The sequence below is a fragment of the Paraburkholderia sp. MM5496-R1 genome (assembly GCF_050436205.1).
GTDB lineage: Bacteria > Pseudomonadota > Gammaproteobacteria > Burkholderiales > Burkholderiaceae > Paraburkholderia > Paraburkholderia tuberum.
Map to the genome: position 1 here is coordinate 57,152 of NZ_JBNDLT010000003.1, position 54,913 is coordinate 112,064.

Below are 54,913 nucleotides of genomic sequence, written 5' to 3' on the forward strand. Positions count from 1 at the left end.
ACTGACCCATGCCACCGGCGGAGATGCGTTCTGCATCACTTTTCGGTGTCTAGGTGTTCCAGCAATTCGTCAACGGATCATCTCGCATCCTTGTGCCTTGCTGCTTCGTTAACGCACTCCAATCACCGTAGATGCGGCCCGGCGCGGCCGAGACTAGAGCGAGGACGCGGCGCGGGACTGCTGCCGTCGTTGTGGCGATTCGAGGCAACGAGCGGCATAGTGCGGCATAATGCAATTCTCTCAGGTTCTGGCGCGGCCCTCGGAATAGCCAGAATCTTTAGCCGACCGCAACCCGGTCGGCTTTTTTTCGCCCCGAGGGGGAGCATCAACTTAAGCTACCGTCCAGAACACGACGTTTGCGTCCGTCCGAACCGCCATCCCTTCGCCGAATCCTGAATTTCCGTAGACGACCCGTTGCCGACGGTCAAGTCGTCGCGGTTCAAACGGCAGGTATCAAAGTGGAACGGCCATACCGCGCAACGAGTAGCATCTTTTCTGCCGCAGTAATGGCAGATTCAATGTGTGCCAAAGATATCTGCATCCAGATCCCGCTCACCTGCAGGTATCGTCCGGCTACGGGATCTGAGAAAGATTTCGCTTCGCCTCCAGCAATTCGATCAGCGCTTGATCGCGCTGGCGAAGCATTTCTGAAAAATCGTATGACTGAAGTTAAGCATCGACGCCCCTCGCAATAGACTCAATGTAGTCGTCCGTGCCCGGATATTTGCCGAGGTCTCTAGCCCACTCACGCTGGGCGGCACCCAGATGCTGCAGCACATGCGTGATGCCACCGGATCCTCCGGAAGCGTGAAGATTGAGAAACGGACCGAGCAGTGCCCAGCGCAGGCCTGGGCCGTAGGAGATCGCAGCATCGACGTCCTCCACAGAGACGACCCCGCGCAGGGCAACGCGCCCTGGAACGCATTGGCGCCGATCACGATATTGATAAAGTGCGGCGCGTCGTCGAGCCCCTCGTTGATCGCGCGCTGAACATCCTGGACGAAGTCGGCGAGGCTGACCGGCCACAAGGGAACCCTCGACGACGTAGGCTACATCGTCGACAATCGCCATAAATTTGACGCATGCGGGCGTCTTATCAGTTGTGTCGCGCCGTTCCGGAAGCCGATTGATCGAATCCAGGCGGCGAACAATCTGCGTTCGAATGCGCTATCAGGGATATGACACGCTCTTCGAGACCTCCCGCGTCCGGCTGCAGGATGCTCCGCAACGAGGGCGGCCGAATCCGGTCGGATACTCCTCATTGCATTGCAGCAAAGGCGCCGCCGCCGTCCGCACCGGCAGGCGCGCAGTTCGCCCTTGCCGATCCCCGCTCCTTGCCTGCCGCGACGTCACTGGATCAGCGGCACCACGCCGAGCTTTTCAGCCAGCATCCTTTCGTAGACACCAAAGTGCAGATCGACCTCTTCCTGGGTGACCACGGTCACGAAAATAGTGATCTGCGCGGGCTGCAGGCCCAGCACCGTCGCGATCGCCGCTTCCAGCTGGGGCGCGCATAGCCGGTCATCGGCGAACGTGGTGCCGACAGCAATCTCGTAAGCGGACTCCTGCCGGAACACCACTTCAACCAGCCGCGCCCGGGCGCTCATGTTGCTGTCGATCGCCAGCCGGATGACTTCGACCGCCGTGCGCATCGTCTCAGTCGGGAACCCCTTTGTTGAGCGCAACCGGATACGGTGACGCCCAAGAGTGAGCCAATCGTATTCGAATTCCATGGTGTCCTCGCATGGTGTTGCAGGGTGTCGTGAACGTAGGGGTGCGGCAATCCAAATTCAAGAACAAAAAGTCGCCATGGCCCACTTGAAATTTCTGTTTTCAGTCCTATCTTGAATATCGCTCGGGCAGCCGCGCCAGCATGGCGGCGCGCTGCGTGTTTCGATTTGTTTGCCGCAGCATGGCAGACGGACTGGAGCGCGTATGCCGGTTCGTTTTCCTGCTGCATCCAAGGAGGAAACGATCATGAGTGATCTCTACTTCGGGACCGACCTTTTCAGCGAGTTCGACCGTCTGCAACGGCAGATGGCGAGCCTCTTCGGCGGTTTCCCGTCCAGCATCCGCTCGGGGCGCCTGGGCGCCTTCCCGCAGGTCAACATCGGTTCGACCGACGACTCTATCGAGATCGTTGCGTTCGCGCCCGGTATCGATCCGGCGCATCTCGACGTATCCATCGACAAAGGGCTGCTGACCATCAGCGGCGAGCGCCAGACGGGACAGCCGGAAGCGGCCGGCGACGACCTGCGTACTTATGCGCAGGAGCGGTTCGTCGGCACCTTCCGGCGCGTCATTGAACTGCCGCAGCATGCGGACCCTGACAAGGTCACGGCGCAGTACACCAATGGTTGCCTGACCGTGAGCATCGGCAAGCGGGAGACGTCGAAGCCGCGGGCCATCAATGTTCAATGAAACCGGTCGCAGAACTGAGGAGGACATCATGAACGACACGACAGAACTTGCCAGGAAAGACGAAACTGCGGTGGCCCGTCGCGAAGACGAGCAGTCGCAACGCCCGATCACGCTAACGCCGCCCGTAGACATCTTCGAGGACAGCCAGGGCATCACACTGTGGGCCGATCTGCCCGGCGTTACAAAGGACCGCCTTGAAGTGAAGGTACACGACGGCAACCTGTACATCGAGGCCGAGGCGGTGGTGCCCACGCCGGCGGGGCTGCGCCTGCAACATGCGGAGATCCGCCAGCCGCATTTCGCGCGGGCGTTCGCTCTTGGGGCTGACTTCGACGCAACGAAAATCGATGCGAACCTGAAGGACGGCGTGCTGAAACTGACGATACCGCGCCGCGACGAAGCCCGGCCGCGCCGGATCGAGGTGCGGACGGACTGAAGTCGGCAGGTGGGCAGCAACGACAGGGAGAAAACCGGTGGCGGTCGTCTGGCCGCCACCTACTGACTGCGGAGGCCTGGATGCGGACGTCATACATGAATGCTGGCGCGGACGCACGCTCAGCATACGGCGCGGTGCCGGTACGTGAGCTCAGGACGCGCCGCGGATCGCGAGGCGGCCGTGACGGCATTCCGCAGATGCAGTCCGGAATGCCGAGGGCAGAGTCGTGACTTCAGCGCAATGACTGGAATCCAGTTCTCCGGCCACACTGTAGAGGAGGATACGATGAATACGGATCCGAAAAAGTGGAATCCCTTCAAGTTCCTACGCGGGGCGGCCCGCAAGTCCGATGCGGACAGCCCGGAAAGCCCCCCGGCGAACGAACAGTGGCGTGCCCCGTGGCCTGACATTCCGCGGCTGTTCGCACGCGAACCGTGGCGTGCTTTGGAAGAGTTCTTCCATGACCCGTTTGCAGGTCGCGGCGCCCTCGAACGATGGTTTGGCGACTTCAGTTCATCGCGCTTCCAGCCGCGCATCGACGTGGTCGACGAAGGGAAGGTGTTGCGCGTGACCGCCGAGCTGCCCGGGATGGAGCGCGAAGACCTGAGTGTGAGCGTCGAGGACGGGGCGATCGTGTTGCGCGGCGAAAAGAAACAGGACGTGCGCAGCGAGGAAGACGGCTGCTACCGGCTCGAGCGCGCCTATGGAAGCTTCATTCGCACGATTCCGATGCCGGAAAACGCCGACCCCGATCACGCCTTGGCAAAATTTGATAACGGTGTGCTCACGTTGACCGTGCCGAAATCGGAGCCGGCGCGATCCACGAGTCGCACGATCGATATCGGCTAGGCCAAACAGGCAAGAAGTGCCTTGGTCGCGGTGGACATCGGGCGAGACGGGCCGTTAGCTCAGCTGGTAGAGCAGCGGACTTTTAATCCGTTGGTCACTGGTTCGAATCCAGTACGGCCTACCAAAAGATTCAAGGGCTTAGCGTTCGCGCTAGGCCCTTTTTCTTTTCCGACTGTCAACGAAGTGTCAACGGCATTGTTGTGGCGGCCCGCGATTTGGCTTAATTCGCCGAGTATGATTGAACCTCTTGCGATCTCAAGGGGGCTCGGGGCGTCTCCCAAAGATGGCTTCGGCCCGGAGGCGATTCATCGTTGGACTTTTTCCATGAAGTGACCTCCCTGTCGGTTAGGATCGTTTCAAGCGTCGCCGCGTTGCATGTGATGTCGGTTTTTTCGATGAACCTCTTCGAAGGCATCAGACCCAACGCAAGCAGGATCAGACGCTCCTCCTGTGCACCGATGTCGCCCTTGGGATTGAATGAAGTCATGCTGCATCCGCCGAGCAGGCCGAATGCGCCGAGCGGCATAACGCGGCCTGCGGCAACGCAAAACCGTTTGACGGTGTCAGATTGACCGTGCGCACTTGACCCGATACAGGGATCTTCTACATAAACCTGGGATTCTGCATGTCATGTACCCTGGTTGCCGGTAACACCACAGGCGGACGAACTCACCTGCGGCAGCGCCCCTTTGGCTAGCGTGGAAAGGGACCGGCCAACCTGAACCCGGCCGGCCTCACGATGGCTAGCGGCCGGTCGCATCCTGCACAGCTTCCTTCGTCGTTTCCCCAGGTGGGGCGGACTTCGGCGCTGCCACTTCGAGATGTGCTTGCGCGACGCCCGCTTTATGGCGCCTGCGCGAGTAATTCGCTGGCTTGGTAGCGCCCTCCAGTCGCGCCGCGTGAGGCGCGCCCCCGGGACGATGCACGTCGTGCGTCACGAATCCCGAATCGTGATTCGGTATCGCAAACCAGTCCGGATGCTCAAACGACGCGCGAATGTCGTCCAGGCCCGTCTGCCAGTGCTCGCTCATCGTGTCGATGCTGAATTCGTAATCCTTATAGTGCCCCTCATACGCCTTGTTCTTGTATATGAGGTGCACAACATTGACCGTACTGCCATCGGCAACTTCCCGTGCCTCCCGGATGAGCGGATGCTGCTTCTCCAGGCCCGGCGGCACATGCTTCAGTAGCTCCTTGATGAGCTGTGCATGACGCTGGTTCGACCCGAGCATCGCGGTGATAGCGCGGGTCCGGCTGGAATACTGGATGTCCTTGGCGCGCTCGGACACATCCAGCATGTCGCCCGGGAGGCCGCCGCTCGAACTCCACAGGTCAACCTGGAAGACCAGGGTGTCCTTGTGCTGCGGGTCGCTTACAACCTCGGTCAATGGCGTGTTCGACACCAGACCGCCGTCCCAGTAATATTCGCCATCAATCTCGACGGCAGGAAAGCCCGGAGGGAGCGCACCCGAGGCCATGAAGTGCTCTGGCGAAAGGCGCATCTGGGTGTTGTCGAAGTAGACCAGGTTACCCGTGCGCACGTTGACCGCGCCGACGGAGACGCGAATATCGCCGTCGTTGATTCTGTCGAAATCGGCGAATTGCAGAAGGGTCGCCCGAAGCGCGGTGGTATCGTAAAAGCTCACTTCTTCTGGCGAGCGCTTGCCCATCCCTGGGATGGGCACCGGAAGGCGCGGCGAGAAAAAGCCTCGCTGCCCTTCGGTGAGTGCGCGGCCTGCCGCCCAGCAGCTCGACCACTTGCGCGACAGGTCGTGCATGCCCGCGGCGCGGGGTAGCCACGCGCCAAGGTTCCCAAGCATGTCCGCCGGCTGGCAGATGGTGTTCCAGAATCCATGCAATGCCTCGGTACGCTTGCCCGGAGCGTTGCCCGCGATGATGGCTGTGTTAAGCGCGCCGATGGAGATGCCGGAAATCCAGTCCGGATGAATGCCAGTTTCCTCGAGGCCTTCGTAGACGCCGGCCTGATAGGAGCCCAGCGCGCCGCCACCCTGTAGCACGAGAGCGACCTCGTCATAGGCCGGAAGCTTGAAAGTCTTGCGAGGTGTGCCTGATGTTTCTTGATCTTGACGCACTGGGCGGCTCCTTAGTGCATCGACCAGCCGTGGCTGACGATAATGGACTGGCCCGTCAATGCGGACGATTCGAAGCCGGCGAGGAATGCCACGGTGTTGGCGACGTCTTCCACCGTCGTGAATTCGCCGTCGACCGTTTCCTTCAACATCACGTTCTTGACGACGTCTGCTTCCGAAATGCCCAACGCTATCGCCTGCTCCGGAATCTGCCTGTCGACAAGCGGCGTGCGCACGAACCCCGGACACACGACATTGGCCCGTACACCGCGCGAACCACCTTCCCTGGCTACCACGCGTGCGAGACCGAGCAGTCCATGCTTGGCCGTCACGTAGGCAGCTTTCAGCTTCGACGCTTCGTGCGAGTGGACCGAGCCCATATAGATAATCGACCCACCGTTGCCCGCAGCGTACATGTGCCTGACCGCAGCTTTGGTCGTGAGGAACGCGCCGTCCAGATGGATTGCGAGCATTTTTTTCCAGTCGGAGAAAGCATAATCTTCAATCGGGTTGACAATCTGGATGCCCGCGTTCGAGACCAGCACATCGATGCTGCCAAGCCTGTCGACAGCCTGCTTGATGCCGGCGTTGACCGCTTCTTCGCTCGTCACGTCCATTGATACAGGCAGCGCTTTGCCACCCTCCTTGCGGATGCTCTCGGCCACGCTCTCAGCAGCCTTGAGGTTCAGGTCCGCGATTACCACCGACGCGCCGAGCGCCGCGAGCTTGCGTGCGCACTGTTCACCGATACCACTTGCAGCGCCCGTCACGAGCGCGACCTTGTCTTTTACGGACATGCCTTTTCCTTAATATGTCAGAGGGTGCTTACTGATTCGCGGCAAGCTTGAGTGCCGGCGCCTCGGCGAGGTAATCGAAAGCCACCTCCCCGATGTCGAGCGTGAGATTGGCGATAACGTGCCGCGCGCCGACGATTTTGCGCACCGGCAAATCCGCCACCGGAGCCAAGGCATGGGGGTGCAGCTCAAGCGCGGCCGGACCGCCCCACGCGCCGAGCACCGTGACATCCCGCAGGAAGTAGCGCACGAGCTCGCAGATGCGGGCTGAACCGTCGACGTGCGGAATGACTTTCAGTAGATAGTTCGGCGTGTCCGCCAGCTTCTTGCGCTCGACCTCGAGGTCAAGTGGCTCGTACTTGTAGCCCATCGTGCCCGTGGCAATGCGCTGGGTGCCATAGTCGAGCGTTCCAAGCAGCGTGTCGTTGCCGTCAACACGCAATTTCGGACTCGCCAGCTTCTTGGGGAAGCCCCAAATCTCACGACCACCGGCAATCGGGCCTTCGTCGTCGAGATACATCGCGTGTGTGTAGCTGCCTGGCGCGCCGGCATCATCTCTTACCGAGATAACCTGGCCGCTTTCCGTGTAATCGCCGAATCCCGACGAGTCTGGCATGCGAATGAATTCGTAATGCACGAGGGGGCTTGCGACTGTCAGTGGTTCCGGCACCACGGCGCGCAATGCGTCCATGTCGGTCTCGTACGAAATGATGAAGTACTCACGATTAAGGAAGCGAAACGGCGGGCGGGGGTAGGAAGGATTGTGGACGGGCATCGCAAAAGCATCTTTGCGGATTTGTTCGATTTTCAACTATCTCTCCAGTAGTGACGTCAAATGACGTCGCGTCTTTAAAGCCCACGCATGCGCACCAGAGGTGCTGTGCTGCACACCGCGCCTCTGCCTTATCACAGCGTGTCGGGTTCGAGTGGCCCTGTGCTTTGCATCGTTGTACAAAGCACGGGCAATAGTAGCGCCTTGGTCCATGCATCGGTGTCCTTGCTGGCCGTAAAACACTGTCCCCCTCGCCGCAACAATTGGTTCGATCCTTGTGCGCGTCAGCTTCTCATCGGCAAAACGCCGCATATAGCGATGTCGCTTCGTGATAGGCAATGTCGCACATATAGGAATACCTATTAATTGCCACATGGCTCGTTGTTTCGTCCCCGATGCCTCGCTTGCTTCTGGCATGTCAATTCGAAACCGCGTCCCCGAGAATATAAACGCGCGCAAGGTCACAGTTGGACATTAACGGAAGCCGCGACCATCATTGCGCCTGCGTTTCGCGGCGGCGGATCGCCTGCTCTGGGAGAGTACACGGCGTCGCCCGCCTCAATCGGATGACCGCTCAACACGCACGTCCCCGGCCCCTTCGCGATGAACACCCGTCAGGGCTGGTAATCACAGCGACCGCTGCACGAGTCGCACCAGGAAACCGACAGGGTCTGCAAAGGGTTCGGCGCCACTTTCAGGTCAGGCGGATCTTCGGTTGGACGAGACCGTTGATCTGTTCCGCTGTCCACAGCAGCGTCGCCTTTCGAAAGCCATGGAGAGCCTGCTGATGGCGCCGGTAGAGCATGGCGTGACTCAGTTGAGCGAAACGTCCGCGCACGAAACCGCCACGAAAGAGTCCGAAGCGCCCAAGCGTGCCGAACGCGTTGTAGTCGCTCAGCGAGACGAGCGAACCGAAATCGCGGAAACGGAAATCGGCAAGTGGCTTGCCTGCAAGCCACCCCGGAAGGTGACGCGCGAGATGCTCGGCCTGCTGCGTGGCGACCTGCGCGGTCGGTGCAAGTTGCCGTTCGTGACCGGCAAGTGTCAGGCTTGCGCAATCGCCAAGCGCGAACACGTGATCGTCACGCGAAGACTGCAGACTCGCTCCGACGACGATCTGGTTGGACCGGTTCGTTTCGAGTCCGTCGAGATTGTTCATGAAATCCGGCGCCTTGACGCCCGCTGCCCAGACCATCAGATCGGCCTCGGCAAGCGTGCCGTCGCCGTGGCGAAAACCATTCGCCTCTGCCGCGGTAACACGCGCCGAAGTCAGCACGCGAAAACCGATATGCTCGAGCTGCGACTGGCTCGATGCCGATATCTCCGGCGCAAACGCCCCGAGCACGCGCGGGCCGCTTTCGAGCAGCGTCAGACTTAGCCGCTCTCGCACAGTCGGGTCTCCGTAACTCGACGCAACGTCAAGGAAGCGGCTCAGTTCAGCGGACAGCTCAACACCCGTTGCACCCGCGCCGACGATCGCCACACGCAGTGGTTCGTCCTTCGCGACGCTTCGAAATACGCGCGCTCGCAACGCGGCGTTGAACGCTTCGGCCTGTTTTTGACTGTCGATGAAATGGCAGTGCTCTTTCACGCCCGGCACGCCGAAATCGTTCGCCCGGCTACCCAGCGACAGCACAAGCACGTCGTACCCGACCGTTCGCGGACCGAGCACTACTTCACCTTCCGGCGTCCTGAGCTCGTCGAGCTGGACCAGCCGCCGGCTTCGATCGAGCCCGTTCATTGCGCCGGGCTGATAGGTGAAGCCGTGATCGCGGGCATGGGCGAGATAGATCACCTGCTGCTGCTGAACATCGCGCGTGCCGGCTGCAATGGTGTGCAGCATCGGCTTCCATATGTGCGTCGGGCTGCTGTCGATCAGCATGACGCTGGCCCGGCCGCTACGCCCTAACAGGTCGCCGAGTCGGGTAGCCAGCAAAATTCCCGCAATCCCGCCGCCAACGATGACAATCCGTTTTGGTTGTGACATAATCAATTCAACGCGTGATGAATAAATCACATCGTAGCCTAAAGCACGAGCTCCGTCAAACCGCGGCCCTCCTCAGCCTCTCACGCGCCGTCAGTTAAACTTCGGCTGAATTGACGATCCACAACTCACACCCAAATGAACGACGTAACGTCAGGACCTGCCAGGCTGATCGAGAAAAAGCGTACCCGCGGACGACCCGCGTACAGCGCTTCCGTCGGTGCCGACGTCCTCCTGCGACATGCCCGGCGCACCTTCGCAAAGCGTGGATTCGACGCTACCAGCGTGCGGGAAATCGCGCGCGACGCGGGTGTCGACCCGGCGCTGATCGCGCATCATTTCGGGTCGAAACAAGCGCTATGGGTTGCGGTGGTAGAGCAGATCGCGGATCAGGCTGCGCCAATGATCGACGCCACAGCCAGGTTGCGCTCGGCCACGCTAGGTGCGCGTGAGCGTGTCGAACACGCAGTGGTTCTTTTCATCGATCAGGTTTTCGACGAACCCGACCTTGGTATGTTTTTTTCGACTGCCGCGACCGAAGAAGGCGAGCGCTTCAACATACTCATCGGGCGTCTGGTGCGCCCCTATCACGACGTGTTCGTGCCTTTGCTCGAAGATGCATCGAGGGCGAAGGAATTGAAACCGCACCACCCCGAAGTCATGTTTTCCATGCTGATGAACGCCATCAGCAATACCGTGGCTTACCACCATATGCTTCGGGCTTTCTCGTCACTTCCTGAAGATCAGACCAGGTTCAAGCGCGCGGTGCGGGACACGGCGCTGAACATGATCGGAAAGTAATCAGCAAGACCCAATGCCCTTCGCGACAAGCCCAGAATCCTCCACCTGCTTATCGTGCGCGTCGTCCCCTGACGCATTCGCTGCCCAAGAGAACTACCATGGCGATGACCGCCCCAAGGAACGTGTCCACGATCCGTTCGCCGACGAGCGCGAAGGGAGCGCTCGTCCCGCCCACCGCTGAGATGGTCAACGCGGTTGGGGTAATGAAGGTCAGGGCCAGGGCGTAGTGCCGCGCGGCCACGACTTCGATCGCGAACTGGAGCAGCGCGAGGACCCCGACGAGCCAGAGGCCTTTCGGGTCGACGAGCTGGATCAAGCCGAAGACAGCCGCGCCCAGGACCGTGCCCACAACGCGGTGCACGGCCCGAATGGCACTTAAGCGCGAGACGTGGCTGCCCTGCAGCACCGCACCCGCGACCATAACCGTCCAGTAGGCACGGTGCTCCCCCAAAGACAGGCTCAGCAAGCCGGCGCTGGCAACCGCCACGATCACCCTCGCGGCGATCGTGGCCTTTTCCCCGTCGAGCAAGCTGGGAGGAAACCGCATGCGCAAGCTGGGCGCTTCGCCCTTGCGCTGGTGCACAAGCGGCAGCGCGAGGGGTGCGATCACGAGCAAGTACGCACTGAGCGCGCCGACCGCGACCAGAGAGGGGATCATAAAGACGCCAAGGGGCGAACCGCTGAAACGCGCGGAAGCGGCCAGATGACCGCTGACACCGGCGACCAGCACGAACTGCATCGGCCCGGGCGGACCCATTCCGACACCGAACAGAATGATGCTGGCGAGCGCAGCCACGGCGACGAGGCAGGCGATGGTCAGCCACGCATTCGTCGCGCACAGTACGCCCAGCGTGGAGGCGGCCACGAACCCCGCCGCGACGAACGGCAAGGCCTGGAGCCGGTCGCCCAGGCGCAGCGTCGAGCCGTAGAGAGCCGTGAAGGCGCCGAGAGAAGTGATGAGCCCGAGTGACTGGTGGCCGGCCAGCATGAACGCGCTCAGAGGCACGCCCATCGCGACGCCCCCTCCGACGCCGGCCGACCACCGCCACGGGCCGTCGTTGAAGCCAAGCAGGCTTTTCAGTACGCGGGGCGGCAAGAAAGGTCTTCTCATTTGGGATTGTTTTGTGAAGCGGCCAGGCGATTGGATAATGAAATTTGAATCGAAGGCGGAGATCGCGTTTTCGCTCCGACGGCGCTCCGGATTGCACGCCTTGTCTGTCGACACTTCAGAGCCGCATTCCGCAGGGTCGCAAGTGACCAACCGCCTTTTTGCGGCTTCAAGACGGCCCTCTCCTGACCACGTCGGTCTACGCGTTCGTGCTACCAGTTCGTTTGTCGCAAGTGCAGCTTCCCCCGAACCCACCGAGGTTCAAGTGCGCGAGCGCGATCGAATGACGTTCACGTGACGGCCATCATGCGGACCGCTTGCCTCGCGCAACGGTGTGCGACGACGTGATGGCTCCGGTCCTCCGACTTTCAACCAACGCACGCGTACGCTGCGAGATTCGCGCCGCTGCCTCCCGGATCGATTCGACAAGACGGTCCAGATTGGCAAATTCGAGTCGCTGGGTCGGCACGATCACCGCAAGCGAACCGACTGCTTCACTGGAGTCGTCCGTAAATAGCGGCGACGCCAGTGCAGAAACGCTGCTTTCCAGTTCGCCCCTCGACAGATAAAAGCCGGCACGCCGGATTTTGAGCAGCGACGCGCGAAACTCGTCGAGTGTCGCCCCAAGGCCGCTTTGCGCGATCTCGTCGGCATACTGATCGAACAGGACCGCGAGCTTGGCCTTCGGAAAGGTGGACAGGATCGCTTTTGGAGCGGCGCCGAGAAACAGGGGGCGAGGACGGCCCCGGCCGTACCGGAGGTCAAGCGCCGCGCCGTGAGTCTCGCGATGCGTGTCCACGAGTTCGTTACCGTACCAGCGCGACATCACCACATCGAAGCCGGAGTGTTCACTCAACTCACGCATGATCGGCTGCCCGACCGCAAGCAGCGGATCCGACATGCGCAGGTGGTAGTCAAGCTTGATGATGCGAGGGCCGAGACCATAGTCTCCTCCTGCAAACCGGATGAGCAAGCCTGCATCCAGGAGCTCGCGTACATAGCGATAAGCCGTTGGGGTTGAGCAATCGAGTTCGGCGGCAACGTCTTCGACGGACAGGAACGGCTTCGCCTCCGAAAACAGCTCGAGTATGGATAAAAGTCTCGTAATGCTCGACATCTATTGCGCTGCGCCTCCTCGTGTGTGAACGGAATTATATGCACTGGCAAGATCGCCATTGACGCCTTCAACGACCACCGCACGGAAACAGTCGCACGCAGCGCCACGCTTATGCAAGCCCCATGCGCTCGGCCATTTCGGTTTGCCAGACACTTCGCGGCCTGAATCCCGATAGCGTTCTTGCGTGGCGTTCGACAGCCGCCATCAGTTCAGCATCGGGCAAGCCGAAGTCCACCGGCACCCGCATCGGCTGGTCGACGTACCACGGCGTGTCGATGTAGAGCTCGAGGCGATTGCCCTCGGGATCGCGCGCATAGATCGAAACCGAATTGCCGTGGGTGACGGGGTTGATTTCCTGCAGGCCTTCCGCAATGAACTGCCGATGAAACCGCCTCAACGTGGCAAGGCTGTCGGCTGTGAACGAAATCTGGTTGATCGGATTGAACGCCAAGTGCTCGGGGCGGCCGCTCGCGAGCACGATCTGGTGATGCACCGCGGGATCGCGGCTCAAGAATACCAACTGCACAGCGCCGTGCGGCGTCTGCAGCGAACCCCGATCCGTCACGGTGAATTCCATCACCCGCGTATAAAAGTCCTCCACGCGCGCCATGTCGCTCACATAGAAGCCCATGTGACTGAGCGACAGCCCTGCCCTCGCTTTCTTCATACCGTTCATGCCTGTCTCCAAGTAGTGATAAACCCTAGCAAAAAACACGTTGTGACATTAGATAAATTTAGTATATTCTCACCATAAGATAAATGCACGGGTTTTTTACGAATCCTGGCCTTGATCCTACCTACTTTTTATCTACCCGGAGCATCAATGAAACTCGCCAGCTTCTCCACCCACCTTGGCTCATCGTTCGGCATCGTTCGCGATGAAACCGTGTTCGACCTTGGCAAACGTCTCGGCGGCCGTTATGCCGATCTGAAGGCACTGATTGCCGCCGACGCATTCCGCGAGGCCGCGCAGGCCGCCGATGGCGCGCAGGGCGACTACCCGCTGTCGGAAGTCACGCTGCTGCCTGTAATCCCGAACCCTGAACAAATCTTTTGCGTGGGACTCAACTACGCAGACCACGTCAAGGAAACCAACCGCGAAACCACCGAGCATCCGGTCATCTTCATGCGGGTGCCGGCTTCCCAGGTGGGCCATGGCCAGCCGATGCTGCGTCCGCCTGAGTCGCAGAAGTTCGACTATGAGGGTGAGATTGCCGTCATCATCGGGCGCGGTGGACGACGCATCGCCGAGGCCGACGCGTGGAATCACATCGCTGGCTACGCCTGCTACAACGACGGTTCCGTGCGCGACTGGCAGCTTCATACGGGCCAGTGGGGCCCGGGCAAAAATTTCTATCGCACCGGCGCGTTTGGACCGTGGATGGTGACGAGCGACGAGATCGAACCCAATGCGGTGATGACGCTCGTCACCCGCCTGAATGGACAGGAAGTGCAACGCGCGACGACGCAGATGCTGATTCACGGCATTGCCAAACAGATTGCCTACCTGTCGACGTTCACCCCGCTCTCGCCGGGAGACGTGATCGTGACCGGCACGCCTGGCGGCGTCGGCGCGAAGCGCAATCCGCCGCTGTTCATGAAGGCCGGCGACGTGGCGGAAGTGGAGGTTGATCGGATCGGCGTTCTGTCCAATCCAATCGCCGACGAAGCGTAAAAGTCGTAGCCGGGCGCGTTCGTGTGCGCTCGGCGTCTATCTGGCGGAACAAGACATGTTAGAGAAAACTATTTCGACGCACGCGTGCGACTACGACGTGGCCGTTATCGGTCTCGGGCCCACCGGGGCGACGCTCGCGAACCTGCTGGCAATCGAAGGCTTGCGGGTGCTGGTGCTGGAGCGAGACAAGGAGATTTTCGCGCTTCCTCGCGCGGTGCATTTCGACGGTGAATGCATGCGCGTGTTCCAAACCCTCGGTTTAACCGACAAGCTGCTACCCAAGCTGTTCGTGGGTCCCGGCATGAAATTCGTGAACGGGGAAGGCAAGTTGCTGATCGACTGGCAACGGCCAACCTGTATCGGACCACAGGGGTGGAGTGCGAGTTACAAGTTCCATCAGCCCGATCTCGAGAATGCGTTACGCGAGCGTCTTGCGCAGCAATCGAGCGTTGACGTCCGGTTGCGCCACGAAGTGTTCGCGCTTGACGAGGCGAGCGATGGCGTCCAGTTGCGCTTCGAGGATACGTGCTGCGGCAAACTTGGACGTATTACCGCGAGATATGTAGTCGGCTGCGACGGTGCGCGCTCGATTGCGCGACGCTTCATGGGCACCGAATTGAGCGATCTGAAATCGCATGAACGCTGGGTTGTGGTCGACGTATTGCTCGATGCGCCGCGGCCCGATCTTGGCGACTACTCGGTCCAATACTGCGACCCGGCGCGCCCGACCACTTACACGCGTGGTCCCGGAAATCGGCGCCGCTGGGAAATCATGGTGATGCCCGGTGATGACGTGACGCAACTCACGTCCCCCGAATGGCTGTGGGACAAACTCGCTCGCTGGATTTCTCCGGCCGATGCGCGCCTCGAACGTTCTGCCATATATACATTTCACTCGGTCGTGGCGAACGGTTGGCGCCGTGGCCGACTCCTGCTTGCAGGCGATGCCGCACATCAGACGCCACCCTTTATGGGCCAGGGGATGGGAGCCGGCATTCGCGACGCGTCGAATCTCGCGTGGAAGCTTGGTGCCGTCATTCATGGCGAAGCGCCCGATACCCTCCTCGACAGCTACGAATCCGAACGCTCGCCGCACGTGCGCTTATTTATCGAAACGGCGGTACAGCTCGGCTCAGTCATTCAAACGACGAGGTCAGACCTGGCCGAAGTCCGTGATGAAGAAATGAGCGCAGCGATTCGCAATTTCGTGACCCCACAACCCAGGCTTGGCCCGGGCGCATGGATCGATGAACCATCGGGCGTGGCCGGGCATATTGCACCGCAACCCCGCCTGCTGGACGGACAACTCGTGGACGACGTGGTCGGCTATCGGTTTGCGCTGCTTGCGCGACCGGAATTGCTCCGTGAATGCCCCGACGTCGCCAATAGCGCTGCGCAAGCGGGCGTCGGGATTGTGGCCAGCGATGGAGCGGCTGTTCGCGAGTGGTTGGAGTCGATCAACGCTCCAGCGGTGCTTGTACGCCCCGACCGGTATGTGTACGGCGTCGCGCAGGACGGTGAATCCTTGCAAAACCTTCTGCACCACGCCGTACCCCGCTTGCAAACCGAAGGTGCTGTGGCCATGTGAGCCCGCACCCCCCGTTGTCACGCGAGATGTCTCGCGGTCGACGCACATAGACCATCGGACAAAGAATCCGATAATCAAATTGGAGGAGTCATGGGAATATCCCACAACCCGGTCGGCGGCGCCGACCGTTCACAGCCATCCGGCTTGTCCCCGTCGCAGTGGAAGATGATTCTCATCGCAAGCCTTGGCGGCTCGCTGGAGTTTTACGACTTCATCGTCTACGGCTTTTTTGCCCATAACATCGCGGCCCAGTTTTTCCCGAACTCGTCGTCGCTGGTCAGCATGCTGGCTACTTTCTCCGTGCTCGCAATCGGGTACGTGATCCGACCGCTCGGCGGAATTGTGCTCAGTAGCTGGGGCGACCGGTATGGCCGACGTCCAGTGTTTCTCGGCTCAATCATTGTGGTCACGACCGCGACGATCTGTCTTGGTCTGCTGCCCAACTTTCAGAGCTGGGGCATGACCGCATCGATCCTGTTGATCCTGCTGCGCATGCTTCAGGGTTTTTGCGTCGGCGGAGAAATGCCCGGCGCGATTACCTACGCAGTGGAAGCCGCGCCGCATCGGGCGGGGCTCGCCGCGGGCATTATTATCTGCGCGGTGAACCTGGGTGTTTTGCTGGCCACATTCGTCAACCTCGGCATCCAGACCTACCTGTCCGCCACGGACGCGGCGGCGTATGGCTGGCGGATCGCGTTTCTTTTCGGCGGCGTTTGCGGGATCGCCTCCTACCTGATGCGCCGTAATCTGGACGAGTCGCCCGAGTTCAAGAGGATGCAAGGAGCTGTCGTCAAACAGCCGTTTCGCGAGACCTTGCGACGTCATGGCAAAGCGGTCGCGACGGGGGCACTGGCGATCGCCGTGATGGCCGGCGTCAACGGCATACTTTATGGCCACATGCCCGCCTACCTCGTCCAGCAGTTGCACTATGCGCCACGGACCGCGGCAATTGCCCAGAACGCTTATCTGATCGTCAGTTCCCTCGGCCTCCTCGCCGCAGGCTGGCTCGGGGACAAGATTCCACGCCGGTACCTGCTTCGAGCGTCAGCGGCGCTGCTGATCGCATTGAGCTACCCGTTCTATGAAGCGCTGGCGAGCCACACCGTCAATCCGGTGGTGCTGTTTGTGCTTGCCGGCGTGGTTTTTTCACTGGCAAGCGGGACATGGGCGTCGGTGCTCGCCGACCAATTCCCTGTCCAGGTCAGATTCAGCGGAATCGCGCTGGCTTACAACCTGGCCGTTGTCGTATTCAGCGGCTTTGCGCCCTTGCTGGCGACCATGCTGATTCGCATGACCGGCTCCTTGGCAGCGCCAGCCTGGTATGTCATCGCCGCATGCACGGTCGCGCTGCTTGCGAGCTATGGGTTGCCGACGGGAAAGTCTCGGGCCGGGTCGCCTTCGAAGACAGATGGACTGAGCGGCGAACTGTTGCGTTGAGCCGAATCGAGCCACGACGCGGCCGGCACCGTCTCTGGCAAGAGGTATCCATGCAGTATTTTCGGGAGATTTACGATGAAAGATGCGTCCGTTCAGGCCGCCGTCGAGGCGTTGGAACAACAGCGCTGCGACGCCACGGTGGCTGGAGACCTGCACAAGCTCGCGTCGCTACTCGACGACGATCTGACGTTCGTCCATTCAGCTGGCTACGTTCACGGCAAGTCGGAGTATCTGTCCTTCCTTACCGAGAAGATCAAGGTGCGTCAAATCGTGCGTCCGCAACCGCTCGCGTATAGGTTCCTGCCAGACACCGTGATCACGACGGGCCATCTCGAGCAATCCCTGGTGCGCAGGACCGATGGATCTGAGCTCAACATTCGCGCGCTCGTAACTGAAATCTGGGTCAAACGCGAGGGCGGCTGGAAACTGCTGCATCTCCATTCCGGGCGCTTGCCGGATTGACGCAGATCCCTATCTTGCCGTCCATCTCGGGGTAAGCCTGGACACCGATCCTGAACAGGTTCGTGAACTCCCCCTGCTTGTGCGCGATGGAAGCAATCGTAACGATGCGTGGCCGGTCAGGCGATTCAGTCGCGGCAAGTTCGAGAGCGGGCATGAGCAGCGCCGAGAGTGTGTAGCGGCCAGGCATATTGGTGCCGAACTGCAGCTCCAAGCCATCGGCGGTGTTCCGCGAGTTTCTTCTGCGCGAACGAGCGGACCGACGCGACGGAAGCGTGAAGATTGAATATGTGGGATCGAGACTATCGCGGCGGCGAACCAAAAACATATCCGGCGACAATCAAGCCGCGAGCCGCGGGAGCGTCACTGGAACATCCACGAGTGAGCCCGCTTCAACGTACAAGACCGACGGCGGCTGAACGACGCCTGTTAGAAGAGGCGTGACTGTGACGGTATGCGCGGCGCGCCCATGAAGGGCGCGCGCCACCCGGCAATTAGTCGTACAACGAACGAGCACCCACTTGCCGTCAAACGCCGCGCGGTGCGGCAAGAAAACGGCGGCGCATCGGCTTGAGAACCGCAATCGCGAGCAATGCGGTAACGATGTCAAGCGTGATCGCCGCGCCGAACACCGGCAACCAGCTACCCGCGTGCTGGTGCATCAACGCCGCGAGCGGGCCGCCCAGGATCGAGCCGATGCCCTGCGAAATGTAGAGCCAGCCATAGTTTTCCGTGGCATGCCGCGTGCCGAACGTGTCCGTCAGCGTCGCCGGGAACAGCGAGAAGATTTCGCCCCAGCCGAAGAACACCACGCCCGAGAGCAACACGAACAGCACCGCGTTATCGCGCGTGAACAGCCACAGCGCCATCGCGACGCCTTCCAGGGCGAACGCGAAGAACATCGTGTTTTCGCGGCCGACTTTGTCGGACACCCAGCCGAACAGCGGTCGCGTGAGCCCGTTCGTGAAGCGGTCGATCGTCAACGCAAGCGGAAGCGCCGCCATGCCGAACACGAGCACTTTGGTCACGCCGAAATCGGCGGCGAAGGTGGCCATTTGCGACGTGACCATTAGACCGGAGGTCGACATCATCGTCATCATGGCAAACATCAGCCAGAAGATCGGCGTCCTGAGCGTCTGTGACGGGCGCAGATTCGCCACCGGCGAACCGGCCTCATTCACATTCGCGCCGGCGGCATCATGCGCGGGCGGCACACGCAAGCCCTGCGATGCGAGCAGCCCTACCACCGCGAACGCGGTGCCGAACATCCACAGCGTCGCCTCGACACCGCGCGCCTGCAACGACGCTGCGATCGGAAACGTCGTGACGATCGCGCCCATGCCATAGCCGGCGGCGACAGCGCCCGCCGCGAAGCCGCGCTGCGCGGGGAACCAGCGCACCATCAGCCCGACAACGCCAACATATACGATGCCCGTGCCAAGGCCGCCGATCACGCCATACGTCAGATAGAGCATCGGCGCACTCTGGACCTGCGATGCGAACACCCAGCTCAGGCCGGACATCACTGTGCCGAACGAGATCAGCGTGCGCGGACCGAAGCGGTCGATCAGCTTGCCTTGAAACGGCGAAAAAAACGTCTGCAGAATGATCAGCAGCGCGAACGTCACCTGCAGTTCAGGCAACGCGATGCCCAATTTGGCGGCGAGCGGTTTGGTCATCAACGTCCAGACATATTGCGGACTCGAGATCGCCATCATGCAGACGAGACCCAGTCCAAGTTGAATCCAGCGGTTATGCGTGACGGACGTCGAGACATTCTCGATACGCGGCGCGATCGGTTGCAAGCGTGTGTTCATGGTGTTCTCCGTTTCCTGAGCGCATGCCAGCCGGCATGCGCGAGACGTGCGCCGTCCTCCGGGCCTGAACGGCCGGAACGGCAAGTCGTTTGAGAAAAAGCGCGCGGTGTCTACCAGCCCGCAGCGGCCCCGTCACTGCGCGGATCGTAGCCCGCTTCGATTAACCCATCAGGGTGCCGAACGATTGCGCCGGCATGCCCCATCGCTTCATCGTAAGGCGCCATCACCTCGACCTCGTGCCCGAACGCGCTGAGCGTTGCTGCCGTGTGCGCGGCGAAGCGTGGCTCGAGCTCGAGCGTGTCGGTCGATTGGCCCCATGTGCGGCCGAGCAGCCAGCGAGGCGCGTCGATCGCCGCCTGCGGGTTCCAGCCGAAATTCGCGATGCGTGAAAACACGGCGCTTTGCGATTGGGGCTGCCCTCGTCGAGCGAGAAACTGCAGCGCGCCGCGAGCGCATTCGGCGCGACGGCCATGCCCCTCGCGCCGCGCGTCGGATTCAGAAAACTGGATGACATATTGGACGGGGCTTTTGCTTGTATACATACCCATCACTAACGCGAGAAGCATGCCAGCACGCGAGTCGCCCGCTCATGCGCGCCCGATAGGGTTTCGCACGGCTCGGTACGCGCGGCGATGTCGCTACCTGGTGCCCCGCAACCTGGGTGGTGCATAGGGGACCGCATTCGGCCCCATTGCAGTGCGTGCGCGTTGCAGGCGCTCGCCCGTCAAGGTGCGCACCGCAACGCGGCTACCCTCGATATGGCGCGCGATCAACGCAACGCTACGATCCGTTTCGCGACAACGAATCGCATCGAGGATCGCGACATGTTCGCCGTAGGTTTCGTCGATGCAGTCGCCGTACACGAGATCGAGCCGCCGCACGACCCGGATGCGATCGGTCACGCGCTGCATCGCATTGGTCAGCTCGGCGTTATCGGCGGCCTGCACGAGGGCGTGATGAAATGCTTCGTCGAGCGCGACCATCTCGCGGCCGTCACGCCGACGGTGAGCAGGCGGGATCTTCCAGATTTGTTCGAGCTGACCGAGCATCTGTGCGACGCCTTCGGAAAGCGCTCCTTCGGCACTCGCAAGCTTCGAGACCGCAAAGGTTTCAATCAGCTTGCGCATTTCGTACAGGTCTTCGAAGCGCTTGAAATCGACCGGCACGACTTCCCAGCCGCCGCGCACATAGCCGCGCATCAGGCCGTCACTTTGCAGGCGCTGCAAGGCCTCGCGCGCAGGCGTGCGGGACACGCCGAAGCGCTCGGCGATGCTGCCTTCCGTCACGCGGTCGCCAGGCAGCAGGCGCATATCGAAGATATCTTCGCGGACACTCACATAGACATGATCAGCCCGCGAGGGGGGAATGCCGGTGATGTCGTTCACGCTTGGAACCTGAGTTGGCGAGTGTCGGGGCTGAGATTATTGTCCGACCCGAACGCGCCATGTCAACACGCGATGAAAAAACCGGCATCGCCCGGACATCAGCCGCGAGCGAAATACGCCTTTACAGCCGACAGAAACGTATCGATGTCCGCGCGCCTGCAGCACGGACGATTTCGATTGAATTGAAAATCGGGTTATGCCGCCACGCGCTCGCGAGTAGCTGCTGGCGAGCGAAAGCGGCGGATTGCGCGAGGACTCTGACCTCGCCGGCCTCCACGGCAAAACCACGTCCCTGGCTACCTGCCCGCGCGGCCTCGACCGCCGCATTCAGCGCGACGATGTGGTCTGGAACGCGATCCCGTCGATGACCGAGATGATCTCCGCGATGCGCGCCGACGACGCCCGTATCCCATGCATCGTCTCCACCACCCGGCCGACCGCCATGCCGCCTTCCCCAGCCGTTTCCGAGGCGTGCCTGGCAAGCTCGTCCGCGTGTCCCGCGTTCGCAGCGTTGGTGGCCACGCTCGCATCGAATTCCTTGAGTGCGCCGGTGGCCTGCTCGAGCGCGCTGGCCTGGAGCTCGGTGCGCGCGCCAAGATCGGCATTGCCGGCGGCAATCGCGTGACTCATGTCGGCGACTGCATCGGCGCCATCGCGCACCTGTTCCACAATGTCCGCGAGCGCTTCTGTCATCCGCACGACAGTCGCCATCACGCTACCCGTATCGCCGGTGCGCAAGTCGGCGCGCCGGGAAAGATCGCCGCGCTGGATCGCATCGGCGAACGCGATCAGCTCTCGCGGCTCGGCGCCGAGCGACCGGCCTATGTTGCGCACGACAAGCACCGCAACGCCAAGACCGATCACGCACGCAAGCCCGGTCAGCGCGAGCATCATCAAGCGGAAATCGACGCTTATCTGGCGTGCCTCGGCGCCGCCCTGCCGGTTCAGTGCTTCCTGAAAGTCGATCAACTGGTTGATTGCCGCGAGCCACTCGAGCAGCGCGGGGGCTGACGTCCGTCTCGACGGCCAGTACCTCCTTCGCGCCTTCAGCAGCCACGCTGGCAATCGCCTGCGTCGCATGCGCCAGGCGGTCCTCACCCAGATCCGCAATGCACACGCGAAGCCCGAGCTGCGCGAATCGACGTGGTCAACGCCGTCAACGCGCAGAACCTGATCCTGCCGGGCGGCACCGCGAAGATCGGCACGAAGGAATACAACGTACAGATGAACGGCAGCACGGACACCGTAGCCGCGCTCAACGATCTGCCCACCGCAAAAAGAGTTTGACAGACAATCTTAAGATATATATCTTAAGATGCATCTTACGACACTCATAGGAGAGTCCCAGATGCGTCATCCTCATCATTTTTGCGGTCCGCGCGGCGCGCGCGACCGTTTTCATGCCGGTTTCCGCCTTCCCTCCCCGCAGGCGAGCGAAGTCGCCGACCTGGGCGCCGCCGAAGCATCCTCCGGCGCCCGCTACCACTACCTGCTGCACGTTTTGCGTCACGCCTTTGGCCGCCATCACGAGTGGCGCTTCGGCGGCCGTGGCTCGCGCTTCGGCGGTGGTTTCGGCGGTCCGGGCAGATACGGTGGCGGCGGCCCCGGCGGCTTCGGCGGCGACGGCGATGGTTTCCCGCGTGGCCGCAAATTCAGCTCCGACGATCTGCAACTGCTGCTGCTATCGCTGATCGAAGCGCAGCCGAGTCACGGCTACGAGTTGATCAAGGCGCTCGAAACGCGCTCGAACGGCTTCTACAGCCCGAGCCCCGGCATGGTCTATCCAGCGCTGACCTATCTCGAAGAACTCGGCTACGTCACCGTGCAGCTCGAAGGCAACCGCAAGCGCTATGAGCTGGCGGATGCGGGCCGCGAATATCTGGCCGCGAACCGCGAGCGCGTCGAGCTGATGCTCGCGCGACTCTCGCATATCGCACGCAAGATGGATTCGGTACGTCGCGCGTTTGCCGGCGAGGAGCCGGCCGACGTCAGCGAAGGCGGCTGGGTGCCCGAGCTGAATGAAGCGCGCCGCACGCTGAAGAACGCGCTGCTGCGCCGCGACAACGCGCCGGCCGACGAACAGCGCCGCATCGCAGCGATCCTGATGCGCGCGGCCAAAGAAATCGAAGGCGGCAACCGTGGCGACATCGCAAAGCCCGGCAACGACAGCGAGCCGACCGCCTGACAACGCGCGCCCGTCCACGAGGCGACCCGCGCGTCCTCCCGAACCGAACTGGAGCATCGCCCACATGCAAGAGCAAAACACTCGCCCTGATCTCGCCGTGCATCGCGTACGGCATCCGTTGAAGTTTCGTCTGCTGCAGGTCAAGCAGGTGCGCGCGCTGACGCCGCACCTGATTCGCGTGACCTTCACCGGCGCCGATCTGGACGACTTCGTCTCAGCCTCGTTCGACGACCACATCAAGGTCTTCTTCCCCGACCCCGGCGCCGACAAACCTACGCTGCCGCAAGCCGGCCCCGACGGCCCGGTGTTCCCGGAAGGCAAGCGGCCGACCGCGCGCGATTTCACGCCGCGCCGTTTCGATCGCGACGCCCGCGAGCTCGACATCGAGTTCGCGATGCACGACGCGGGCCCCGCGGCGACGTGGGCCGCGCAGGCGCAGGCCGGCCAGTATCTGGGCGTCGGCGGCCCGCGCGGTTCGCTGGTGATTCCGACCGGCTTCGACTGGCATCTGCTGATCGGCGACGACACCGCGCTGCCCGCGATCGCGCGCCGTCTCGAAGAGTTGCCGGCCGGCACGCGCGTCGCCGCGGTGATCGAGGTCGCCGATCCGTCGGCGCGCATCGAGTTCACGACGCAGGCCGAGGTGCATTTGGTCTGGTGCTATCGCAACGAAGCCAACACGCAAAACGGCACGCGCGGCGAAGCGCTGTTGCAGGCGGTGCGCGAGACCTGGCTGCCGGTGAACGGTGAAGGCTATGTGTGGGCCGCCGGCGAAGCGGCGACGATCCGCGCGGTGCGTCAACATCTGTGCGGCGAGCGCGGCGTCGACAAAACGCGGATTCGCGCGGCCAGCTACTGGAAACAGGGCGCGGTCGCGGTCCACGAAACGATCGACGACTGAGCTTCTGCTCGCGCGGCGCGCGGCATTAGCGGCGTACTTCGAACAAACGACAAAAGGAAATCAAGCGATGTACTCAATCACTGCACGGCACGAGCGTCGTTTGTTGTGGCTGCTCGCGCTCACGCAGTTCACGATCATCATGGACTTCATGGTGATGATGCCGCTCGGCCCGCAGATCATGAGCGCGTTCCAGATCGCGCCGGCCGCGTTCGCGACGGCCGTATCCGCGTATTCGTGGTGCTCGGGGCTCTCGGGCCTGTTCGCGGCAACCTATATCGACCGCTTCGACCGGCGCCGTCTGCTGCTCACCATTTACGCGCTGTTCGCGCTGTCGAACCTCGCGTGCGCGCTCGCGTCGAGCTTCGCGCTGCTGCTCGCCGCGCGCGCGTTCGCGGGCATCACCGGCGGCGTGCTCGGCTCCGTGATCATGGCGATCGTCGGCGACGTGATCCCGCTGCAACGGCGCGGCGCCGCGACCGGCACGATCATGACCGCGTTCTCGCTCGCGGCGATCGCCGGCGTGCCGGCCGGCGTGATGCTCGGCGCGCAGTTCGGCTGGGCGGCGCCGTTCTTCCTGCTGGTCGCGTTGTCGCTGCTGGTGTGGTTCGCGGCCTCGCAACAGGTGCCCTCGCTGGCCGCGCATCTGAGCCGCCGGCAGCCGCCGCTCGCGGAAGTACTGCCCGAGCTGTGGCGCCTGCTGAGCAACCGAAGCCATCTGAACGCGTTCGCGCTGACGTTCATGATGATGATCGCGCACATGCTGGTGATCCCATTCATCGCGCCGATGCTGGTCGCCAATCACGGCGTCGCGCCGCGACAGCTGTCGTGGCTGTACATGGCCGGCGGTGCGGCGACCTTCTTCACGTCGCGCCTCGTCGGCAGATTCGCCGACCGCTTCGGCACGCAGCGCGTGTTTCGCTGCGCGGCGCTGCTCTCGTTCGTGCCGGTGCTGTTCATCACGCATCTGCCGAACCTGCCGTTCTACGCGCTCGTGCTGTTCTTCCCGTGCTTCCTCGTGTTGATGAACGGCCGCATGGTGCCGATGCAGGCACTGCTGACCACGGTCCCCGAGCCCGCGCGACGCGGTGCGTTCCTGAGCGCGAACAGCGCGCTGCAGGCGCTCGGCACCGGCACTGGCGCGTGGCTCGGCGGCTTGATGCTGAGCACGTCGGCTGATGGCCGCATCGCCGGGTATGGAACCGTCGGCTGGGCGGCGGTGGCGGTCGCATGCGCGGCGGTGCTGTGGGTCTCGCGCGTGAAGGGCGTGCCGCGCGAAGTGGCGGCGGCCAGCGCCGCTGGCGCGACGATGCCTCGCGCCGGCATCGAAGCTCACATCGCTGGAGAAGGTTAGCGATGCCAGGCAGCGCTCGGTGTCGCTGCGCCAACTGCGAGCCGCGCGTTACGCCTCATCGTCGGTGCTGCCCGTCAGCGCGCGCCGCGCGGCCTCGCCCTGCCCGTGCGACGCCGAGTAAAACACGCGCGCCCGGCCGATCACGATTTTCAGCGTCGCGATCACGGGCACCGCGAGAAAAATCCCAGCGACGCCGCCCAGCTGATCGCCCGCGAGCAGTCCGACGATCACCAGAAACGGACTGACCTCGACGCCTTCGCTCATCAGATACGGATTGAGCACGTAGTCCTGGAACAGCCGGTACAGCCCGATAAAAATCACGAGCCACAACAGGTGCGGATAGCCGCTGAACACGGCGACCACGAGCGTGATCGCGACCGCGGCAAGCGGCCCCGCGAACGGCACGAATTCGAGCAGCCCCGCGCTGACCGCGAGCAGAAACGCGTACGGCACGCCGAGCAGCGAGAACACGACGCCGTAGCTAAATAGCGTGGCGAGCGACAGAAACAGCAGCGCGCGCACGTACTTCGACAGCAGCACGTTCAGATCGACGACGATCTCGTTCCACAGCACGCGATGCCGGCTGTTCAGCAAACCCAGAAACGCGTCGCGCATCCGTTCGCCGTCCTTGATCAGCAGGAAGCTCAGGATTGGAATCAGCACCAGGTAGATCAGGTTGCTCGCCGCGTGGACGACACCGAGCCCGAGGCTGCGCGCCAACGGCACGGCGTTGTCCGAGCCGGTCTCGATCTGGCTGCGCACGAAATCGACGATCCGCTCGCGCAGCGGTTCGAGAAAATGCGGCAGCGGAAAACGGTTCGGCACATCGGTGCGCAGCAGCGCGGGCAGTTGCGTGAAGAGGCGCGTCGCCTGATCCTGCAATTCCACGCCGAACAGTGAGCCAACCACCGCGAGCAGCGCGACCACGACGACGAACACGACCGCGATCGACACCACGCGCGGCATGCGGCGCGGCCTCACGCGTTCGACCAGCACCACCATCGGGTAGATCAGATAGCTGAAAAACACCGCGAACACGACGACGAGCACCGTCGTCGACGCGATATAGATGAGGAAAAATAGCAGCGCGAGCAGAGACGCGGTCCAGACTTTCCTGGCCGCGCCGACGTCGAATCCCAGCATGAAGCGTCCTCGAATGGGCGATGCGGCGCCGGCGCGACGAGTGCGCCGGCTGACTCTGGACCGTAACAGAAATTTACACGTTCCGGGTGTCGAACGCCGCGCCGCGAGGGCGCGACGCGGCGAGCACCGGCAGCGTGCGAGGCGCTACGCACGCGGTGCGTCACTGCACGGCTTGCGTGCCTGACTTGATGCGCCCGAAACCGGGGGGCGGGATAAATGAAGCTGCGGGTACGTGAAGTTTCGGTTCGCTAACTCTTCACACGCTCTGGTACCTGTTCCGTTTCTTCGCCGATTCTCGCCTGTATCCTGCCGGCTATTTTTTCGGCCGCTCCTTCGGCCTGTTTCGCGCGATTGCCGGTGACCTTGCCAATCGCTTCCTTGACCGAGCCCTTGAGCTCCTTCGCTGTACCTTCTACACGATTCCTGTCCATGGTGCCTTCCTGCTAGGTTTGACTGTGGAGTTGCCTGCTGGCGTTGCAACGAAACAGCCAACGTACGGCGCGACGCGCCTCGTTATGGCGCGGATCGCTTCGCCAGAGGCGATCCGCGTCGGAGCAACCTTAAAATTCCTAGCATCCGGCGTTCCCGATACCCAGTGCGCCGCGCATCGTCACCTCACCGTGACGGTGTCCTTCGCGGCGTCGTTGGCGGCATCCTTGCCGTGAGCCGGATCAGGATGATCATCTTTCGCGCCATGAAAGATATGCTTGAAAAGTTCCTTGTTCTTTGCGCCATTCAAGAGGTTTCGCAGCGCGGCTTCGTCATCGGCCGGCTTGAACGAAAGCACTCTCTTGCGGTAGCGCTCCCTGCGTTCATCGAGCATGTAACTCGCCGGTAGCGGCAGTTCGCGGCTGCCCACGTCGAGATCGATGCCTTCGAAGGTCAGCAGCCCCGCATCGTGATTGATGAAGCACGCGGGAGGCTTGGTCCGGTCGATCACGTAGACGCACTGCTTCTGCAGATTGCCGGCGTCGGGCAGCTTGCCGCGGAAGATCTTGTCACGCAGGAACGTGCACATTTCTTCCCAGCACTCCTCGGTGGATTTTCCCGCCGCACAGGACCGCAAGATTTCGGTCTTCAGAATGGCCTCTGGCACGGCATAGTAAATCGGATAACCGGCCCTCAGGTAAAGTTGCAGTTGCAACACTTCGTAACAGCGGCCCAACGCATGGATCGACGGCACGAGCAAAGACCGTTCATCCGACTCGTCGCCTTCGGTGGGTCCGGTCGCCGTCTGACTGCGGATCGACGGATGTTCCGGCAGCCCGGAATTCTCCGGTTCCGGCTGTCCGCCGCCCCACAGGATCAGATCGCGAAACAGGATCATCGGCAGGAACGAATGGACGATCAGATCCGTCGACGCCCTGCGTTTGGCGCGCTCGTTCGCATCGGCTTCCACCGGCAGCGTGGGATGCCACTTGCGCGACGAGCGCACGATATCGCCGATCGCCTTCGCCACGCAGATGCCGTTCGGTAGCCCGCCCCCCTCCTCGTCGGCCCAGGTCTGCACCAGGTCCCACGGCTCGCCAATCGGCACGCCGAGAAAGTAAAGACCGAGCGACACCGCCGTCAGCAACTCGACGTAGAACTGATTCGCCTGATATGGCGCCGCAGGAATGCCCCGCATCAACTGCGAATCGGCGAGCAGCTTCTTGCCCGATCCGACCTTGCACAGCGCGCCGGCGCAGTGCTTGAGCCGGTCGACGAGACCGCGCACGTCGCGACCGGCAAGCGGCGACTGCCCGCCGACCAGGTGGTGTCTGACCATCAGCGAGATCGGCGTCGTGAAGTTCGAGCGGTCCGTGTTTTTCGTCGGCACCACGATGGACATCACCAGGTCGCTGATGATCTCCAGGTCGGCCAGCATCGCATCGATGGAAGTAGTCATCACTCGACCTCCGCTGCTATCTCTTCGATCGACGGATCGTATTGGCCGTCGATGCTCGCCGTCTGCCCCGGCTCGGACGTGGCGATGATCGCCACGGCATCCCGGATCAATCCCTTGCAGCGCGCGGCCAACACTCGCTTGCGAATTCCCGATGGCGCGTCTCCTTCGTTCGCCCATTCCTTGAATCCGAGTCTTTCGAGTACGTGATCCTCGTTCTGTCCGAAGGTGGCCGCGCCGTCCGCGGGTATGGCCTGATGGGCATCGGTCAGGCAGGTGCAGATGTACTCCTCGACGGTCGGGCCACGCGCCGCCAGCGTTTGAATTTCACGCTTGGCCCAGCGGGCGAGCGATACCGAGATCTCATCCATGTCGTGCGTCAGGTTGCGCACCTTGACGTCCTTGCCGCGATCGTCGCCGAGAATCTGATAGACGGTCCGGTCGACCACATGCAGCCACAGCGAAGTCTGCGCAATGCGGATCTTGTGTTCGCACACGACGTCTTTCGAGTCGGCCTCGAGCGCGCGCCGTACGTGCCACAGCACGACGTAATGCCATACGAGTCCAATGAACTTGCCGAAGAAGAGTGCCTTGTCCTGCATCGAGCCGTCGTCGAACTCGGGATATTCGAGAGGCGTCACCAGCGTCATCTTCGTGCGCGCGCCTTCCTTCAAGGTCCGATAGAGCGTCGCCGCGGGGCTGCTGCGATAGCCGTCCCAGGACTCGCGCGCCCACCATTGCTTGTCGATATCGAAGAAACGATAGATCGAAAAAATGCCTTTTTCAGACTCCTGAACGTTCGCCGCGCCGCCGTGAGCCTGGTGCGCCGCGCCCGGCTGCAAGCGCTTCCTCTCCTCTGCGCGGGACTGGTCGTGGTTCGGGTCGCGATAGGCGTCGTAAATCACGCGAAGACCATAGCGGGTTCCCATCGCGTTATCGATGCTGGCCACCTTGTCGCTGAGTTCCTTGCGGATGGTCTCGAGCACCGCTTCCTGCTCGTCGACGAGCTTGCGTTGCTGCTCGAGCGCGCAATAGTGTTCCGCGGCCACGTAAATGGCGGCGAGCGCCAATGCGAGTACGACCGCATCGGTATAGCCCTCCCATATCTCTCCGCCGAACAGCAATACCGCGGGGACGTAGCAGAACACCGGAATGCACCAGCGCGACGCGAACCAGCTTCGCAGGATGCCGACTACACCCTTCGAGCGGGAGTCGACGTCGGGAGCGGCCTCGCCTTCCTCTTCCGCGATACGCTTCTTCTCCTCGAACTCGCGTTCCGCGATGGTCCGCGCTCGTTCTTCTTCTCCACGGCAAATGTGGACATAAAACACGAGGAACGTGAAGGCCGTGACCAGCAACGCAAGCAGCCAGCTCTCGCCCATGCTGGTTGCGCGATCCGCGTCGCTGACTTCCTTCATCACCGCGGCGATCTTTTTAACGCACTCAATGCCGGGAGGAAAGCAATCCGCATCCGGCACGCGATGCGAAAAGGTCACCACCCAGTAGATACCGCTGCCCACCAGAACCGCAATGCCGCCTAGCGCGGTGAGGGCGAGCTTTTTTGCATGAGGGCCCTGCTCGACGTGGGAAGCGGGTTTGTCGCCGAAGGGTTTGGAGCGGCGATTCTCATCTGACGGCTTTTCCATACGCATTGCCTCCTGATCGATCAAGAGCACGGGAATGCGGGAAGCGGTGACGTATAAACGCACCGTAGGTCGGACGAGCGCCGTGATGAGGGCTGCGAGCAGGCTTTGCCGGTCGGGACGGGGCTGAACTATCTATCTAAGATTGCGCCCGGAAAGATGTCAATTGGCGCGCGTAGTCTGTGTCCGCCACACCACAATTGGCACCGGCGGCTGATGGGCGGGACATGCCAAGCAGACCTAAGGGCGGGCGCGGGTGCGCCGGGCCGCGCGCCCCGCGCGGCATGCGATACGCCGCGCAAGTCAGTCGCCATGCTCCGCGCCCAGCGCCGCCAGCGGATGCGCGTCGCCATGCCACGGCGAACTCAGGAAATGCCGCACGCGCTCGGGTTGCACATCGGCGAGCGTCGCCGGTGACCAGCGCGGCCGACGGTCCTTGTCGATCAGTTGCGCGCGCACGCCCTCGCGGAAATCGCCTTCCTCGATCGAGCGCTTCACGATGCCGAGCTCCATCCGGAAGCATTCGGCAAGCGTCATCTGCCGGCCGCGCAGCAGCGCTTCGCGCGTCACGTGCAGCATCGTCGGCGAATGGGCGGTCAGTGCGTCGTAGGTCGCTTGCAGCCATTGCCGCACCTCGCGCGGCGGTTCGCGTTCGAGATCCTGACGCAGTGTCGCGACGATGCGCTCGACGCCCGAACGCCGGTCGAAGTGGCGCAGGATCAGTTGCGTCAGCGCGCCGAGCGGCGCGTGCGGCACGATATTGCACGGCGGCTCGAACACGGCGCGCAGCGCGTCGATGCGCTCGCCGTCGTGCGACATGCGCTGCAAACGTTCCTCGAAGCTCGCGAGCCAGTCGGCCGGCACGCACAGGTCGGCCAGTTGCAGGCGCATCGCGTCGGCGCCCGCTAGTGTCGCGCCGGTCAGCCCGACATACAGCGCAAGCTCGGCCGGCATCACGCTCAGAAAGCGGCTCGCGCCGACGTCGGGCACGAAGCCGATGCGCGTCTCCGGCATCGCGATGCGGCTGCGTTCGGTCACGATGCGCAGCCGCGCCGCCTGGCCGAGGCCCATGCCGCCGCCCATCGCGATGCCGTCGAGCAGCGCGACCACCGGCTTCGGAAACGTGTGCAACGCGTGATCGAGCCGGTATTCGTCGACGAAGAACGCAAGCCAGCGTGGGTCGCCCTGCGTCGCGAGCCGATGTACCTCGCGCACGTCGCCGCCCGCGCAAAAGCCCTTGTCGCCAGCGCCCTTCAGCACCAGCGCGACGATCCTGGCATCGGTGCGGCAATGCTCGACCAGCACCGCGAGTTCGCGCACCATCGCGTGCGACAGCGCGTTGAGCGCGGCAGGCCGGTTCAGCGTGATGATCGCCACGCGGTTGACGACGCGAAACAGCACGTCGGGTTCGGCTTGCGGGTTCGTCGCGGCGCGCATTTCGACCGCAAAGCCGCGCAAAGTGCTCATCGCTGCGTCTCCCGCGATGCACGGCTCGTCTGCCAGCGCGGCGCGCGTTTTTCGAGGAACGCGTTGACGCCCTCGCGCTGATCGGCGCCATCGAACAGATCGACGAAGCGCTCGCGTTCAAGCGCGAGCGCGGCGGCCCGCGGCACGCCATGCCGCGCCTGATGGATCAGCGCCTTGCTGAAGCTGACCGCCTGCGGGCTCAAACCGGTGACGCGCTGCGCCATGTTCAACGCGGCTTCACGCGCGGCGCCGCGCTCCACCACTTCTTCGACGAGACCGATGCTGAGCGCGGTCGCCGCATCGACGCGCTCGCCGGTCAGAATCATCCGCTTGGCCCAGCCTTCGCCGACGAGCCACGGCAGCGTCTGCGTGCCGCAGCCGCATGGCAGCAGACCGACCGCCGTCTCGGGGAGCGCCAGCACCGCATGCTGCTCGGCGATGCGGATATCGCAGGCGAGCGCGCATTCGAGACCGCCGCCCATCGCAAAGCCGTTGAGCGCCGCGATGACGACGGGCCGCGCGTTCTGCAGCGATTCGAAGGCCGCGCCGAAACGCGCGGCCGCGGTGCGCGCGAGTTCGCGATTGCCGTCGGCGAACGTGTTCAGATCGGCGCCCGCGCTGAAAAACTTCGGACCGTCGCCGGTGATCACGAGCGAGCGCACGCGCGCATCGGCGTTCAACTGCGCGACGGTGCGTTGCAATTGCAGCAGACCGTCAGGCGTGAAAGCGTTCGCGGGGGGCCGTTTCAACGTGATCAAAGCAACGGCGCCGTCATGTGCGTAATCGAGGTCGATCATTGCGTGCCTCCCTGGCCGTTACCGCCGCGCTCACGCGAGCGATACAGCTTGATCACCGCCGAAAAGTCCAGGCGCCCCGCGCCGTTCGCGCTCATCGTTTGATAGAGCTGCTGCGCGAGCGCGCCGAGATAGACCGGTTGACGCACGCCGCGCGCGGCATCGGTGGCGAGGCCGAGGTCTTTCAGCATCAGGTCGGTGCCGAAGCCGCCGGTATAGCCGCGCGAGGACGGCGCGGTCGCGATCACGCCCGGCATCGGGTTATACGTGTCCGAACTCCAGCAGCGCCCGGTCGACGTATTGATGATGCTACCGAGCACCTTCGTGTCGATACCGAGCGCCTCGCCGAGCGACATCGCCTCGGCGACGCCCGCCATCGAGATGCCGAGCACGAGGTTGTTGCAGATCTTCGCGACCTGGCCCGTGCCGGTGTCGCCGCAATGCACGATGTTTTTTCCCATCGCCGACAGCACTGGCTTGACCTGCTCGTACGCGCTCGCACTGCCGCCGACCATGAAGGTCAGCGTGGCCGCCGCCGCGCCGCCGGTGCCGCCCGAGACCGGGGCGTCGACGAAGTTGTTGCCATGAGCCGCGGCGAGTTCGGCAAACGCTTTCACGCTGGCGGGATCGATCGTGCTCGAATCGATGATCGGCACGCCCGGCGCGATGCCGGCGAGGATGCCGTCGTCCGCGACGAGCACGCTGCGCACGTGAGCCGCGGCGGGCAGCATCGTGATCACGCATTCGACGTCGCTCGCGGCGGCTTGCGGTGAGCGGGCCGGCTGTGCGCCCGCGTCGACGAGCGTGCGCACAGCTTCCGCACTAAGGTCGAACACGTTGAGCGCGTGGCCCGCCTTCAGCAGGTTCAGCGCCATCGGCGCGCCCATATTGCCGAGTCCGATAAAGCCTATTTTCATGGTGTCGTCTCCGGGTGTGCCCTCAGTCCCTTCAACGCAGGCGGATCGTCGTGTTGACGCCATCGTTGACGGTGTCGTCGTCGAACCAGCGCGCGGTGACCGTCTTGGTCTGCGTGTAAAACTGCACGACCTGCTTGCCGTAGGGACCGAGATCGCCAAGCTTCGAGCCGCGCGAACCGGTGAAGCTGAAAAACGGCACCGGCACCGGGATCGGAATGTTGATGCCGACCTGGCCGATATCGATCTCGCTCTGGAACTTGCGCGCCGCCGCGCCGCTTTGCGTGAAGAGGCCGACGCCGTTGCCGAACGGGTTCGCGTTGACGAGCGCGATAGCATCGTCGAGCGTCGCCACGTTCAGCACCGCGAGCACCGGCCCGAAAATTTCGGTGCGGTAGATTTCCATGTCGGCCGTCACGTCGGTGAACACCGTCGGGCCGATGAAGTTGCCCTGCTCGTAGCCGTGCACGTTCACATCGCGGCCGTCGAGCACGAGCGTCGCGCCCTCTTTCACGCCCGCGTCGATCAGACCGAGAATGCGCTGCTTCGCGGCGCGCGACACGACCGGCCCCACATCGGTGCCCGGCTCGTGACCCGCGTTGACCTTCAGCGTCTTCGCCTTCGCGACGAGTTCGGGCAGCCACTCGCGCGCGGCACCGACCAGCACCGCCACCGAACTCGCCATGCAGCGCTGACCGGCCGCGCCGAACGCGGCGCCGGCGAGCGCGTTGAGGGTCTGTTCGCGATTCGCGTCGGGCAGCACGACCGCGTGGTTCTTCGCGCCCATCATCGACTGCACTCGCTTGCCGTGTTCGCTGCCGAGGCGATACACGTGCGTGCCGACCGCCGTCGAGCCGACGAACGAAATCGCCTTCACCAGTTCATGCGTGCACAGCGCATCGACGACTTCCTTGCCGCCGTGCACGACGTTCAGCACGCCCTTCGGCACGCCGGCTTCGAGCGCCAGTTCGACGAGCTGCATCGTCGACAGCGGGTCCTGCTCGGATGGCTTCAACACGAAGGTATTGCCGCACACGAGCGCCATCGGGAACATCCACAGCGGGATCATCGCGGGGAAATTGAATGGCGTGATGCCGACGCATACGCCGAGCGGCTGGCGCAGCGTGTAGGTGTCCACACCACCGGCGACGTTCTCGGCGAACTCCCCCTGCTGCAACGTGCCGATCGAACACGCGTGCTCGACGACTTCCAGACCGCGGAAGATGTCGCCCTCGGCATCGGGAATCGTCTTGCCCTGCTCGGCCGACAGCGTCTTCGCGATGCGCGGCATATGCTCGCGAATCAGCGCCTGGTACTTCAGCATGATGCGCATGCGCGCGCCGATCGGCGTGTCCTTCCACGTTTTGAACGCGGCGTGCGCGCTGCGCACCGCCGCGTCGACCTCCGCGACGGTCGCGAACGGCACGCGCGCGAGGACCGCCTGCGTGGCCGGGTTCACGATGTCGCGCCACTCGGTCGTCTTCGATTCGACGAACTCGCCGTTGATCAGCAGTTTGACGGTGGCCACGGCGCCGGCAACGTCGCGGCCGGTCTCGTTCGAAGCAAGGGTGCTCATGCTGAAACTCCTGTGATTTAGAAAACAGTGCCCCGACGCGTCGAATCCGAAGCTCGAATTCAACGCGTGCGATTCAAACCGGGGCGGCAAACCAGCAATGGCGAGGAATAAAGACAGTCACCGCAAGTCGGGAAAATCCTCTTCCCAATACTCGTCCGGCAGACGCGCGGGCTCGGCTGCGCGCTCCATTTCGCGGCGCCGCAATTCGACGCGGCGGATCTTGCCGGAGATCGTCTTCGGCAGTTCACTGAATTGCAGACGGCGAATCCGCTTGTACGGCGCGAGTTTTTCACGCGAGAACGCGAACACCGCGCGCGCGAGTTCGGGACCGGCTTCGTAGCCGTGACGCACGGTGACGAACGCCTTCGGCACCGCCAGACGCAACGCGTCCGCGCTCGGCACGACGGCCGCCTCGCCGATCGCCTCGTGTTCGATCAGCACGCTTTCGAGTTCGAACGGACTCAGGCGATAGTCGGACGACTTGAACACGTCGTCCGAGCGGCCGACGTACACGTAGTAGCCGTCGTCGCGACGCAGCGCGACATCCGAGGTGCGATAGAGGCCGTTGCGCATCGACTGCGCGGTCGCGTTGGCGTTGTTCGCGTAACCCGTCATCAGGCCGAGCGGCCGTTCGGCAAGCGGCAGCGCGATTTCGCCTTCGCCGACCGGTTGGTCGTCGGCGTCGAGCAGCTCGACCCGGTAGCCCGGCAACGGACGCCCCATCGAGCCGGCCACGACCGGCTGGCCCGGCGAATTGCCGATCTGGCAGGTCGTTTCGGTCTGGCCGTAGCCATCGCGAATCGTAATGCCCCACGCGTGCCTGACGCGCTCGATGACCTCCGGATTCAGCGGCTCGCCGGCGCCGACGATTTCGCGCAGCTTCACCGGATAGTCGCCGAGCGGCTCCTGCACGAGCATGCGCCAGACGGTCGGCGGCGCGCACAGCGTGGTGACGTTGAAGCGCACGAGCGCGGCGAGTGTGTCTTTCGGCACGAAGCGCGGGACGTTGAACACGAACACGCAGGCCTGCGCGTTCCACGGCGCGAAGAAGCAGCTCCACGCGTGCTTGGCCCAGCCCGGCGAGCTGATGTTCCAATGGATGTCGCCGGGTTGCAGGCCGATCCAGTACATCGTCGACAGATGCCCGACCGGATAGCTCTGGTGCGTATGCTCGACCAGCTTCGGCTTCGAGGTGGTGCCGGACGTGAAGTACAGCAACAGCGGATCGCTGGCGTGGGTGACACCGTCCGGCGTGAAATGCGGCGAAGCCTCGTACGCGGCGGCAACATCGATCCAGCCGTCGCGCGGCGCACCGACCGACAGGCGGGTGAGCGGCACGTCGAGCGCATCGAATTTGCCCAGCTCCGCGCTGTCGACCACGACGAACTTCGCGCCGCCGATCTGCACGCGGTCGCGCACGTCCTCGGCGGATAGCTGCGTGGTGGCGGGCAGCACGATCGCGCCGAGCTTCATCGCGGCGAGCATGACGTCCCATAGCTCGACGCGGTTCGGCAGCATCAGCAGCACACGGTCGCCGCGGCCGACGCCCGCGCCGCGCAGAAAGTTCGCCATCCGCGACGAGCGCTCCGACATCTGCGCGTACGACAGACGCAGGCCGTCGCTGGAAGGATCGTCGACGATCCACAGCGCGGGGTTGTCGTTGTCATGCGCGATCGCGTCGAAGTAGTCGAGCGCCCAGTTGAACTCGCCGAGCGCGGGCCACGCGAATTCGCGGTACGCGCGCTCGTAGTCGGTGCGATGGCGCACTAGCAGATCGCGCGCTTCGAGAAAGGCTTTCGCTGCTGTCATCGTCGTCTCCTGTCGACCAGAGTTAGCGCTTTAGCGCTTACTTCGGTCTCATGCAACGTAGTTGCGAGTGGCGCGGGGCGCGCTCGGTTTTTTTCGCCGCGGAGATCCAGGCGAGCATCCACGGCCAGGCTATTGTGCGCTCAAACGCCGCCCTCAAACATGGCGCGCGATCACCATCCGCTGCACTTCGCTCGTCCCTTCGTAAATCTGCGTGATCCGTGCATCCCGATAGTGGCGTTCGACCGCATAGTCCTCCAGATAGCCGTAGCCGCCATGAATCTGGATCGCGTTCGAACAGATCTCCTCCGCAAGCTCCGACGCGAAAAGCTTCGCCTGCGACGCCTCCGACAGACACGGCCGCCCCGCCGAGCGCAGCCGTGCCGCGTGATGTACGAGCAGGCGCGCGGCATTCAGGCGCGTCGCCATGTCGGCAAGCATATTCGCGATCGTCTGGTGGTCTTTCAGCGGCTTGCCGAACTGTTCGCGCTCGTTCGCGTAGCGGCGCGCGGCGTCGAACGCGGCGCGCGCAATGCCGACTGCCTGCGCGGCGATGCCGATGCGTCCGCCTTCGAGATTCGACAGCGCGATGCGCAGACCCTCGCCCGGCTCGCCGAGCAGATTGGCCTCGGGCACCGCGCACTGATCGAGCGAGATCGGACAGGTGTCGGACGCGCGAATGCCGAGCTTGTGCTCCGGCCGGCCGACGTCGAAACCCGGCGTCGAGGTCGGCACGATGAAGGCGGACAGGCCGCGCTTACCGCGCTCGGGATCGGTGACCGCGAACACGATTGCGAGACCGGCACGCGCGCCGTTGGTCACGAACTGCTTGCTGCCGTTCAGAATCCACTGCCCGTCGCGCCGCTCCGCGCGGGTGCGCAGATTGTTCGCCTCGGAGCCCGCCTGCGGCTCGGTCAGGCAAAACGCGCCGATCGTCCGGCCGATGGCGAGCTCGCGCAGATAGCGGTCTTTCTGCGCGGCGCTGCCGAAGTTCAGGATCGGCGCGCAGCCGACCGAGTTGTGCACGCTCATCAGCGTCGCGCAGGCGGCGCAACCGGCCGCGATCTCTTCCAGCGCGAGCGCATAGGCGACGTAATCGGTGTAGGAGCCGCCCCACTCGGCCGGCACCATCATGCCCAGAAAGCCGAGTTCGCCCAGCTGCGCGACGACCCCCGCCGGCAGTTGCGCGTCGCGATCCCATTGCGCCGCGTGCGGCGCGAGGCATTCGGTCGCGAAGTCGCGCGCGGCGTCGCGGATCATCCGTTGTTCGTCGGTGTAGAAGCTGTCCATGACTGCGTCCTCGTTGGTGCTGACGGCCGTGCTGGCGTTCGCGGTGATGCGGCAAGTGTAGGCAAGCGGCCCGCGCCGTTCGATGCTCGCTCCGCTCATTCTTGCTGAGCGCTTTTGCCATACTGCTACCATGCACGTGCATGGAGCCTCGCCATTTCAGGGGGCTTCATGAACCACGACCCAGCCTATGCTGAGCGCTTTTGCCAGAAAGGCCGAATCCCGATGAAAAGCGACAAAGGCACGATCTCCGTCAGTCTCGTCGAGGAAACGCTCGCGCTCGCGACGGCGCGCGGCCTCGACGCGCGAGCGCTCGCCGAAGCGGCCGGCATTGCCGCGGCGATGCTCGCGTCGCCGAAAAGCCGGGTATCGTCGGCGCAATACGGCGCGCTGTGGGCCGGCATCGCACGCGCGCTCGACGACGAATTCTTCGGCCAGGACTCGCATCCGATGAAAAGCGGCAGCTTCATCGCGATGACGCAGACGGCGCTGGGCGCGCGCAACGGCGCGCAGGCGCTTGCGCGCGCGGTCGGCTTCATGCGGCTCGTGCTCGACGATCTCGGCGCGACGATCGACACCGACGCGCAGCGCGTGCGCCTGAAGTTCGTCGAGCGCGCGGGCACGCGCAAGCCGGCGATGTTCGCTTACGCGACGTATTTCATCCTCGTGTACGGGCTCGTGTGCTGGCTCGTCGGCCGGCGCATTCCGTTGCTCGAAGCGCGCTTTCGCTGCGCCGCGCCGCCGGCCGCGCACGAATACCGGCTGATGTTCTGCGAAGACATGTATTTCGACGAGCCGGAGTCGTCCGTCGATCTCGACCCTGCGTTTCTGGAACTGCCGGTGATCCAGACTTCGCGCTCGGCGCGGCCGTTTCTGCGCGATGCGCCGGGCAGCTTCATCGTCAAGTACCGCAATCCGGGTTCGCTCGCCGGGCGCGTGCGCAAGACGCTGCGCGCGCTGCCGATGTCGGGCTGGCCCGCGGCCGATCAGATGGCCGCGCGCCTGCACGTCGCCGAGGCGACGATGCGGCGGCACCTGAAGCAGGAGGGCCACACGTATCAGTCAATCAAGGACGCGCTGCGGCGCGACATCGCGATCGCCGAACTGCAGCGCACGCAGCGCACCATCGCCGATATCGCCAACGCCGTCGGCTTCGCGGAGCCGAGCGCGTTTCATCGCGCGTTCCGCAAATGGACCGGCATGCGCCCGACCGACTACCGGCCGGCCCGGGCCGCGGGGCTCGATCTCACGCGACGCGCCGAATCGGACTAAGCTTTAAGCGGCAACAGGCCAGCCTTGATCGAGGGTAGGGGCCCGCGCCGCCGGTTCGCACCGGCTGGCGCGACGGCCGTCAGCGATGAACACGACTCCGCGTCTCCCGCTCCGGCAGTCCGGTCCGCGCAGGCCGCTTATCCGCGGCGGCATCGTGGGCCGTTTGATGCGCGGCATCGCCGTGCTCGGCGTGCTATGCGCGTTCGGCTTCGCGACGCGCGAAGCGCTGGCGCCGCTGCAAGCGGCCAATGCGGCGAGCGCGGCGAACGTCGCCGCCGCGACCGCCAACAGCGTCGTCGTGATTCCGGTGAATGGCGCGATCGGACCGGCCACCGCCGATTTCATCGTGCGGGGCTTGCAGCGCGCGGCCAGCCAGCGTGCACAGCTCGCGGTCCTGCAACTCGACACGCCCGGCGGCCTCGATACGTCGATGCGGCAGATCATCAAGGCGATCCTCGCCTCGCCGGTGCCGGTCGCGACCTTCGTCGCGCCGAGCGGCGCGCGTGCGGCCAGCGCCGGCACCTACATCGTCTACGCGAGCCATATCGCGGCGATGGCGCCGGGCACCAATCTCGGCGCCGCGACGCCGATCGAGATGGGCATCGGCGGCAACGAGCCGCCCGCCGGCGGCCCGCCGGCAACGCCAGCCACCCCAGGTACGCCGGGGCTGCCGCACATGCGCACGCTGCCTGGCGGCGCGTCCGCGCCTGCGCCTGCGTCACCCGGCGCATCATCCGAAGCCGCGAGCGCTCTGCCACTCGACACCCAATCGACCGAACTGCGCAAGCAGGTTCACGATGCCGCCGCCTACATCCGCGGCCTCGCGCAGATGCGCGGCCGCAACGCCGAGTGGGCCGAGCGCGCGGTCCGCGAAGCGGTGAGCCTGTCCGATGAGGAAGCGCTCGCGCAGCACGTCGTCGATATCGTCGCGCGCGACGTGCCGGACCTGCTGCGCCAGGTGGACGGCCGCACGTACGTCACGAGCGCGGGCAGCGTCACGCTGCACACCGCGCATGCGCCGCTGATCACGCTCGAACCCGACTGGCGCAGCCGCTTTCTCGCCGTGATCACCGATCCGAGCGTCGCGCTGATTCTGCTGATGCTCGGCATGTATGGCCTTTTCTTCGAATTCGCCAATCCGGGCTTCGTGCTGCCCGGCGTAGTCGGCGCGATCAGCCTGCTGCTCGGCCTGTTCGCGATGCAGATGCTGCCCATCAGCTACGTCGGCCTCGGGCTGATCTTTCTCGGCATTGCCTTCCTGATCGGCGAAGCGTTCCTGCCGACCTTCGGCTCGCTCGGCTTCGGCGGCGTAGTCGCGTTCGTGGTCGGCGCAACGATGCTGATGGATACCGGCGTGCCCGGCTATGGCATCCCGCTGCCGCTGATCGCCGCGGTCGTCGTGTTCAGCGTCGCGTTCGTGCTCGGCGTGTCGCGGCTCGCGCTGCGCGCGCGGCGGCGGCCCGTGGTGACGGGCTCGGAGGCGCTGATCGGCTGCCTCGGCGTGGTGCTGGACGGCGGCTTGCTGCCCGAACCCGAACACGCGGCGGCCGGCCCGCTGGCCGGCTGGGCGCGCGTGCACGGCGAGCGCTGGCGCGTCTCGAGCACCACGCCGGCAGCACCGGGTCAGAGCGTGCGCGTGACGGCGCGCAACGGCCTCACACTGACCGTGGTGCCCGTCACGTCGGTCGACGCCTTACAAGGAGAACGCTCATGATCGGCTTCACATTCGGCTTCGGCAGCATCCTGATCCTGCTCGTGGTCGTGCTGATTGCGTCGTCGGTGCGGATTTTTCGCGAGTACGAACGCGGCGTCGTGTTCATGCTCGGCCGCTTCTGGAAGGTCAAGGGGCCCGGGCTCGTATTGATCATTCCGATCGTGCAGCAGGCGGTGCGCATGGATTTGCGCACCATCGTGTTCGACGTGCCGACGCAAGACGTGATCACGCGCGACAACGTATCGGTCAAGGTCAACGCGGTCGTGTATTTCCGCGTCGTCGATCCGGAGAAGGCGGTGATCCAGGTCGCGCGCTACTTCGAGGCGACCAGCCAGCTGGCGCAGACGACGCTGCGCGCGGTGCTCGGCAAGCACGACCTCGACCAGCTGCTGTCGGAGCGCGAGCAGTTGAACACCGACATCCAGAAAGTGCTCGACTCGCAAACCGACGCGTGGGGCATCAAGGTATCGATCGTCGAGATCAAGCACGTCGATATCAATGAAACGATGATCCGCGCGATTGCGCGTCAGGCCGAAGCCGAGCGCGAACGGCGCGCGAAGGTGATTCACGCCGAAGGCGAGTTGCAGGCATCGAAGCAGTTGCTGGAGGCGGCCCAGACGCTCGCGCGGCAACCGCAGGCGATGCAGTTGCGCTATCTGCAGACGCTGGTGACGATCGCCGCCGACAAGAACTCGACGATCGTGTTTCCGCTGCCGATCGACCTCGTGAGTGCGGGGCTGGAACGCTTCAACAAGCCATCGGCGTGATAGGACGATATTTGTCAGGACATCCATTCGGCGCGGATTAGCGTCGACGTTTCGGCATACCCGCCCGCTTGCGCGTTGCTTGCGCTGAGGTGGCGAACGAGGCTCGCGGCGGGTTCGATTTGCCGGCAGAAGTGGTGCGTTGCTTGTACCGCCTTACCCGGCGCACCGAAAAACCACCAGGTCCGGCTGTTTTTCCGCTCCGCAGGAGCTCGCCATGAAACTGTCTTCCCGCATTGGACTCGGCGCGCTGTTGGCCGCCGTGGGTATCAGCACCGTCTACGCGCAAGCGGTGACGCAGCCCGCCGACCCGTCGGCGCCGAAAACGCGCGCCCAGGTCCGCGCTGACCTCGCGGAATGGCTCGCCGCCGGCTACGATCCGTTCGACTGGATCGACTATCCGGAGAACGCGCAGCGCGCGAGCCGCATCGTCGCGCAACACCGCGAGCAGCAGCAAGGCAACGCCCGGACGGCCGTGCAGTAAAGCGGTCGCGGCTGGCGTAGTCGCAGCAGCCTGAATGCCGCCCGCCGCGAGCGGCATGGCAAGGCTTGCGTCGCGCCAAGGTATCATCCGGTCCCTCCATCCCCCACGCAGCAAACCAGCCGCACACAGCCGGAACCCGCACCATGCCAATCTGGGTCGATGCCGACGCCTGCCCGGCCGTCGTCAAGGACATGCTGTATCGCGCGGCGCGCCGGACCGGCATGCCGCTGACGCTGGTCGCCAATTCGTTCCTGCGCGTGCCGCCGTCGCCGCTGATCCGCGCGATCCAGGTGCCGGCCGGCTTCGACGCCGCCGATCAGTTGATCGTCGAGCGCGTCGTCGCGGGCGACCTCGTGATCACCGCCGACATCCCGCTCGCCGCCGCCGTGCTGGCAAAAAATGCCCACGCGCTCGATCCGCGCGGCAACTGGTACACGCCCGGAACGATCGAAGAACGGCTGCGCATGCGCTCGATGCTCGACCAGTTGCGCTCGAGCGGCGTCGACACGGGCGGGCCGGCCGCCTTCAGCGCGCGCGATGGCAAGGCGTTTGCTGGCGAACTCGATCGCTGGCTCGCGCGTCAGGCGCCTCGCAGTGATGCGCAGGCGCCACAGTCGCACGGCAAGCCGCCCGCCTGACGGGCCCGGGCGGCCTGCTCGCGCCGCCACAGGCGCCGGGGCGCTGCCGTTCGTGATTACAATTCCGCCGTAACGCCGCCGCGCGGCCTGCCTTGCTGCGCCGCGCTGTCACCGCCTCGATGACAAAAACACTGTCTGAACGACGAAAGAGAGGAAACCCGCCACATGGACTCGATCAAACGCTACTTCGGCTTCGACGCCGTCGACACCAACCTGCGCACCGAAGTGCTAGCCGGCGTGACCACTTTCCTGACGATGGCCTACATCATCTTCGTGAACCCGGCGATTCTCGGCGACGCCGGCATGCCGAAGAGCGCGGTGTTCGTCGCGACCTGCCTCGTGGCCGCGCTCGCGTCGCTGATCATGGGTCTGTACGCGAACTACCCGATCGCGCTCGCGCCCGGCATGGGCCTGAACGCGTACTTCGCATACACGGTCGTCAAGGGCATGGGCTACACGTGGCAGGCCGCGCTCGGCGCGGTGTTCATCTCCGGGTGCCTGTTCCTGATCGTCACGCTGTTCCGCGTGCGCGAGGTGATCGTCAAGGGCATTCCGCATTCGATCCGCATCGCGATCACCAGCGGCATCGGTCTCTTTCTCGCGATCATTTCGCTGAAGTCGGCCGGCGTGGTGGTCGGCAATTCGGCCACGCTCGTCACGCTCGGCAATCTGCATGACCCGCACGTCGTGCTCGCGGCGGTCGGCTTCTTCGGCATCGTCACGCTGGATCATATGCGTGTGCGCGGGGCGATCCTGATCGGTATCGTCGGCGTGACGATCCTGAGCTTTTTCTTTGGCGGCAACCAGTTTCACGGCATCGTGTCCGCACCGCCGTCGATCGCGCCGACGCTGTTCCAGCTCGATATCCGCAGCGCGCTGTCGAGCGGCGTGCTGAACGTGGTGCTGGTGTTCTTCCTCGTCGAGCTGTTCGATGCGACCGGCACGCTGATGGGCGTCGCGAACCGCGCGGGGCTGCTGGTGGAAGGCAAGATGCATCGCCTGAACCGCGCGCTGCTCGCGGACAGCACCGCGATTCTCGCCGGCTCGATGCTCGGTACTTCGTCGACGACGGCGTATATCGAAAGCGCATCGGGCGTGCAGGCCGGCGGCCGTACCGGCATGACCGCGATCACGGTCGCCGTGCTGTTCGTCGCGGCGCTGTTTTTCGCGCCGCTCGCCGAAGTGGTGCCGCCGTATGCGACCGCGCCCGCGCTGCTGTACGTGTCGTGCCTGATGCTGCGCGAACTGGTCGACCTGCCGTGGGACGACGCGACCGAAGTCGTGCCGGCCGCGCTGACCGCGCTGCTGATGCCGTTCACCTACTCGATCGCGAACGGCGTCGCGTTCGGCTTCATCTCGTACGCGGGACTCAAGCTGCTGACGGGCCAGGCGCGCCAGGTGAAGCTGGTCGTGTGGATCATCGCGGCGATTTTCCTGTTCCGGTATTTCTATCTCGGCAGCGAATGAGGAGGTCGCGCGGCCGGGGGGTCGAATGTGTCGTCGGGTTCGGGGACCGTTTATCATCCGATGTTTCGAATGATGATCGACCGGGTCGCGACCGACCGGGTCGCGATCGACCCGGTCGCAGCGGCACGGGTCGCCACCCCAGGAGCCTCGATGTCCTCATATAACCGCACGACGGACCGCTACACGAAGCCCGCGATTTTCTTTCACTGGATGATTTTTCTGCTGGTCGCGCTGGCCTATCTGGCCATCGAAATCCGCGGCCCGCGCGGCTCCGACAGCCGCGCGTTCTGGACCGGCGTGCATTTTTGGGCCGGCACGCTGGTGCTCGGGCTGGCCGTGTTGCGGCTGCTGTGGAGATTGTGGGCCGGCGCGCCGGAGGAGCTCGAAAGCAATCGGCTGCTCGCTTTTCTCGGGCGCTCCGCGCACCTCGCGCTCTATGTGTTCATCTTCGCCCAGCCGCTGCTCGGCATGCTGATGGTCAATGCGGGCGGGCGGCCGGTGTCGCTCGCATGGACGGACATCAGCTTCACGCTGGTGCGTGCGGATGCGATCGCGCGGCCGCTGTTGAAGGACGCGCACGAGTGGCTCGGCAACGTGTTCTATTGGGTGATCGGACTGCACGCGCTCGCGGCGATCGCGCACCATGTGGTGTTCAAGGATCGGGCGCTGCGGCGGATCATTTGAAAGTAATGGAGTTGGCTGCGTGCCGCCGATGCATTGCACGCGGTCGCGGCTTGCGCGCAGGCCAGCCAGCGGTAGCGGCACGGGTGAATCCGAACTTCGCGCTTCGGCAGCAGTCGCGCTTGCCGAAGCTTCGGTACCGGTAGCCAGCCGATAATTTCAGATTGGTCAGTTACGCCAGTTCGCCTCGTAAAACCGCACGTAACCGCTTCTGAGCACGAGACACTGCGCGCGCGTTTCCGACAACAGCCGGCGCGTGGCGGCCTCGATGCGCGGCCGGTGCGCGTCGAACGCGACGATCATGTCCTCCAGCCGGGGGGACGCGGCGCCGAAGTGATCTTCAAGCGCTTCCGCGGTGATCATGCACTCCACCCTCTGCCCATCGACCATTGCCGGAAACGCCAAAGTAAGTTCGCGACCTGAATATTCAGGGGCTTCGTTCGGGAATTGGATCTGCATGGGAGTCACCTGGAAGAGTGCGCGCACGATGCGCTCGGGTAATGCACGCGCTGATTGCTTGCTACCGCGTCCGCCGCTCGTTCCTCCTTGTCCCATGCAGCCGGCGCGGGCCGTCGCCTCGACGCGGCATCGTCAGTTCGCGCCACGCGGAGGTGAATTGATTTACTTTAGACGAGTTCGGGCCAGGTGCAAGATTTCCCCGATTTTTTCTTGAAGGCGCGACTGACGCGCCGATGTTGCGGCGCGGCATAAAGCGGTGTCCGATCCCGTGTAAAGTGTCGCGCACCTAGTCATTGACCTGCACGATGTCCGCCCCTACCCGCCCGCCTGTGGTTCGCGTCGAACCGCTCGGCCAGAGCTTCGAAGCGCCCGATTCGCTGACGATTCTCGAAGCCGCCGCTTTCGCCAATCTGCGTTTGCCGCGTTCGTGCCGCAACGGCACGTGCCGAACATGCTTGTGCCGGATGACGTCTGGGCGTGTGCGCTACTCGATTGACTGGCCCGGCGTGAGCCGCGAGGAAAAGGCGGACGGTTATATCCTGCCGTGCGTGGCGGTCGCGGAAACCGACGTGGTGATCGAAGTGCCGGATGCGGTCGCGATACCGGCACGGTGAGCGCGAGCGTGGGCGCCTGGCGCCCCGCTCGCCGGCGCGTTCACGCGCTGTGTCTTAGCGCCGGTTGCCCATTGCGCGGGCGATTTTCTTGTCCGTGTTGTACTGGCTCAGCGAATACACCGACCAGATGGCCGCCGGCACCCAGCCGATCAGCGTGATTTGCAGAATCAGACAGATGATGCCCGCAAACGGACGGCCGATCGTGAAAAACTGCAGCCACGGCAGAATGATGGCAAGCAAAAGACACATTCGGTTTTCCTGTTCCTGTGATTACGGCAGCATGGGTGAGTCCGCGGGGGACGCATCTGCCTCGTTGCTGAACTCATCGAGCGGCGCAAAACGCGGCACCTCGACGCCTTCCCGCTCTACCAGCTCGAAAAACACCGTCGCTGGACGGGTCCAGATCGTTCCATTGGCCGCCTTGTAGACGATCATCGTGACCGTCGGATCCGATTCGAGCGTGGCCTCGCAGACCAGCTCGTAAATGCCGCCTTTGTAGTGTTGGTAGCGCATGGTGTTTGACCTTATTTTGGGCGTCGTCGAAGCATTTTCAAGCACGGCGCGCCTGAGCTTAGCCGCCCTCTTTCATCTGCTTCAGGATCTTGTAGACGGTCGCGCGGCCCATCGTCAGCACCGCGGCCACGTAATTCGCCGAGCTGCGGCCGCGAAACGCGCCCTGCGCGTGCAGCGCCTCGACGATTTCACGCTTGTGCTCGCGCGTCAGCGCATTGATGCCGATTTGCCGGTCGCGCAGCCACGTGTGCAGATACGTGTTGATGCGGTCCTGCCAGTCGTCGCGGAACAGATCGTCGGCAGGCGCGTCCGTCATCGCGCCGCCCTTGATGAACAGATCGAGCGTCGAGCGCACATCCTCGAACACCGCGATGTTGAAGTTCACGCACAGAATGCCGGCGGGCTTGCCGTCGTCGTCGAACAGGATGTTGCTCACGCAGCGCATGCGGCGGCCGTCCCAGTTCAGCTTCTCGTAGGGGCCGATGGTCTGGCCGCGCGCCGCGAAGTGCGCGTCGTCGAGCACCGACGGCGCGCCCACCTCGAGCCGCGACAGATTGTTCACCAGATACGCGATGGTCTGATCGCGCAGATCGTGAATCACCACCTCGGCGCACGGATAGAGCAGCGCGGCGATGCCGTCGGCGATCGGCGCGTAGCGCTTCAGCAGCAGGTCTTTGACAGGAGACACGTTCGGGTTGCGCATGGAAAAAACGCGAGGTTCGAAGGAGGCGGCGCGCGATAGCGGATGACGACGAAGCCAGATGCCCGCCGTGGACGCCGGCGCGCCCGCTCGGTCCGCAATTCAGGAAGCCGCCATTGTAGCGGCCTCGCGCTGGCGCCGCGACTCGACGCCGGACGGCAATTTTGTCTACCTCGCGAGCGCATTTTTTTCGTGCGATAAACACTGATCCACCGACACCCAACCGAACGGAACCAACCGATGGCCACACTCGAAGCGCTTCGCGCCGTGCTCGACGACAAGCGCACGCCGGAGATCATTCGCAACCACATCATCGATTCGCTGCAGTACGCGCTGCGCAACCATGGTCAGGTCTTCACGGCCAAGGAAGTCGAATGGTTGACCGGCTGGGACGATGCGCGCCTGCCGCTGGCGGCCGCGCGCGAATTGCGGAAGCGCGTCGCCGAGACGTCGCGCTGACGCACGCGTTCGAATAGGAGCCTCGCGCGCGCCACTCGCGCGATTCGCGAGCCCGTCATCGGTCCCGCATCCGACACGACTTCGCCAACTGCCCGCGAAGCCCCGCCAGTCGGGCGTTCCGGTCGTGCGCTGAAGTTTGCGCTATCCAATCAGGCCTATTTCAGGCATCATGTTGCAATTGTTGCACCTCGCACCCATATAGCACTGGCAGCACCAGGCAGTCTCAACCCGGCATCTCCGCACCACCCCCGACTGTTCGACCGCCCTTATCTGCGATCCCGTCACTCCGGCAATGCGCCGCCCGTATTCGCCGTCGCGAGAAGTACACCGAGCGGTTCAGCATCATGCGTCCGGCGCCCGAATTGACGCGCCGCTTCAGCGTTTTTTCGGTCGAATCCGCGTTTTCGCGCGACCGCTCGAGCCATTGTCATTGAGCCCGCCGGGTCCACCAGGCCTGTGCCAACCATTTTTAACGCGGCGCGCCCATCGGTGCTGCGCCGCCGGTCCGCGCCGTGACGCGTCAAAGGAGCGTTGCCGGAAGCAGCGCCCCGCACGCGGCGCGTGGACCACGCAATACAGGACATGTTTCTCATGAATCCAGCAGTCAAGACCTACAAGGGTTACGAAATTCACCCGCTCGTTTATCCGCGCCGCCCCGCGGGCGCGCCAGCGACCCGCAATCCGGGCGCCGGTTACGACGCTTCGGTGCGCATCTGCCGCGTCGGCGCCAATCCGGCGGCCGACGGCCGGGTATTTCGCCTGCAGTATCTGTTTCCGTTCGACGGCATGGGCAAGGCGCGCATCGCGTGCATGGCGCATGCGGAACGGCTGATCGACGGCCAGGTGAGCGGTCAGTCGGTCACCGATCTTTGAGCGGCGTCATCGGCGCGTCACTCATGTCGCTCAGCGTGCTTTCGGGCGCCGCTGCTTTTCAAACGAATCCACAGTCGCGCCGCTCGCAATGCCTGCGGCCGGTTTCCCCTATTTCCCCTTTATCCCATCGACCAGGAGTTATGCATGGCGAAAGAAGAACTGCTTGAACTTGACGGTATCGTCGACGAAGTGCTTCCGGATAGCCGCTACCGCGTGACGCTCGACAACGGCGTCGTGGTCGGCGCCTATGCGTCCGGGCGCATGCGCAAGAACCATATCCGTATTCTCGCGGGCGATCGCGTGACGCTCGAATTGTCGGTCTACGACCTGACCAAGGGGCGGATCAATTTCCGCCACAAGGACGAGCGTGCGAGTGGCGGCGGTGCGCCACGGCACGCGGCGCGGCGGAGGTAAGCAGGGGTCACGGCGCCGCCCTGCGTACCTGTGATGTTGTGCAGGCGATGCGGGCAGCCCGCCCGAACCCATGCGAAAGCGCGAGGCCCGACAGACTCGCGCCATACCTTCCGACTCCGCGTTCTGCTTGAACGCGCTACGTCAGCCTCGCCGCCCAAGCGCGTGAAATAGACGTCTTCCCTGACATTCGGGGTGCTCTCCAGCGCATGCGCGAACGTCGTACGCCGCAACACGCGCGGCGTCTTGATTGGAATCTGGCGGCACGCCGCTTCGGCGACCACGCACGTCGCAGAGCGTCTCGCTAAACTCCAAACACCGCCCCCAAATCCTCCCCACCCGCGCTTTTGCGCACCTGCTCGACCACCCGCTCCTCCAGCTCCATCTGCGCCCGCTGCTGACCTCGATCAGCCCGTTGATGACGACGATTCGCGGACGCGACCGGCTTGAGCTTCTACGGCGCGTCATTGTCATTGCTGACCAGTCTGCCGGTGGTCGCGACGAACGCGATGCGCCGCTTCGGTGCATCGGGCGTCCGCTGTCCTGCATGCCCCTCGCCGGTGCAGCGCGACCGGCGTGGCCGCGTCACCTCTTTCGCGGACGATTCGCAGCGATCGCCCGCAAAAAACCCAATCGATCCCCGCCATTCGCGCGAATGCGTTCACACACCTCGCCAAGCCCCGTCGCGCGAAGGCTGGCATATCCATTGCTTCACAGATAGTCAGATGTCCCTTCCCCCGACTCCATGCTGCGTGTTCTCCTTGTCACCGACACCGACAAACCGATCGGCGATCTGCGCGACGCGCTCGCCTGTCTCGGCTGCGAAATGCTCTCCGGCACCGCGACGCCGCAGGCGCTGCATCGCGCGGTTCAGGACGAGCGGCCCGACGTCATCATCATCGATACGGAGTCGCCGTCGCGCGATACGCTCGAACAGCTCGCCGTGATGCACGCGACCGCCCCGCGCCCCGTGCTGATGTTCAGCCACGACGCGAACCAGCAACTGATCCGCCAAGCGGTCAACGCGGGCGTCACCGCGTATCTGGTCGAAGGCCTCGCGACCGAGCGGCTCGCGCCGATTCTCGAAGTCGCGCTCGCGCGTTTCGCACAGGAGTCGCAATTGCGCGAGCGGCTCGCGCAGGCCGAAAACGAACTGGCCGAGCGCAAGTTGATCGATCGCGCGAAACGCCTGCTCATGGATCAGCAGAAACTCACCGAACCGGCCGCCTACGCGAGTCTGCGCAAACGCGCGATGAACCAGGGCGTCAAACTCGCCGAGGTGGCGCGCGAGGTCGTCGCGTCGGCCGGCTCGCTCAAATGATGCGCTCATGAATCCAGCCACTTCCGTCACCGCCGCGGCCTTTGCGGAGCCGCCTGAAAAGACCCATCTGCGGCTCGGTTTCGTCGCGTTGTCCGACGCGGCGCCGCTGATCGCGGCGAAGCTGCTCGAGTTCGGCCATGCGCACGGGCTCACGCTCGAACTGTGCCGCCAGCCGTCGTGGGCCGCCGTGCGCGACAAGCTGCTAGCCGGCGATCTCGACGCCGCGCACGCGCTTTACGGGCTCGTGTATGGCGTGCAGCTCGGCCTCGGCGGCCCGCGCACCGACATGGCCGTGCTGATGGTGCTGAACCGCAACGGCCAGGCGATCACGCTCTCGAATCGGCTCGCCGATGCGCTCGCGAAGCATGGGACCTTGCGCGAGGCGCTCGCCACGCTCGGCCGCAAGCCGGTCTTCGCGCACACCTTCCCGACCGGCACGCACGCGATGTGGCTGTACTACTGGCTCGCGGCGCAAGGCGTCGATCCGTTGCGCGACATCGACAGTGTCGCGATTCCGCCGCCGCAAATGGTCGCCGCGCTTGCCGAAGACCGGCTCGACGGTCTGTGCGTCGGCGAGCCGTGGAATGAAATGGCCGAGGCGCATGATGTCGGCAAAACGATCGCTTATTCGAGCGAGGTGTGGCCCGAGCATCCCGAGAAAGTGCTCGCCTGCCGACGCGATTTCGTCGATGCGCATCCGCGCACGACCCGCGCGCTCGTGCAGACCGTGCTCGAAGCGTGCCGCTGGCTCGACGGCGCCGGGCATCGCGACGAGATCGCCCGCTGGCTCGCGCGGCCCGATTACATCGGTATCGACGAGACGCTGATCGCGGCGCGGCTCGGCGACCACCTCGACACGGCGAACCCGCGCCGCCTGCCGATGCGTTTCTTCGACGACGGCGCGGTCAACTATCCGCATCCATTCGAAGGCGCGTGGTTCCTCACGCAGTTCGAGCGCTGGGGGATCATCGATGCGCACAACGACTACGACGCGGTCGCCGCGCGCATCAACCAGACGCAGTTGTATCGCGAGGCCGCCGCGCGCGTGAACGTGCCGGTGCCCGGCGAGGACGTCGCAAGGGAACTGATCGATGGCGCGGTGTGGGGAAGCGGCTCACCATCCGCCGCTTATGCGCGGCGTTTTGCGATCCGCCGCTGAGCGGACCGCACGCGAAAGCCCCGAGATCCGCTGCGCCGACTGCCCACGACCCGCCAACGGCGATCAGGTGGACAGTCGGCGTTGCCGAAGCTCAGAAGTTGTACTTGTCGATGTTGCTCGCATCGAACGTGGTCGGCGGCCCGAGAATGATTTCGCCGTGCGCGCCAATCGTGCGCTTGCCGAGCTTGCCGGCGTCGAACGTTTCGCCCTCCTTACCCGTGATCGTGCCCGACGCGAGCGACGCCGCCGCGTACGCGGCCAGATAGCCGAGCTCGCTCGGATCCCACAACTGGAACGCGGTCACGGTGCCGTTCTTCACGAACGCGCGCATCTGGTTCGGCGTGCCGAGGCCCGTCACCGCCACCTTGCCCTTGCTCGACGACGACGAGATATAGCGCGCCGCCGCCGCGATGCCGACCGTCGTCGGCGCGACGATCGCCTTCAGGTTCGGATACGCCTGCAGCAAGCCCTGGGTTTCGACGAAGGACTTCTGATCGTCGTCGTTGCCGTACGCGATCTTGACGAGCTTGATCTTCGAGTACTCCGGTTTCTTCAGTTCCTCCTGCATCCACTTGATCCAGGTGTTCTGGTTCGTCGCGTTCGGCGTCGCCGACAGAATCGCGAATTCGCCCTCGCCGCCCATCAGCTTCGCGACCAGTTGCACCTGGCCGCGGCCGATGCCTTCGGCGTTCGCCTGATTGACGAACAGCTGGCGGCCCTCGGGCGCGGTATCGGAGTCGAACGTGACGACCTTGATGCCCTGACCCATCGCCTTCTTCAGATACGGCACGACCGCGTTCGCATCGTTGGCGGCAATCACGATCGCGTCCTGGCGCTGCGTGATCAGCGTGTTGATGTACGACACCTGCGACGACGCGCCCGCATCCGACGGCCCGACCGCCTTGCCCACGCCGCCGAATTCCTTGATCGCGGCGAGGCCGCCGTCGTCGGCGATCACTTCGTACGGGTTGTTGATCTGCTTCGGCACGAACGCGATCTTCAGCCCGCTTTTCAGTTCCGCGGCGAACGCGCCGCCGCAACTGATCGCGAGCAACGCGGCGCAGAGCGCGGCCATGCCGGTGTGACGTAGAGGTTTGAACATGAAGTGTCTCCTGCGTTGTTGTTGGACAGAGAGGGGAAGCTAGGTTGCGGATGAAGAAGACGTGGCTGCGGACTTCGCGATGAAACGCCGGTCGCGCGCCGCCCGCCAGCGCGCGACGAGGTTCGGAATCAGCACCGACGCGAGCAGCAGCACGCCGGTCACGATGGTCAGCGTTTCGCTCGATACGTCGTCGAGCGTCAGCGCGTTCTTGAGCACGCCGATGATCAGCAGCGACAGCAGCACGCCGACCATCGAGCCGCGTCCGCCGAAAATGCTGACGCCACCGAACAGCACCGCGGCGATCACCGACAGCTCGAAGCCCTCGCCGTTATCGCCGCGCGCGCTCGTGAAGCGCAGCGTATAGACGATGCCCGCGAGCGCGCTGACGAGACCCGACAGCACGAACAGGCGCAAGCGGATCTTCGCGACCTCGATGCCGGAGAACGCGGCGGCGGTCGGATTCGCGCCGATCGCATAGAGACTGCGGCCGAACGCGGTGGCTTGCAGCAGAACCGTGAACAGCACGGCGGCGGCGATCACGATCACGAACGGCAACGGAATGAACGTGGGGCCAAGCGTGTTCATGCCGAACGCCGTATACGCGGCCGGAAAATCCGCGACCGCCCGATCGCCGAGCAGCACATACGCGAGACCGCGAAACAGCGCGAGCGTACCGATCGTGACCGCGAGCGACGGCAGGTTCAGCTTGACGATCACGAGGCCGTTCAGCAGGCCCGCCAGCGCGCCGCCGATCAGCACCACAACGATCACGACCGGCATCGGCAGACCCATGTGCCACAGCACGCCCATCAGCGCGCTTGACGCGCCCAGCACCGACGCGACCGACAGATCGATTTCGGCGGCGACGATGATCAGCGTCATCGGCAGCGCCATTAGCGCGATCTCGGTCAGATCGGCGAATACGTTGCTCAGGTTCGCGCCGGTCAGAAACACCGGCGACAGCCAGCGGCCCAACACCAGCGACACGATCAGCACGATCACCAGCAACACTTCCCATTGCAGCGGCGTTTCGCGCTTGCGCGTGAGCAGCGCGGAATCGGGTTTAGCCATGATCGCGTTTCCTCATCATGCGTTTGGCGACGGAGCGGGCCAGCAGCGTATCGGCGGCGATCGCGGCGACGATCAGCGCGCCCTGGATCGCCTGCTCCCAGAATGGCGACACGTGCAGCACGACGAGCGCGATGCTGATCACGCCGAGCACGAGCGCACCGAGCGTCGCGCCGAGGATCGTGCCGACGCCGCCCGTAATCGCGACGCTGCCGACCACCGCCGCCGCGACGACCTGCAATTCGATGCCCTTCGCGGTGCTGGCATCGACGGTGCCGAAGCGCGCGAGCCACAACGCGCCCGCAAAGCCCGCAATCGCGCCGGACAACAAAAAGCCCGACATCACGCGACGCTCGACGTTCACGCCCGCGAGCCGCGCGGCTTCCGGATTCGAGCCGATCGCATAGTGCTCGCGACCGCCGCGAAACTGCTTCAGATACACCGACAGGCCGGCGAGTACGACGATCGCGATCAGCGCGAGCGTCGGGATGCCGAGCAGCGTGCCGGTCGCGAGCCGCGAGTACGCGTCGGGCAGACTGGTCGCGTTGATCTGGCCGCCGTGCACCCATGCGTAATCGGCGCCGCGAAAGATGTACAGCGTCGACAGCGTCGCCACGAGCGAAGGCACGCGCCCCACCGCGACGAGCAGCGCATTGATGCCGCCCGCGACAAGCCCGATCGCGAGCCCCGCGGCCAGCGCGACGAGCACCGGCATATGCGGGAACGCAACGTACAGGCTGCCCACCGCGTACGCGCTGATACCCACCGTCGAGCCGACCGACAGATCGATATGCCGCATCAGGATCACAACGGTCATCCCAGCCGTCAGCAGACCGATGATCGACACGTTCAGCAGCACGTCGCGCAGGTTCTGCAGATTCAGGAACTGCGGCTTCGCGAGCCCGGTCCCCGCGATCAGCAGGATCAGCACGACAAATAACGTGGTTTCGCGGCTCTTCGCGACGCTCGCGACGAGGCCGCCCGATGAAGCGGCGGAACGCTTCGGCAGCGACTGCCGCACCGGCGCGGGATGGGTCGAATGGCGCATCATGCTGCACGTCCCAATGGTGAAAGTCCCTGACCGAGCGCGGCGCCCATGATGCGCTCCTCGTTCGCGTCGGCGCGCGCGAACTCCGCGCTGATGCGGCCTTCGTGCATCACGAGCACGCGATCGGCCATACCGAGCACCTCGGGCAGCTCGCTCGAAATCATCAGCACGGCCATGCCATCGCGCACGAGTTCGGCGAGCGCGCCATACACCTCGGCTTTCGCGCCAACGTCGATGCCGCGCGTCGGTTCGTCGATGATCAGCACTTTCGGGCCGGTCGCGAGCCACTTGCCGAGCACGACCTTCTGCTGGTTGCCGCCCGACAGCGTACCGACCGGCGCCCCCGGGTCGCTCGCCTTCAGGCGCAGACGCGTGCCCCACTGGTTGGCGAGCTGCGTTTCGCTGCGCGTCGAAATGAGCCCATGCCGAACGAGCCGTCCGAGTACCGTCATCGACGCATTGCGCGCGATGCTCAGTTCGA

Annotated in this window: 58 protein-coding genes, 1 tRNA gene and 1 pseudogene (1 of these 60 only partly in view); 26 read left to right on the forward strand and 34 right to left on the reverse strand. The window is 64.0% G+C overall.

The window, feature by feature from the left end:
- Positions 1-617: 617 nt before the first annotated feature.
- Positions 618-1,028 carry a hypothetical protein gene (locus tag OKW38_RS26425; protein WP_429363897.1) on the reverse strand — a complete coding sequence of 137 codons (411 nt, stop codon included), beginning with the start codon at positions 1,026-1,028 and terminating at the stop codon, positions 618-620.
- Between the two features lie 321 nt (positions 1,029-1,349).
- On the reverse strand, positions 1,350-1,733 hold the full coding sequence (locus tag OKW38_RS26430) for a hypothetical protein (protein WP_090809669.1): 384 nt from the start codon (positions 1,731-1,733) through the stop codon (positions 1,350-1,352).
- Positions 1,734-1,977: 244 nt separating this feature from the next.
- Here OKW38_RS26430 and OKW38_RS26435 point away from each other — a divergent pair, with 244 nt between their 5' ends.
- From OKW38_RS26435 to OKW38_RS26450, 4 genes are all read left to right on the forward strand, one after another.
- The gene (locus OKW38_RS26435) at positions 1,978-2,421 is read left to right on the forward strand and encodes an Hsp20/alpha crystallin family protein (RefSeq protein ID WP_429363899.1); all 444 of its coding nucleotides are present in this window, start codon (positions 1,978-1,980) and stop codon (positions 2,419-2,421) included.
- A gap of 28 nt (positions 2,422-2,449) precedes the next feature.
- Positions 2,450-2,857: an Hsp20/alpha crystallin family protein gene (locus tag OKW38_RS26440; RefSeq protein ID WP_429333763.1), complete on the forward strand. Its 408-nt coding sequence runs from the start codon at positions 2,450-2,452 to the stop codon at positions 2,855-2,857.
- A 285-nt stretch (positions 2,858-3,142) separates the two neighbouring features.
- Positions 3,143-3,706, forward strand: coding sequence for an Hsp20/alpha crystallin family protein (locus OKW38_RS26445; protein ID WP_429365538.1), 564 nt, complete (start codon positions 3,143-3,145; stop codon positions 3,704-3,706).
- A 48-nt stretch (positions 3,707-3,754) separates the two neighbouring features.
- Positions 3,755-3,830: transfer RNA gene (locus OKW38_RS26450), tRNA-Lys, on the forward strand.
- A 96-nt stretch (positions 3,831-3,926) separates the two neighbouring features.
- On the opposite strand, the gene OKW38_RS26455 is transcribed toward OKW38_RS26450, so the two are convergent.
- From OKW38_RS26455 to OKW38_RS26480, 6 genes are all read right to left on the reverse strand, one after another.
- A complete protein-coding gene (locus OKW38_RS26455) occupies positions 3,927-4,193 on the reverse strand; it encodes a hypothetical protein (RefSeq protein ID WP_429363901.1) in 267 nt (88 codons plus the stop codon).
- Between the two features lie 256 nt (positions 4,194-4,449).
- Positions 4,450-5,799: a DUF3734 domain-containing protein gene (locus tag OKW38_RS26460; RefSeq protein WP_429363903.1), complete on the reverse strand. Its 1,350-nt coding sequence runs from the start codon at positions 5,797-5,799 to the stop codon at positions 4,450-4,452.
- A gap of 11 nt (positions 5,800-5,810) precedes the next feature.
- Positions 5,811-6,593: a 3-hydroxybutyrate dehydrogenase gene (locus OKW38_RS26465; protein WP_429363905.1), complete on the reverse strand. Its 783-nt coding sequence runs from the start codon at positions 6,591-6,593 to the stop codon at positions 5,811-5,813.
- A 28-nt stretch (positions 6,594-6,621) separates the two neighbouring features.
- A complete protein-coding gene (locus tag OKW38_RS26470; protein ID WP_429333761.1) occupies positions 6,622-7,401 on the reverse strand; it encodes an acetoacetate decarboxylase in 780 nt (259 codons plus the stop codon).
- Between the two features lie 422 nt (positions 7,402-7,823).
- On the reverse strand, positions 7,824-7,973 hold the full coding sequence (locus tag OKW38_RS26475) for a DUF3331 domain-containing protein (RefSeq protein WP_090809656.1): 150 nt from the start codon (positions 7,971-7,973) through the stop codon (positions 7,824-7,826).
- A gap of 83 nt (positions 7,974-8,056) precedes the next feature.
- Positions 8,057-9,349: an NAD(P)/FAD-dependent oxidoreductase gene (locus OKW38_RS26480; protein WP_429363907.1), complete on the reverse strand. Its 1,293-nt coding sequence runs from the start codon at positions 9,347-9,349 to the stop codon at positions 8,057-8,059.
- 135 nt (positions 9,350-9,484) lie between these two features.
- On the opposite strand from OKW38_RS26480, the gene OKW38_RS26485 reads away from it, so the two are divergent.
- Positions 9,485-10,147, forward strand: a complete 663-nt coding sequence (locus OKW38_RS26485) for a TetR/AcrR family transcriptional regulator (RefSeq protein WP_090809652.1) — start codon at positions 9,485-9,487, stop codon at positions 10,145-10,147.
- 49 nt (positions 10,148-10,196) lie between these two features.
- Here OKW38_RS26485 and OKW38_RS26490 read toward each other — a convergent pair whose 3' ends face one another.
- The 3 genes from OKW38_RS26490 to OKW38_RS26500 all read right to left on the reverse strand — a co-directional run bounded on the left by OKW38_RS26490 (position 10,197) and on the right by OKW38_RS26500 (position 13,048).
- The gene (locus OKW38_RS26490; RefSeq protein ID WP_429363909.1) at positions 10,197-11,372 is read right to left on the reverse strand and encodes an FUSC family protein; all 1,176 of its coding nucleotides are present in this window, start codon (positions 11,370-11,372) and stop codon (positions 10,197-10,199) included.
- A gap of 187 nt (positions 11,373-11,559) precedes the next feature.
- On the reverse strand, positions 11,560-12,372 hold the full coding sequence (locus tag OKW38_RS26495; protein WP_090809648.1) for an IclR family transcriptional regulator: 813 nt from the start codon (positions 12,370-12,372) through the stop codon (positions 11,560-11,562).
- Positions 12,373-12,481: 109 nt separating this feature from the next.
- The gene (locus OKW38_RS26500) at positions 12,482-13,048 is read right to left on the reverse strand and encodes a VOC family protein (protein ID WP_184059845.1); all 567 of its coding nucleotides are present in this window, start codon (positions 13,046-13,048) and stop codon (positions 12,482-12,484) included.
- A 147-nt stretch (positions 13,049-13,195) separates the two neighbouring features.
- Between OKW38_RS26500 and OKW38_RS26505 the strand changes: the two genes are divergently transcribed.
- The 4 genes from OKW38_RS26505 (at position 13,196) to OKW38_RS26520 (ending at position 17,534) form a co-directional block, all read left to right on the forward strand.
- Positions 13,196-14,047 (forward strand): fumarylacetoacetate hydrolase family protein, encoded by an 852-nt coding sequence (locus OKW38_RS26505; RefSeq protein ID WP_090809645.1) that lies wholly within the window; start codon positions 13,196-13,198, stop codon positions 14,045-14,047.
- Positions 14,048-14,102: 55 nt separating this feature from the next.
- Positions 14,103-15,635, forward strand: coding sequence for a bifunctional 3-(3-hydroxy-phenyl)propionate/3-hydroxycinnamic acid hydroxylase (locus OKW38_RS26510; RefSeq protein WP_429365539.1), 1,533 nt, complete (start codon positions 14,103-14,105; stop codon positions 15,633-15,635).
- A gap of 90 nt (positions 15,636-15,725) precedes the next feature.
- The gene (locus tag OKW38_RS26515) at positions 15,726-17,072 is read left to right on the forward strand and encodes an MFS transporter (RefSeq protein ID WP_429333756.1); all 1,347 of its coding nucleotides are present in this window, start codon (positions 15,726-15,728) and stop codon (positions 17,070-17,072) included.
- 75 nt (positions 17,073-17,147) lie between these two features.
- The gene (locus tag OKW38_RS26520; protein ID WP_429363910.1) at positions 17,148-17,534 is read left to right on the forward strand and encodes a nuclear transport factor 2 family protein; all 387 of its coding nucleotides are present in this window, start codon (positions 17,148-17,150) and stop codon (positions 17,532-17,534) included.
- Between the two features lie 524 nt (positions 17,535-18,058).
- On the opposite strand, the gene oxlT is transcribed toward OKW38_RS26520, so the two are convergent.
- From oxlT to OKW38_RS26545, 5 genes and pseudogenes are all read right to left on the reverse strand, one after another.
- On the reverse strand, positions 18,059-19,348 hold the full coding sequence (gene oxlT, locus OKW38_RS26525; protein WP_429363912.1) for an oxalate/formate MFS antiporter: 1,290 nt from the start codon (positions 19,346-19,348) through the stop codon (positions 18,059-18,061).
- 110 nt (positions 19,349-19,458) lie between these two features.
- Positions 19,459-19,767 (reverse strand): annotated as a pseudogene (locus OKW38_RS26530) (gamma-glutamyltransferase); the annotation flags it as partial.
- A 219-nt stretch (positions 19,768-19,986) separates the two neighbouring features.
- Positions 19,987-20,733 (reverse strand): GntR family transcriptional regulator, encoded by a 747-nt coding sequence (locus tag OKW38_RS26535; protein ID WP_429363914.1) that lies wholly within the window; start codon positions 20,731-20,733, stop codon positions 19,987-19,989.
- 121 nt (positions 20,734-20,854) lie between these two features.
- Positions 20,855-21,073, reverse strand: a complete 219-nt coding sequence (locus tag OKW38_RS26540) for a methyl-accepting chemotaxis protein (RefSeq protein WP_429365540.1) — start codon at positions 21,071-21,073, stop codon at positions 20,855-20,857.
- A complete protein-coding gene (locus OKW38_RS26545; protein ID WP_429363916.1) occupies positions 21,061-21,813 on the reverse strand; it encodes a methyl-accepting chemotaxis protein in 753 nt (250 codons plus the stop codon). The genes OKW38_RS26540 and OKW38_RS26545 overlap by 13 nt, the downstream gene beginning before the upstream one ends.
- A gap of 63 nt (positions 21,814-21,876) precedes the next feature.
- On the opposite strand from OKW38_RS26545, the gene OKW38_RS26550 reads away from it, so the two are divergent.
- The 4 genes from OKW38_RS26550 to OKW38_RS26565 all read left to right on the forward strand — a co-directional run bounded on the left by OKW38_RS26550 (position 21,877) and on the right by OKW38_RS26565 (position 25,170).
- Positions 21,877-22,020 (forward strand): hypothetical protein, encoded by a 144-nt coding sequence (locus OKW38_RS26550; protein WP_222944779.1) that lies wholly within the window; start codon positions 21,877-21,879, stop codon positions 22,018-22,020.
- Positions 22,021-22,081: 61 nt separating this feature from the next.
- Entirely contained in the window at positions 22,082-22,918 is an 837-nt protein-coding gene (locus OKW38_RS26555; RefSeq protein WP_429363917.1) for a PadR family transcriptional regulator, read from the forward strand.
- 64 nt (positions 22,919-22,982) lie between these two features.
- Complete coding sequence (locus OKW38_RS26560) at positions 22,983-23,819, forward strand: siderophore-interacting protein (protein WP_429363919.1); 837 nt, start codon at positions 22,983-22,985, stop codon at positions 23,817-23,819.
- A gap of 67 nt (positions 23,820-23,886) precedes the next feature.
- Entirely contained in the window at positions 23,887-25,170 is a 1,284-nt protein-coding gene (locus OKW38_RS26565) for an MFS transporter (RefSeq protein ID WP_184011232.1), read from the forward strand.
- Positions 25,171-25,218: 48 nt separating this feature from the next.
- On the opposite strand, the gene OKW38_RS26570 is transcribed toward OKW38_RS26565, so the two are convergent.
- From OKW38_RS26570 to OKW38_RS26615, 10 genes are all read right to left on the reverse strand, one after another.
- The gene (locus OKW38_RS26570) at positions 25,219-26,313 is read right to left on the reverse strand and encodes an AI-2E family transporter (RefSeq protein ID WP_090806509.1); all 1,095 of its coding nucleotides are present in this window, start codon (positions 26,311-26,313) and stop codon (positions 25,219-25,221) included.
- 248 nt (positions 26,314-26,561) lie between these two features.
- Positions 26,562-26,744, reverse strand: a complete 183-nt coding sequence (locus OKW38_RS26575; RefSeq protein ID WP_184066114.1) for a CsbD family protein — start codon at positions 26,742-26,744, stop codon at positions 26,562-26,564.
- 179 nt (positions 26,745-26,923) lie between these two features.
- Positions 26,924-28,201, reverse strand: a complete 1,278-nt coding sequence (locus OKW38_RS26580) for a hypothetical protein (RefSeq protein WP_429333704.1) — start codon at positions 28,199-28,201, stop codon at positions 26,924-26,926.
- Positions 28,201-29,844: a hypothetical protein gene (locus tag OKW38_RS26585; RefSeq protein WP_429363921.1), complete on the reverse strand. Its 1,644-nt coding sequence runs from the start codon at positions 29,842-29,844 to the stop codon at positions 28,201-28,203. Before OKW38_RS26585 ends, OKW38_RS26580 begins: the two co-directional genes overlap by 1 nt.
- Before the next feature lie 300 nt (positions 29,845-30,144).
- The gene (locus OKW38_RS26590; protein ID WP_429363923.1) at positions 30,145-31,308 is read right to left on the reverse strand and encodes an enoyl-CoA hydratase/isomerase family protein; all 1,164 of its coding nucleotides are present in this window, start codon (positions 31,306-31,308) and stop codon (positions 30,145-30,147) included.
- Positions 31,305-32,105 (reverse strand): enoyl-CoA hydratase, encoded by an 801-nt coding sequence (locus OKW38_RS26595; protein WP_429363925.1) that lies wholly within the window; start codon positions 32,103-32,105, stop codon positions 31,305-31,307. The genes OKW38_RS26590 and OKW38_RS26595 overlap by 4 nt, the downstream gene beginning before the upstream one ends.
- Positions 32,102-33,019 carry a 3-hydroxyisobutyrate dehydrogenase gene (gene mmsB / locus OKW38_RS26600; RefSeq protein ID WP_429363927.1) on the reverse strand — a complete coding sequence of 306 codons (918 nt, stop codon included), beginning with the start codon at positions 33,017-33,019 and terminating at the stop codon, positions 32,102-32,104. Before mmsB ends, OKW38_RS26595 begins: the two co-directional genes overlap by 4 nt.
- A 31-nt stretch (positions 33,020-33,050) precedes the next feature.
- A complete protein-coding gene (locus OKW38_RS26605) occupies positions 33,051-34,592 on the reverse strand; it encodes a CoA-acylating methylmalonate-semialdehyde dehydrogenase (RefSeq protein ID WP_184054522.1) in 1,542 nt (513 codons plus the stop codon).
- A gap of 117 nt (positions 34,593-34,709) precedes the next feature.
- Positions 34,710-36,401, reverse strand: coding sequence for an AMP-binding protein (locus OKW38_RS26610; protein ID WP_429333698.1), 1,692 nt, complete (start codon positions 36,399-36,401; stop codon positions 34,710-34,712).
- Positions 36,402-36,554: 153 nt separating this feature from the next.
- Complete coding sequence (locus tag OKW38_RS26615; protein WP_429334592.1) at positions 36,555-37,688, reverse strand: acyl-CoA dehydrogenase family protein; 1,134 nt, start codon at positions 37,686-37,688, stop codon at positions 36,555-36,557.
- A gap of 222 nt (positions 37,689-37,910) precedes the next feature.
- Here OKW38_RS26615 and OKW38_RS26620 point away from each other — a divergent pair, with 222 nt between their 5' ends.
- The 7 genes from OKW38_RS26620 to OKW38_RS26650 all read left to right on the forward strand — a co-directional run bounded on the left by OKW38_RS26620 (position 37,911) and on the right by OKW38_RS26650 (position 44,708).
- Positions 37,911-38,957, forward strand: coding sequence for an AraC family transcriptional regulator ligand-binding domain-containing protein (locus OKW38_RS26620; RefSeq protein ID WP_429363929.1), 1,047 nt, complete (start codon positions 37,911-37,913; stop codon positions 38,955-38,957).
- An 85-nt stretch (positions 38,958-39,042) separates the two neighbouring features.
- The gene (locus tag OKW38_RS26625; protein WP_429363931.1) at positions 39,043-40,671 is read left to right on the forward strand and encodes an NfeD family protein; all 1,629 of its coding nucleotides are present in this window, start codon (positions 39,043-39,045) and stop codon (positions 40,669-40,671) included.
- Entirely contained in the window at positions 40,668-41,438 is a 771-nt protein-coding gene (locus OKW38_RS26630; protein ID WP_090806531.1) for a slipin family protein, read from the forward strand. Before OKW38_RS26625 ends, OKW38_RS26630 begins: the two co-directional genes overlap by 4 nt.
- 214 nt (positions 41,439-41,652) lie before the next feature.
- On the forward strand, positions 41,653-41,919 hold the full coding sequence (locus OKW38_RS26635; protein WP_090806533.1) for a DUF4148 domain-containing protein: 267 nt from the start codon (positions 41,653-41,655) through the stop codon (positions 41,917-41,919).
- A gap of 143 nt (positions 41,920-42,062) precedes the next feature.
- A complete protein-coding gene (locus OKW38_RS26640; protein WP_429363933.1) occupies positions 42,063-42,557 on the forward strand; it encodes a YaiI/YqxD family protein in 495 nt (164 codons plus the stop codon).
- 165 nt (positions 42,558-42,722) lie between these two features.
- Positions 42,723-44,024 carry an NCS2 family permease gene (locus tag OKW38_RS26645; protein ID WP_429363935.1) on the forward strand — a complete coding sequence of 434 codons (1,302 nt, stop codon included), beginning with the start codon at positions 42,723-42,725 and terminating at the stop codon, positions 44,022-44,024.
- 150 nt (positions 44,025-44,174) lie between these two features.
- Positions 44,175-44,708, forward strand: coding sequence for a cytochrome b (locus tag OKW38_RS26650; RefSeq protein WP_090810140.1), 534 nt, complete (start codon positions 44,175-44,177; stop codon positions 44,706-44,708).
- A gap of 165 nt (positions 44,709-44,873) precedes the next feature.
- Here OKW38_RS26650 and OKW38_RS26655 read toward each other — a convergent pair whose 3' ends face one another.
- On the reverse strand, positions 44,874-45,164 hold the full coding sequence (locus OKW38_RS26655) for a DUF1488 domain-containing protein (RefSeq protein WP_026226687.1): 291 nt from the start codon (positions 45,162-45,164) through the stop codon (positions 44,874-44,876).
- A 305-nt stretch (positions 45,165-45,469) separates the two neighbouring features.
- Between OKW38_RS26655 and OKW38_RS26660 the strand changes: the two genes are divergently transcribed.
- Entirely contained in the window at positions 45,470-45,778 is a 309-nt protein-coding gene (locus OKW38_RS26660; protein ID WP_429363936.1) for a 2Fe-2S iron-sulfur cluster-binding protein, read from the forward strand.
- Between the two features lie 54 nt (positions 45,779-45,832).
- Here the strand turns inward: OKW38_RS26660 and OKW38_RS26665 are convergent, their stop codons facing one another.
- From OKW38_RS26665 to OKW38_RS26675, 3 genes are read right to left on the reverse strand one after another with little or no spacing between them, the layout of a single operon-like run.
- Entirely contained in the window at positions 45,833-46,027 is a 195-nt protein-coding gene (locus OKW38_RS26665; RefSeq protein ID WP_429363938.1) for a YqaE/Pmp3 family membrane protein, read from the reverse strand.
- A gap of 21 nt (positions 46,028-46,048) precedes the next feature.
- The gene (locus tag OKW38_RS26670; protein WP_429363940.1) at positions 46,049-46,291 is read right to left on the reverse strand and encodes a DUF1653 domain-containing protein; all 243 of its coding nucleotides are present in this window, start codon (positions 46,289-46,291) and stop codon (positions 46,049-46,051) included.
- Positions 46,292-46,349: 58 nt separating this feature from the next.
- Positions 46,350-46,994, reverse strand: coding sequence for a helix-turn-helix transcriptional regulator (locus OKW38_RS26675; RefSeq protein ID WP_018425410.1), 645 nt, complete (start codon positions 46,992-46,994; stop codon positions 46,350-46,352).
- Between the two features lie 237 nt (positions 46,995-47,231).
- On the opposite strand from OKW38_RS26675, the gene OKW38_RS26680 reads away from it, so the two are divergent.
- The 5 genes from OKW38_RS26680 (at position 47,232) to OKW38_RS26700 (ending at position 51,214) form a co-directional block, all read left to right on the forward strand.
- Positions 47,232-47,450, forward strand: coding sequence for a hypothetical protein (locus OKW38_RS26680; RefSeq protein ID WP_090806545.1), 219 nt, complete (start codon positions 47,232-47,234; stop codon positions 47,448-47,450).
- 591 nt (positions 47,451-48,041) lie between these two features.
- Positions 48,042-48,323 (forward strand): hypothetical protein, encoded by a 282-nt coding sequence (locus OKW38_RS26685; protein ID WP_184054546.1) that lies wholly within the window; start codon positions 48,042-48,044, stop codon positions 48,321-48,323.
- Between the two features lie 144 nt (positions 48,324-48,467).
- Positions 48,468-48,737 carry a translation initiation factor IF-1 gene (infA, locus tag OKW38_RS26690; RefSeq protein ID WP_090806547.1) on the forward strand — a complete coding sequence of 90 codons (270 nt, stop codon included), beginning with the start codon at positions 48,468-48,470 and terminating at the stop codon, positions 48,735-48,737.
- A gap of 742 nt (positions 48,738-49,479) precedes the next feature.
- Positions 49,480-50,055 (forward strand): ANTAR domain-containing response regulator, encoded by a 576-nt coding sequence (locus OKW38_RS26695; RefSeq protein WP_090806551.1) that lies wholly within the window; start codon positions 49,480-49,482, stop codon positions 50,053-50,055.
- A 7-nt stretch (positions 50,056-50,062) separates the two neighbouring features.
- A complete protein-coding gene (locus OKW38_RS26700; protein WP_429363942.1) occupies positions 50,063-51,214 on the forward strand; it encodes a CmpA/NrtA family ABC transporter substrate-binding protein in 1,152 nt (383 codons plus the stop codon).
- A 91-nt stretch (positions 51,215-51,305) separates the two neighbouring features.
- On the opposite strand, the gene rhaS is transcribed toward OKW38_RS26700, so the two are convergent.
- The 4 genes in view from rhaS to OKW38_RS26720 are tightly spaced (at most 39 nt apart) and all read right to left on the reverse strand, a layout consistent with a single transcriptional unit that may run on beyond the window.
- Positions 51,306-52,316, reverse strand: coding sequence for a rhamnose ABC transporter substrate-binding protein (gene rhaS, locus OKW38_RS26705; protein WP_429333690.1), 1,011 nt, complete (start codon positions 52,314-52,316; stop codon positions 51,306-51,308).
- 39 nt (positions 52,317-52,355) lie between these two features.
- Positions 52,356-53,387: an ABC transporter permease gene (locus tag OKW38_RS26710; RefSeq protein ID WP_090806558.1), complete on the reverse strand. Its 1,032-nt coding sequence runs from the start codon at positions 53,385-53,387 to the stop codon at positions 52,356-52,358.
- On the reverse strand, positions 53,380-54,435 hold the full coding sequence (locus OKW38_RS26715; protein WP_018425424.1) for an ABC transporter permease: 1,056 nt from the start codon (positions 54,433-54,435) through the stop codon (positions 53,380-53,382). Before OKW38_RS26715 ends, OKW38_RS26710 begins: the two co-directional genes overlap by 8 nt.
- A protein-coding gene (locus OKW38_RS26720; RefSeq protein WP_429363944.1) for a sugar ABC transporter ATP-binding protein crosses the window boundary here: on the reverse strand, positions 54,432-54,913 show its final stretch. Its footprint extends 1,048 nt past the window's final position; the window shows 482 of its 1,530 coding nt (coding positions 1,049-1,530); the start codon falls outside the window, past its right edge; it ends in the stop codon at positions 54,432-54,434. The genes OKW38_RS26715 and OKW38_RS26720 overlap by 4 nt, the downstream gene beginning before the upstream one ends.

What these genes read in the sequence shown, in the direction of transcription:
- OKW38_RS26430 (WP_090809669.1), bottom strand. Translation starts at nt 1,733, where the DNA reads ATGGAATTCGAATACGATTGGCTCACTCTTGGGCGTCACCGTATCCGG.
- OKW38_RS26435 (WP_429363899.1), top strand. Translation starts at nt 1,978, where the DNA reads ATGAGTGATCTCTACTTCGGGACCGACCTTTTCAGCGAGTTCGACCGT.
- OKW38_RS26440 (WP_429333763.1), top strand. Translation starts at nt 2,450, where the DNA reads ATGAACGACACGACAGAACTTGCCAGGAAAGACGAAACTGCGGTGGCC.
- OKW38_RS26445 (WP_429365538.1), top strand. Translation starts at nt 3,143, where the DNA reads ATGAATACGGATCCGAAAAAGTGGAATCCCTTCAAGTTCCTACGCGGG.
- OKW38_RS26455 (WP_429363901.1), bottom strand. Translation starts at nt 4,193, where the DNA reads ATGACTTCATTCAATCCCAAGGGCGACATCGGTGCACAGGAGGAGCGT.
- OKW38_RS26465 (WP_429363905.1), bottom strand. Translation starts at nt 6,593, where the DNA reads ATGTCCGTAAAAGACAAGGTCGCGCTCGTGACGGGCGCTGCAAGTGGT.
- OKW38_RS26480 (WP_429363907.1), bottom strand. Translation starts at nt 9,349, where the DNA reads ATGTCACAACCAAAACGGATTGTCATCGTTGGCGGCGGGATTGCGGGA.
- OKW38_RS26485 (WP_090809652.1), top strand. Translation starts at nt 9,485, where the DNA reads ATGAACGACGTAACGTCAGGACCTGCCAGGCTGATCGAGAAAAAGCGT.
- OKW38_RS26495 (WP_090809648.1), bottom strand. Translation starts at nt 12,372, where the DNA reads ATGTCGAGCATTACGAGACTTTTATCCATACTCGAGCTGTTTTCGGAG.
- OKW38_RS26500 (WP_184059845.1), bottom strand. Translation starts at nt 13,048, where the DNA reads ATGAACGGTATGAAGAAAGCGAGGGCAGGGCTGTCGCTCAGTCACATG.
- OKW38_RS26505 (WP_090809645.1), top strand. Translation starts at nt 13,196, where the DNA reads ATGAAACTCGCCAGCTTCTCCACCCACCTTGGCTCATCGTTCGGCATC.
- OKW38_RS26510 (WP_429365539.1), top strand. Translation starts at nt 14,103, where the DNA reads ATGTTAGAGAAAACTATTTCGACGCACGCGTGCGACTACGACGTGGCC.
- OKW38_RS26515 (WP_429333756.1), top strand. Translation starts at nt 15,726, where the DNA reads ATGGGAATATCCCACAACCCGGTCGGCGGCGCCGACCGTTCACAGCCA.
- OKW38_RS26520 (WP_429363910.1), top strand. Translation starts at nt 17,148, where the DNA reads ATGAAAGATGCGTCCGTTCAGGCCGCCGTCGAGGCGTTGGAACAACAG.
- oxlT (WP_429363912.1), bottom strand. Translation starts at nt 19,348, where the DNA reads ATGAACACACGCTTGCAACCGATCGCGCCGCGTATCGAGAATGTCTCG.
- OKW38_RS26545 (WP_429363916.1), bottom strand. Translation starts at nt 21,813, where the DNA reads ATGCGACGCAGGCGATTGCCAGCGTGGCTGCTGAAGGCGCGAAGGAGG.
- OKW38_RS26555 (WP_429363917.1), top strand. Translation starts at nt 22,082, where the DNA reads ATGCGTCATCCTCATCATTTTTGCGGTCCGCGCGGCGCGCGCGACCGT.
- OKW38_RS26560 (WP_429363919.1), top strand. Translation starts at nt 22,983, where the DNA reads ATGCAAGAGCAAAACACTCGCCCTGATCTCGCCGTGCATCGCGTACGG.
- OKW38_RS26565 (WP_184011232.1), top strand. Translation starts at nt 23,887, where the DNA reads ATGTACTCAATCACTGCACGGCACGAGCGTCGTTTGTTGTGGCTGCTC.
- OKW38_RS26570 (WP_090806509.1), bottom strand. Translation starts at nt 26,313, where the DNA reads ATGCTGGGATTCGACGTCGGCGCGGCCAGGAAAGTCTGGACCGCGTCT.
- OKW38_RS26575 (WP_184066114.1), bottom strand. Translation starts at nt 26,744, where the DNA reads ATGGACAGGAATCGTGTAGAAGGTACAGCGAAGGAGCTCAAGGGCTCG.
- OKW38_RS26580 (WP_429333704.1), bottom strand. Translation starts at nt 28,201, where the DNA reads ATGACTACTTCCATCGATGCGATGCTGGCCGACCTGGAGATCATCAGC.
- OKW38_RS26585 (WP_429363921.1), bottom strand. Translation starts at nt 29,844, where the DNA reads ATGGAAAAGCCGTCAGATGAGAATCGCCGCTCCAAACCCTTCGGCGAC.
- OKW38_RS26590 (WP_429363923.1), bottom strand. Translation starts at nt 31,308, where the DNA reads ATGAGCACTTTGCGCGGCTTTGCGGTCGAAATGCGCGCCGCGACGAAC.
- OKW38_RS26595 (WP_429363925.1), bottom strand. Translation starts at nt 32,105, where the DNA reads ATGATCGACCTCGATTACGCACATGACGGCGCCGTTGCTTTGATCACG.
- mmsB (WP_429363927.1), bottom strand. Translation starts at nt 33,019, where the DNA reads ATGAAAATAGGCTTTATCGGACTCGGCAATATGGGCGCGCCGATGGCG.
- OKW38_RS26605 (WP_184054522.1), bottom strand. Translation starts at nt 34,592, where the DNA reads ATGAGCACCCTTGCTTCGAACGAGACCGGCCGCGACGTTGCCGGCGCC.
- OKW38_RS26610 (WP_429333698.1), bottom strand. Translation starts at nt 36,401, where the DNA reads ATGACAGCAGCGAAAGCCTTTCTCGAAGCGCGCGATCTGCTAGTGCGC.
- OKW38_RS26615 (WP_429334592.1), bottom strand. Translation starts at nt 37,688, where the DNA reads ATGGACAGCTTCTACACCGACGAACAACGGATGATCCGCGACGCCGCG.
- OKW38_RS26620 (WP_429363929.1), top strand. Translation starts at nt 37,911, where the DNA reads ATGAAAAGCGACAAAGGCACGATCTCCGTCAGTCTCGTCGAGGAAACG.
- OKW38_RS26625 (WP_429363931.1), top strand. Translation starts at nt 39,043, where the DNA reads ATGAACACGACTCCGCGTCTCCCGCTCCGGCAGTCCGGTCCGCGCAGG.
- OKW38_RS26630 (WP_090806531.1), top strand. Translation starts at nt 40,668, where the DNA reads ATGATCGGCTTCACATTCGGCTTCGGCAGCATCCTGATCCTGCTCGTG.
- OKW38_RS26635 (WP_090806533.1), top strand. Translation starts at nt 41,653, where the DNA reads ATGAAACTGTCTTCCCGCATTGGACTCGGCGCGCTGTTGGCCGCCGTG.
- OKW38_RS26640 (WP_429363933.1), top strand. Translation starts at nt 42,063, where the DNA reads ATGCCAATCTGGGTCGATGCCGACGCCTGCCCGGCCGTCGTCAAGGAC.
- OKW38_RS26645 (WP_429363935.1), top strand. Translation starts at nt 42,723, where the DNA reads ATGGACTCGATCAAACGCTACTTCGGCTTCGACGCCGTCGACACCAAC.
- OKW38_RS26650 (WP_090810140.1), top strand. Translation starts at nt 44,175, where the DNA reads ATGTCCTCATATAACCGCACGACGGACCGCTACACGAAGCCCGCGATT.
- OKW38_RS26655 (WP_026226687.1), bottom strand. Translation starts at nt 45,164, where the DNA reads ATGCAGATCCAATTCCCGAACGAAGCCCCTGAATATTCAGGTCGCGAA.
- OKW38_RS26660 (WP_429363936.1), top strand. Translation starts at nt 45,470, where the DNA reads ATGTCCGCCCCTACCCGCCCGCCTGTGGTTCGCGTCGAACCGCTCGGC.
- OKW38_RS26665 (WP_429363938.1), bottom strand. Translation starts at nt 46,027, where the DNA reads ATGTGTCTTTTGCTTGCCATCATTCTGCCGTGGCTGCAGTTTTTCACG.
- OKW38_RS26670 (WP_429363940.1), bottom strand. Translation starts at nt 46,291, where the DNA reads ATGCGCTACCAACACTACAAAGGCGGCATTTACGAGCTGGTCTGCGAG.
- OKW38_RS26675 (WP_018425410.1), bottom strand. Translation starts at nt 46,994, where the DNA reads ATGCGCAACCCGAACGTGTCTCCTGTCAAAGACCTGCTGCTGAAGCGC.
- OKW38_RS26680 (WP_090806545.1), top strand. Translation starts at nt 47,232, where the DNA reads ATGGCCACACTCGAAGCGCTTCGCGCCGTGCTCGACGACAAGCGCACG.
- OKW38_RS26685 (WP_184054546.1), top strand. Translation starts at nt 48,042, where the DNA reads ATGAATCCAGCAGTCAAGACCTACAAGGGTTACGAAATTCACCCGCTC.
- infA (WP_090806547.1), top strand. Translation starts at nt 48,468, where the DNA reads ATGGCGAAAGAAGAACTGCTTGAACTTGACGGTATCGTCGACGAAGTG.
- OKW38_RS26695 (WP_090806551.1), top strand. Translation starts at nt 49,480, where the DNA reads ATGCTGCGTGTTCTCCTTGTCACCGACACCGACAAACCGATCGGCGAT.
- OKW38_RS26700 (WP_429363942.1), top strand. Translation starts at nt 50,063, where the DNA reads ATGAATCCAGCCACTTCCGTCACCGCCGCGGCCTTTGCGGAGCCGCCT.
- rhaS (WP_429333690.1), bottom strand. Translation starts at nt 52,316, where the DNA reads ATGTTCAAACCTCTACGTCACACCGGCATGGCCGCGCTCTGCGCCGCG.
- OKW38_RS26710 (WP_090806558.1), bottom strand. Translation starts at nt 53,387, where the DNA reads ATGGCTAAACCCGATTCCGCGCTGCTCACGCGCAAGCGCGAAACGCCG.
- OKW38_RS26715 (WP_018425424.1), bottom strand. Translation starts at nt 54,435, where the DNA reads ATGATGCGCCATTCGACCCATCCCGCGCCGGTGCGGCAGTCGCTGCCG.